The 55,307-nt window shown below is 62.1% G+C and carries 58 protein-coding genes and 1 other RNA gene (2 of these 59 running past the window's edge); 41 read left to right on the top strand and 18 right to left on the bottom strand.

Going from position 1 to position 55,307, the window contains the following annotated elements; translation table 11 throughout:
* The 3 genes in view from GYK42_RS15620 to GYK42_RS15630 are tightly spaced (at most 33 nt apart) and all read left to right on the top strand, a layout consistent with a single transcriptional unit that may run on beyond the window.
* Window positions 1-411, top strand: partial view of a tubulin-like doman-containing protein gene (locus GYK42_RS15620; protein WP_166448229.1) — the end only. Its footprint begins 3,288 nt before the window's first position; only the last 411 of its 3,699 coding nucleotides appear in the window; its start codon lies beyond the left edge, outside the window; it ends in the stop codon at window positions 409-411.
* Between the two features lie 33 nt (window positions 412-444).
* On the top strand, window positions 445-1,683 hold the full coding sequence (locus GYK42_RS15625; RefSeq protein WP_166448230.1) for a hypothetical protein: 1,239 nt from the start codon (window positions 445-447) through the stop codon (window positions 1,681-1,683).
* A gap of 17 nt (window positions 1,684-1,700) precedes the next feature.
* Window positions 1,701-2,447, top strand: coding sequence for a hypothetical protein (locus GYK42_RS15630; protein ID WP_166448231.1), 747 nt, complete (start codon window positions 1,701-1,703; stop codon window positions 2,445-2,447).
* Here GYK42_RS15630 and trmL read toward each other — a convergent pair whose 3' ends face one another.
* On the bottom strand, window positions 2,448-2,918 hold the full coding sequence (gene trmL / locus GYK42_RS15635; RefSeq protein ID WP_058050745.1) for a tRNA (uridine(34)/cytosine(34)/5-carboxymethylaminomethyluridine(34)-2'-O)-methyltransferase TrmL: 471 nt from the start codon (window positions 2,916-2,918) through the stop codon (window positions 2,448-2,450). It abuts the gene before it with no gap.
* Window positions 2,919-2,941: 23 nt separating this feature from the next.
* Complete coding sequence (locus GYK42_RS15640) at window positions 2,942-3,691, bottom strand: ComF family protein (protein WP_166448232.1); 750 nt, start codon at window positions 3,689-3,691, stop codon at window positions 2,942-2,944.
* Window positions 3,692-3,748: 57 nt separating this feature from the next.
* Between GYK42_RS15640 and GYK42_RS15645 the strand changes: the two genes are divergently transcribed.
* The 7 genes from GYK42_RS15645 (at window position 3,749) to GYK42_RS15670 (ending at window position 9,805) form a co-directional block, all read left to right on the top strand.
* Entirely contained in the window at window positions 3,749-4,672 is a 924-nt protein-coding gene (locus GYK42_RS15645) for a methyltransferase domain-containing protein (protein WP_240943610.1), read from the top strand.
* Between the two features lie 465 nt (window positions 4,673-5,137).
* The gene (coxB, locus tag GYK42_RS15650) at window positions 5,138-6,346 is read left to right on the top strand and encodes a cytochrome c oxidase subunit II (protein WP_166448233.1); all 1,209 of its coding nucleotides are present in this window, start codon (window positions 5,138-5,140) and stop codon (window positions 6,344-6,346) included.
* Window positions 6,347-6,359: 13 nt separating this feature from the next.
* Entirely contained in the window at window positions 6,360-7,958 is a 1,599-nt protein-coding gene (gene ctaD / locus GYK42_RS15655) for a cytochrome c oxidase subunit I (protein ID WP_034749009.1), read from the top strand.
* Window positions 7,959-8,009: 51 nt separating this feature from the next.
* Entirely contained in the window at window positions 8,010-8,114 is a 105-nt protein-coding gene (locus GYK42_RS29285; RefSeq protein WP_211551746.1) for a cytochrome oxidase small assembly protein, read from the top strand.
* Window position 8,115: 1 nt separating this feature from the next.
* On the top strand, window positions 8,116-8,688 hold the full coding sequence (locus tag GYK42_RS15660; protein WP_082654690.1) for a cytochrome c oxidase assembly protein: 573 nt from the start codon (window positions 8,116-8,118) through the stop codon (window positions 8,686-8,688).
* Window positions 8,689-8,697: 9 nt separating this feature from the next.
* Window positions 8,698-8,904 (top strand): DUF2970 domain-containing protein, encoded by a 207-nt coding sequence (locus GYK42_RS15665; protein ID WP_034749002.1) that lies wholly within the window; start codon window positions 8,698-8,700, stop codon window positions 8,902-8,904.
* Window positions 8,905-8,944: 40 nt separating this feature from the next.
* The gene (locus GYK42_RS15670; protein ID WP_166448234.1) at window positions 8,945-9,805 is read left to right on the top strand and encodes a cytochrome c oxidase subunit 3; all 861 of its coding nucleotides are present in this window, start codon (window positions 8,945-8,947) and stop codon (window positions 9,803-9,805) included.
* A 123-nt stretch (window positions 9,806-9,928) separates the two neighbouring features.
* On the opposite strand, the gene GYK42_RS15675 is transcribed toward GYK42_RS15670, so the two are convergent.
* Entirely contained in the window at window positions 9,929-10,129 is a 201-nt protein-coding gene (locus GYK42_RS15675; protein ID WP_046683386.1) for a twin transmembrane helix small protein, read from the bottom strand.
* 36 nt (window positions 10,130-10,165) lie between these two features.
* Between GYK42_RS15675 and GYK42_RS15680 the strand changes: the two genes are divergently transcribed.
* From GYK42_RS15680 to GYK42_RS15705, 6 genes are read left to right on the top strand one after another with little or no spacing between them, the layout of a single operon-like run.
* Window positions 10,166-10,912 (top strand): SURF1 family protein, encoded by a 747-nt coding sequence (locus GYK42_RS15680; RefSeq protein WP_166448235.1) that lies wholly within the window; start codon window positions 10,166-10,168, stop codon window positions 10,910-10,912.
* The gene (locus tag GYK42_RS15685; RefSeq protein ID WP_166448236.1) at window positions 10,893-11,522 is read left to right on the top strand and encodes a cytochrome C oxidase subunit I; all 630 of its coding nucleotides are present in this window, start codon (window positions 10,893-10,895) and stop codon (window positions 11,520-11,522) included. The genes GYK42_RS15680 and GYK42_RS15685 overlap by 20 nt, the downstream gene beginning before the upstream one ends.
* An 18-nt stretch (window positions 11,523-11,540) precedes the next feature.
* A complete protein-coding gene (locus GYK42_RS15690) occupies window positions 11,541-12,710 on the top strand; it encodes a COX15/CtaA family protein (RefSeq protein WP_166448302.1) in 1,170 nt (389 codons plus the stop codon).
* The gene (cyoE, locus tag GYK42_RS15695) at window positions 12,711-13,610 is read left to right on the top strand and encodes a heme o synthase (protein ID WP_035824745.1); all 900 of its coding nucleotides are present in this window, start codon (window positions 12,711-12,713) and stop codon (window positions 13,608-13,610) included.
* Window positions 13,607-14,200, top strand: coding sequence for an SCO family protein (locus GYK42_RS15700; protein ID WP_058050739.1), 594 nt, complete (start codon window positions 13,607-13,609; stop codon window positions 14,198-14,200). The genes cyoE and GYK42_RS15700 overlap by 4 nt, the downstream gene beginning before the upstream one ends.
* A 42-nt stretch (window positions 14,201-14,242) precedes the next feature.
* The gene (locus GYK42_RS15705; RefSeq protein ID WP_046683518.1) at window positions 14,243-15,319 is read left to right on the top strand and encodes an AI-2E family transporter; all 1,077 of its coding nucleotides are present in this window, start codon (window positions 14,243-14,245) and stop codon (window positions 15,317-15,319) included.
* On the opposite strand, the gene GYK42_RS15710 is transcribed toward GYK42_RS15705, so the two are convergent.
* From GYK42_RS15710 to nhaR, 3 genes are all read right to left on the bottom strand, one after another.
* Entirely contained in the window at window positions 15,320-16,660 is a 1,341-nt protein-coding gene (locus tag GYK42_RS15710) for a hemolysin family protein (protein ID WP_166448237.1), read from the bottom strand. It lies immediately after the preceding gene.
* Window positions 16,661-16,769: 109 nt separating this feature from the next.
* On the bottom strand, window positions 16,770-18,104 hold the full coding sequence (locus tag GYK42_RS15715) for an MFS transporter (RefSeq protein WP_166448238.1): 1,335 nt from the start codon (window positions 18,102-18,104) through the stop codon (window positions 16,770-16,772).
* 124 nt (window positions 18,105-18,228) lie between these two features.
* Window positions 18,229-19,143: a transcriptional activator NhaR gene (gene nhaR, locus GYK42_RS15720; RefSeq protein ID WP_166448239.1), complete on the bottom strand. Its 915-nt coding sequence runs from the start codon at window positions 19,141-19,143 to the stop codon at window positions 18,229-18,231.
* Between the two features lie 117 nt (window positions 19,144-19,260).
* On the opposite strand from nhaR, the gene GYK42_RS15725 reads away from it, so the two are divergent.
* The 5 genes from GYK42_RS15725 (at window position 19,261) to GYK42_RS15745 (ending at window position 22,728) form a co-directional block, all read left to right on the top strand.
* Window positions 19,261-20,340 (top strand): DUF475 domain-containing protein, encoded by a 1,080-nt coding sequence (locus GYK42_RS15725; protein WP_046683380.1) that lies wholly within the window; start codon window positions 19,261-19,263, stop codon window positions 20,338-20,340.
* 131 nt (window positions 20,341-20,471) lie between these two features.
* A complete protein-coding gene (locus GYK42_RS15730) occupies window positions 20,472-21,047 on the top strand; it encodes a TerD family protein (protein ID WP_034784897.1) in 576 nt (191 codons plus the stop codon).
* A 70-nt stretch (window positions 21,048-21,117) separates the two neighbouring features.
* Window positions 21,118-21,813 (top strand): TIGR00266 family protein, encoded by a 696-nt coding sequence (locus GYK42_RS15735; protein ID WP_058050737.1) that lies wholly within the window; start codon window positions 21,118-21,120, stop codon window positions 21,811-21,813.
* Between the two features lie 34 nt (window positions 21,814-21,847).
* Window positions 21,848-22,429, top strand: a complete 582-nt coding sequence (locus GYK42_RS15740; RefSeq protein ID WP_166448240.1) for a TerD family protein — start codon at window positions 21,848-21,850, stop codon at window positions 22,427-22,429.
* Between the two features lie 80 nt (window positions 22,430-22,509).
* Window positions 22,510-22,728 carry a YqaE/Pmp3 family membrane protein gene (locus GYK42_RS15745; RefSeq protein WP_166448303.1) on the top strand — a complete coding sequence of 73 codons (219 nt, stop codon included), beginning with the start codon at window positions 22,510-22,512 and terminating at the stop codon, window positions 22,726-22,728.
* A gap of 70 nt (window positions 22,729-22,798) precedes the next feature.
* On the opposite strand, the gene GYK42_RS15750 is transcribed toward GYK42_RS15745, so the two are convergent.
* The 5 genes from GYK42_RS15750 to GYK42_RS15770 all read right to left on the bottom strand — a co-directional run bounded on the left by GYK42_RS15750 (window position 22,799) and on the right by GYK42_RS15770 (window position 29,303).
* Entirely contained in the window at window positions 22,799-24,451 is a 1,653-nt protein-coding gene (locus tag GYK42_RS15750) for a patatin-like phospholipase family protein (protein ID WP_166448241.1), read from the bottom strand.
* Between the two features lie 79 nt (window positions 24,452-24,530).
* Complete coding sequence (locus GYK42_RS15755; RefSeq protein WP_166448242.1) at window positions 24,531-26,807, bottom strand: CPBP family glutamic-type intramembrane protease; 2,277 nt, start codon at window positions 26,805-26,807, stop codon at window positions 24,531-24,533.
* Window positions 26,804-27,538: an ABC transporter ATP-binding protein gene (locus GYK42_RS15760; protein WP_240943611.1), complete on the bottom strand. Its 735-nt coding sequence runs from the start codon at window positions 27,536-27,538 to the stop codon at window positions 26,804-26,806. The genes GYK42_RS15755 and GYK42_RS15760 overlap by 4 nt, the downstream gene beginning before the upstream one ends.
* A 60-nt stretch (window positions 27,539-27,598) precedes the next feature.
* A complete protein-coding gene (locus GYK42_RS15765) occupies window positions 27,599-28,453 on the bottom strand; it encodes a DUF3667 domain-containing protein (protein WP_346768097.1) in 855 nt (284 codons plus the stop codon).
* A 139-nt stretch (window positions 28,454-28,592) separates the two neighbouring features.
* Window positions 28,593-29,303, bottom strand: coding sequence for an ArsR/SmtB family transcription factor (locus tag GYK42_RS15770; protein WP_166448244.1), 711 nt, complete (start codon window positions 29,301-29,303; stop codon window positions 28,593-28,595).
* 76 nt (window positions 29,304-29,379) lie between these two features.
* Here GYK42_RS15770 and GYK42_RS15775 point away from each other — a divergent pair, with 76 nt between their 5' ends.
* Together GYK42_RS15775 and GYK42_RS15780 are read left to right on the top strand one after the other, a co-directional pair.
* On the top strand, window positions 29,380-30,495 hold the full coding sequence (locus GYK42_RS15775; protein ID WP_205711415.1) for a cytochrome P450: 1,116 nt from the start codon (window positions 29,380-29,382) through the stop codon (window positions 30,493-30,495).
* Window positions 30,492-30,860 (top strand): antibiotic biosynthesis monooxygenase family protein, encoded by a 369-nt coding sequence (locus tag GYK42_RS15780; protein WP_166448245.1) that lies wholly within the window; start codon window positions 30,492-30,494, stop codon window positions 30,858-30,860. The genes GYK42_RS15775 and GYK42_RS15780 overlap by 4 nt, the downstream gene beginning before the upstream one ends.
* Here the strand turns inward: GYK42_RS15780 and GYK42_RS15785 are convergent.
* Window positions 30,835-31,287, bottom strand: a complete 453-nt coding sequence (locus GYK42_RS15785) for a hypothetical protein (RefSeq protein ID WP_166448246.1) — start codon at window positions 31,285-31,287, stop codon at window positions 30,835-30,837. The genes GYK42_RS15780 and GYK42_RS15785 overlap by 26 nt on opposite strands.
* A gap of 178 nt (window positions 31,288-31,465) precedes the next feature.
* Between GYK42_RS15785 and GYK42_RS15790 the strand changes: the two genes are divergently transcribed.
* On the top strand, window positions 31,466-31,732 hold the full coding sequence (locus tag GYK42_RS15790) for a hypothetical protein (RefSeq protein ID WP_166448247.1): 267 nt from the start codon (window positions 31,466-31,468) through the stop codon (window positions 31,730-31,732).
* Between the two features lie 89 nt (window positions 31,733-31,821).
* On the opposite strand, the gene rpoH is transcribed toward GYK42_RS15790, so the two are convergent.
* The 5 genes from rpoH to GYK42_RS15815 form a co-directional block, all read right to left on the bottom strand.
* Window positions 31,822-32,715: an RNA polymerase sigma factor RpoH gene (gene rpoH, locus GYK42_RS15795; RefSeq protein ID WP_035824784.1), complete on the bottom strand. Its 894-nt coding sequence runs from the start codon at window positions 32,713-32,715 to the stop codon at window positions 31,822-31,824.
* Window positions 32,716-33,104: 389 nt separating this feature from the next.
* Window positions 33,105-34,025 carry a permease-like cell division protein FtsX gene (gene ftsX, locus GYK42_RS15800; RefSeq protein WP_166448248.1) on the bottom strand — a complete coding sequence of 307 codons (921 nt, stop codon included), beginning with the start codon at window positions 34,023-34,025 and terminating at the stop codon, window positions 33,105-33,107.
* Window positions 34,022-34,765, bottom strand: coding sequence for a cell division ATP-binding protein FtsE (locus tag GYK42_RS15805; RefSeq protein ID WP_058050730.1), 744 nt, complete (start codon window positions 34,763-34,765; stop codon window positions 34,022-34,024). The genes ftsX and GYK42_RS15805 overlap by 4 nt, the downstream gene beginning before the upstream one ends.
* A gap of 8 nt (window positions 34,766-34,773) precedes the next feature.
* Entirely contained in the window at window positions 34,774-35,841 is a 1,068-nt protein-coding gene (ftsY, locus tag GYK42_RS15810) for a signal recognition particle-docking protein FtsY (protein ID WP_166448249.1), read from the bottom strand.
* Window positions 35,842-36,005: 164 nt separating this feature from the next.
* A complete protein-coding gene (locus GYK42_RS15815) occupies window positions 36,006-36,947 on the bottom strand; it encodes a MerR family transcriptional regulator (RefSeq protein WP_166448250.1) in 942 nt (313 codons plus the stop codon).
* Window positions 36,948-37,150: 203 nt separating this feature from the next.
* Here GYK42_RS15815 and GYK42_RS15820 point away from each other — a divergent pair, with 203 nt between their 5' ends.
* The 10 genes from GYK42_RS15820 to GYK42_RS15865 all read left to right on the top strand — a co-directional run bounded on the left by GYK42_RS15820 (window position 37,151) and on the right by GYK42_RS15865 (window position 46,831).
* Window positions 37,151-38,464, top strand: a complete 1,314-nt coding sequence (locus tag GYK42_RS15820; RefSeq protein WP_166448251.1) for an NAD(P)/FAD-dependent oxidoreductase — start codon at window positions 37,151-37,153, stop codon at window positions 38,462-38,464.
* Entirely contained in the window at window positions 38,454-39,251 is a 798-nt protein-coding gene (locus tag GYK42_RS15825; RefSeq protein ID WP_166448252.1) for a DUF1365 domain-containing protein, read from the top strand. Before GYK42_RS15820 ends, GYK42_RS15825 begins: the two co-directional genes overlap by 11 nt.
* A 68-nt stretch (window positions 39,252-39,319) precedes the next feature.
* Window positions 39,320-40,483, top strand: a complete 1,164-nt coding sequence (locus GYK42_RS15830; RefSeq protein ID WP_166448306.1) for an SAM-dependent methyltransferase — start codon at window positions 39,320-39,322, stop codon at window positions 40,481-40,483.
* A 2-nt stretch (window positions 40,484-40,485) separates the two neighbouring features.
* Entirely contained in the window at window positions 40,486-41,034 is a 549-nt protein-coding gene (locus GYK42_RS15835) for a chalcone isomerase family protein (protein WP_166448253.1), read from the top strand.
* A complete protein-coding gene (locus tag GYK42_RS15840; protein ID WP_166448254.1) occupies window positions 41,031-42,317 on the top strand; it encodes an MFS transporter in 1,287 nt (428 codons plus the stop codon). Before GYK42_RS15835 ends, GYK42_RS15840 begins: the two co-directional genes overlap by 4 nt.
* On the top strand, window positions 42,308-42,868 hold the full coding sequence (locus GYK42_RS15845; RefSeq protein ID WP_166448255.1) for a DUF3833 domain-containing protein: 561 nt from the start codon (window positions 42,308-42,310) through the stop codon (window positions 42,866-42,868). Before GYK42_RS15840 ends, GYK42_RS15845 begins: the two co-directional genes overlap by 10 nt.
* Window positions 42,865-43,632 carry an SDR family NAD(P)-dependent oxidoreductase gene (locus GYK42_RS15850; RefSeq protein WP_166448256.1) on the top strand — a complete coding sequence of 256 codons (768 nt, stop codon included), beginning with the start codon at window positions 42,865-42,867 and terminating at the stop codon, window positions 43,630-43,632. The genes GYK42_RS15845 and GYK42_RS15850 overlap by 4 nt, the downstream gene beginning before the upstream one ends.
* Complete coding sequence (locus GYK42_RS15855) at window positions 43,629-44,084, top strand: nuclear transport factor 2 family protein (protein ID WP_166448257.1); 456 nt, start codon at window positions 43,629-43,631, stop codon at window positions 44,082-44,084. Before GYK42_RS15850 ends, GYK42_RS15855 begins: the two co-directional genes overlap by 4 nt.
* Before the next feature lie 973 nt (window positions 44,085-45,057).
* The gene (locus GYK42_RS15860; RefSeq protein WP_166448258.1) at window positions 45,058-46,137 is read left to right on the top strand and encodes a porin; all 1,080 of its coding nucleotides are present in this window, start codon (window positions 45,058-45,060) and stop codon (window positions 46,135-46,137) included.
* A 151-nt stretch (window positions 46,138-46,288) separates the two neighbouring features.
* Entirely contained in the window at window positions 46,289-46,831 is a 543-nt protein-coding gene (locus GYK42_RS15865; RefSeq protein ID WP_166448259.1) for a hypothetical protein, read from the top strand.
* 73 nt (window positions 46,832-46,904) lie between these two features.
* On the opposite strand, the gene GYK42_RS15870 is transcribed toward GYK42_RS15865, so the two are convergent.
* The gene (locus GYK42_RS15870) at window positions 46,905-48,608 is read right to left on the bottom strand and encodes a thiamine pyrophosphate-binding protein (RefSeq protein ID WP_166448260.1); all 1,704 of its coding nucleotides are present in this window, start codon (window positions 48,606-48,608) and stop codon (window positions 46,905-46,907) included.
* 198 nt (window positions 48,609-48,806) lie between these two features.
* On the opposite strand from GYK42_RS15870, the gene rnpB reads away from it, so the two are divergent.
* The 7 genes from rnpB to GYK42_RS15905 all read left to right on the top strand — a co-directional run.
* An RNA gene (gene rnpB, locus GYK42_RS15875) (RNase P RNA component class A) lies at window positions 48,807-49,161 on the top strand.
* Window positions 49,162-49,822: 661 nt separating this feature from the next.
* Window positions 49,823-50,251, top strand: coding sequence for a division/cell wall cluster transcriptional repressor MraZ (gene mraZ / locus GYK42_RS15880; RefSeq protein ID WP_034748899.1), 429 nt, complete (start codon window positions 49,823-49,825; stop codon window positions 50,249-50,251).
* A gap of 9 nt (window positions 50,252-50,260) precedes the next feature.
* Window positions 50,261-51,238, top strand: coding sequence for a 16S rRNA (cytosine(1402)-N(4))-methyltransferase RsmH (gene rsmH, locus GYK42_RS15885; protein ID WP_166448261.1), 978 nt, complete (start codon window positions 50,261-50,263; stop codon window positions 51,236-51,238).
* Window positions 51,235-51,504 carry a cell division protein FtsL gene (ftsL, locus tag GYK42_RS15890; protein ID WP_034748894.1) on the top strand — a complete coding sequence of 90 codons (270 nt, stop codon included), beginning with the start codon at window positions 51,235-51,237 and terminating at the stop codon, window positions 51,502-51,504. The genes rsmH and ftsL overlap by 4 nt, the downstream gene beginning before the upstream one ends.
* On the top strand, window positions 51,504-53,282 hold the full coding sequence (locus GYK42_RS15895; protein ID WP_034748891.1) for a peptidoglycan D,D-transpeptidase FtsI family protein: 1,779 nt from the start codon (window positions 51,504-51,506) through the stop codon (window positions 53,280-53,282). Before ftsL ends, GYK42_RS15895 begins: the two co-directional genes overlap by 1 nt.
* A gap of 8 nt (window positions 53,283-53,290) precedes the next feature.
* Window positions 53,291-54,799: a UDP-N-acetylmuramoyl-L-alanyl-D-glutamate--2,6-diaminopimelate ligase gene (locus GYK42_RS15900; RefSeq protein ID WP_166448262.1), complete on the top strand. Its 1,509-nt coding sequence runs from the start codon at window positions 53,291-53,293 to the stop codon at window positions 54,797-54,799.
* Window positions 54,800-54,810: 11 nt separating this feature from the next.
* Window positions 54,811-55,307: the start of a UDP-N-acetylmuramoyl-tripeptide--D-alanyl-D-alanine ligase gene (locus tag GYK42_RS15905; protein ID WP_166448307.1), read on the top strand. Its footprint extends 934 nt past the window's final position; the window shows 497 of its 1,431 coding nt (coding positions 1-497); it begins with the start codon at window positions 54,811-54,813; the stop codon falls past the right edge of the window.

Consider the following 55,307-nt stretch of genomic DNA (forward strand, 5'->3'; position numbering starts at 1 on the left):
AGCGATGCCTACGACTGGGAAGTGCGCGAGCCGGAAGCGGACGGCCAGCCGCGCCTGAAATACGCGATCAAGGCAGAAATGCTGGAAGCGGGGCGCCTCGAGCAATTGCTGCGCCCGGCCGGCGCGGCATCTGCCCCGGCGGCAGCCGTGTTCGGCATGGCGCCGCCACCGCTGGGCGGCATGCCGCCGCCGCTGGTGGAATACCAGTATTTCCTGGGCATCAATGGCCAGCAGCAGGGACCGTTTACGGCCCAGCAGATCGTGCAGTACGTGCAGGCCGGCCAGGTGCTACCCGCCAGCACCAAGGTGTGGCGCGCCGGCTTGCCTGCCTGGGCCGACCTGGCCCAGTTCCCCGAACTGGCGCCCTTGTTTCTCAGCGCGCCGCCACCGTTGATGCCGCCGCCTCTGTGAACGCTGGAATGACGTTGGAATGAAGGATTAGTTTTGGATATTTGCAACAAATGCAAGACGGGTCTGTGGACCGTTGTCAGCCATTGCCCGTACTGCGGTCACGTGGTGGCTGGTGCTGCCCAGCCGGCACCGGCCGTGCCGCCGCCGTTGCCTGCGCCAGCGCCGGTGCCTGTATCACCGCCAGTAGCGCCCAAGCCGCCGCCCGTGCCGGTGGCGCCGGCGCCTGCACCTGCACCGAAAGCGCCGCCGAAGCCGGCACCGGTACCGGTACCGCCGCCAGCGCCGCCTAAGCCGGTCCAGCCGAAAGCCGCGCTCAAGCCCGCGCCGACAACTCCACCGGCATCAAGCGAACCGCCATCACCGCCGCGCAAGTGGCTGCGCTGGCTGGGCGGCATCGCCGTGCTGGCCTTGGTGATCGTCTACATGAATGGCAAGCCGGGCGGCAAGAATGAATCGGCCTGCAATGACGCCATCGATAGCGGCTTGAAGCTGGTAGCGAACGGCAGCCTGGACGGTGCCCGACAGAAGCTGGCGACGGCGAAGAATGTGTGTACGGGCAAGTCCAGCGCCAAGGCCGACGATTTGCAGGCGGCGATCGGCAAGGCCGGTGCCGCATCCAGCGGCTGCCAGCGCAGTGTGCGCGCCATCGAGCGGGCTATCGATGGCCATCAATTGCAAAGCGCCGCCAAGGGCATCGCCGCGCTCGACATCGATTGCGCGGGCGCTGCCAGCGTGGATTCCTTGCGCAAGCAACTGGCGCGCCAGCAGGCGGCAGCCGCGTCCGTGCTGGTGGGCGTGCGCCAGGCGCTCGATGGCAAGGATGCGACGGCGGCACAAAATGGCATCGCCAGGCTGGAAGCGATCGACCGCGAAGCGGTGGAATTGCCGCAGTTGAAGGCCGACGTGCAGGCGCTGTCGGCAGCCACGGCGCCCGCGCCCGTTTTAACACCGGCACCAGCCCAGGCGCCCGTGTCGACGCCGGCACAGCAGGAACCGGCGCCCGCGCGCGCGGTCGAACGTTCAGCGGTGACCGAACGCCGTCCACAGGAAACGTCGCCTGTCGATAGCGGCGCGGCCATGCGCAACGAGATGGCGCAATCGTTCCTGCGCGATGCCGAGCGCTCTTTGCTGGAAGGCAAGTTCGATGCGGCCAAGACGTATCTGGAAAGCGCGCGCCGCGTCGATCCGGGCAATGCGCGCATCGACAATCTGTCGCGCCGCATCCGCGAGCGCGAACGGCAAGTGCTGCAGACGGAAACAACGATCAACTAGCTATCTGGGGAGTCACCATGCTGAACCACACCACCATGCGCGCGGCCGCTGCGCTGACCATCGCGGCCATGCTGGCCGGTTGCGCCACGGCGCCGATGAACCCGAATGGCGTGCGCCAGGACGGTTCCTATCCGCAAGATGGCGCCCAGGCGGCCACGGATGAAGACCCGTGCAGCGTGGGCACGTCGGCCGCTGCCGGTGCGGCCGTGGGAGCATTGCTGGGTGCGTTGGCGGGCGGCAAGAATGGCGCGCTGAAGGGGGCGGCCATCGGCGGCGGCCTGGCGGCGGCCGGTTGCCTGGCCATCAATGTCAATTCGCGCCAGACCAAGACGGCGGCGCAGGCGGACCGCGACTACATCCGCACGCGGGGCGCGCTGCCGCGCGAGCCGCAAGTGGTGTCGTACACGCCGCAGCTGAGCGCGTCGACCGTCAAGCGCGGCCAGCCGTTCAAGGTCACAACCGTGGTGGAGCTGGTCAATGGCAGCGCGCAGAGCGTCAACGACGTGCGCGAAGAGCTGGTGGTGCTCGACCCGCAAGGCCAGCCATTCAAGTCCGGCTCGAAAGCCCTGGCCAGCAACAACAAGTCGGGCGGGCGCTTTGAAAACTCGTTCGAGCTGACCTTGCCTGCCGGCGTGTCGCAAGGCGTGTATGGCGTCAAGACGAATCTGTACGTGAACGGCAAGCTGGCCGCCACGCGCGACCTGCGCACGCAGCTGGTGATGCTGGACGACAATAGCGGCGCGGTGCAGCTGGCGCTGCGTTAGTTAAGCGCCACCCTGATATCCGTGCTGGCGCCAGGCCTCGTAGACGACGACGGCGACCGTATTCGACAGATTCAAACTGCGGTTGTCCGGGCGCATCGGCAGGCGGATGCGTTGCTCTGCTGGAAAACCGTCGCGCAAGGCCGGGTCCAGGCCTTTCGTTTCCGAACCGAATACGAATACGTCGCCCGGCAGGAAGGCCACGTCGCCGAACGGGCGCGAGCCGCGCGTCGTCATGGCGAACATGCGGGCCGGGTCGGGCTGGGTGTCGGCCAGGAATGCGTCCCAGTTCTTGTGCACCTTCATGTTGGCGTAATCGTGGTAATCGAGGCCGGCGCGCTTCATCTTGGCATCGTCGAGCGGAAAGCCCAGCGGTTCGACCAGGTGCAGCTGCGCGCCCGTGTTCGCGCACAGGCGGATGACGTTGCCCGTATTGGGCGGGATTTCAGGTTCTACCAAAACAACGTGAAACAAAATGCTCTCCTTTATAAGTGATGCTAGCGTGGCGGCGTGCGCGCCGCCACTAATATGCTGACCCTGGCCGCGCCCGCGCTCTTGCAGGCGGCGGCCAGGGCGTTGACCGTATGGCCGCTGCTCATCACGTCGTCGACGATGCCGATATGGCGCCCTTGCAATAACGGCGTGTGTTCGGGCGCGATGGCGAACGCGTGCGCCAGGTTGGCTTGCCGTTCCTGTGGCGCCACGCCGCTTTGCGCCCGGGTTTCGCGCACCCGCAGCGCCAGGCGGGGCTGTAAAGCTACGTCCATCAGGCGCGCCAGCGGGCGGGCAATTTCCAGCGCCTGGTTAAAGCCCCGCTCGGCCAGCCGGGCCGGGCCCAAGGGCACGGGGCACAGCAACTGCGGCGCCTGCCAATCCGCTTGTTGCTGAATGGCAACGTGCAACAGTTCTGCCAACAAGGGCGCCAGCGCCAGGCGCGCGCCGAATTTCAGCTGCAGCAGCAACTGGTCGACAGGCGCCGCATAGTCAAACGCCGTGATCGTGGCGTCATACGCGGGCCGCTGGCGCAAACAGCGTCCGCACAGTGTTGCCACATCGTCGAGCGGATTGGCGCACTGGCGGCAGCGGTGGCGCAGTTGTCCCAGATACTGCGCGCGGCAGGGCGAACACAGCACTTGCGGGCAGCCCATGCCGCACAGCGCGCACTGGGCTGGCAGCACCGTGGCGCCCAGCCACAGCCGCAGCGCCTGCCACGCGGCATCAAGACGGTGCCGGGTGGTGGTCCGCATCGCGAAGGCGTCGTTCCATGTACACTGCCGACATTATCTCACCTCACCCGATTCAACATGCCAGTTCCCACCAGTCCGCCCAAAATGAGTGCGCCCATCGATGCGGTGCAAGTACGCGATTTCTTTTCCCGTCCGGCGCGCGTCGCGCCATCGGACTTCCTGCGCCGCGAAGTGTCGGCACGCATGCACGAGCGCCTGGAGCTGGTGAAAATCACGCCGCACCGTGTGCTTGACGCCGGCTGCGGTCCGGGCGCGGACCTGGCGCAGTTGCAAAAGGATTATCCCGCCGCGCAGATTATCGGTCTCGATGCAGCGCAAGCGATGATGCAGGCGGCGCGCGCGCCCGCGTCGAAACTGGCCAGCCTGAATCATTTCCTCAGCAAACTCCTGCCGGCCAAGGCTGGCGTGGATTTATTGTGCGGCGACCTCGGCGACTTGCCGCTGGCGCAGGGTAGCATCGACCTCGTGTGGTCCAACCTGGCGCTGCACTGGCATGCCCAGCCCGACCGCGTGTTTGCCGAATGGCGACGCGCGCTGCGCCTCGATGGCTTGCTGATGTTTTCCTGTTTCGGTCCCGACACCTTCCGCGAAGTGCGCGACGCCTTTTCCGAGGCGGACTTGTATCCGCATGCCTTGCCCTTTGTCGACATGCACGACTTTGGCGACATGCTGGTAGAAACGGGCTTTTCCACGCCTGTGCTGGACATGGAGATCATCACGGTGACCTACGATACGGCGGAAAAACTGCTGGCGGACGTGCGCGCCTTTGGCGGCAACCCGCTGACCACGCGCCGGCGCGGCCTGATGGGCAAGGCGGCTTGGCAGCGCATGCTGGCCGCGCTGGAAAAAACGCGCCGCCCCGACGGCAAGCTGAGCCTGAGTTTCGAGGTGATCTATGGCCACGCCTTCCGTCCCGCGCCGCGCGTGACGCGCAACGGAGAAGCCATCATCCGTTTCGACCTGCCGCGCAAACCCAAATAAAAGGGCAAAGAAACCGACACTTGGTCGCCATCCGCGCATGGATGTTGCAACAAGCGTTGCAAAGCGCGCGGCGGCCGGGAGAAGGGCGCGCACAAAGCCGATTATTGCTTGATGGATTCAAGTTTACTTGATTATAATCGTTGATTGTTTGTCAGCTTGCTAAGCCTAAAAAACAAGGGCTGCATACAAAATAAAAAAAACAAAGCAAGACGAATTCGAAGTTACTGCATTAGTATAGTAACCATCTTCCACACGAGGCCATTTCGATGTGGGGAAGAAAAACAGGGTTCCAGCATGGTTGCACGCCGCCGTTTTTGCTGCGGCAGCCAGCATGGAATTCGCTGGTGCTTGACGCACATGGCCGTATTCTGGCCGTGTTGCTTTCATGGAGGAGCGGCAGCGGTCCAGTACGGAGAAGTCCGCAGCCGTTTAAAATATCATTATTTTTGGGTGGTTGGGGAAAACATGACACATGCAAAGCGACTTCAATCGTTGCTGCTCGGGCTGTCTTTGACAGCGTTTGGCATCGGGCGATGGGCCACGGCGGCACCGGCTGCCAGTACCTATCCCGGCACCGGCGGTCCCGTGCCGTTCGAAATGAATCTGCAACCGCCGGCGACACAGATCGCCCATGAAATCTACGATTTGCACACCCTGATGATGATCATCTGCCTGGTGATCTTCGTGGCTGTGTTCGGCGTCATGTTTTATTCCATCTTCAAGCACCGCAAGTCCCTCGGCCACAAACCGGCCACTTTCCACGAAAGCACCACCGTCGAGATCGCCTGGACCGTCGTGCCTTTCCTGATCGTCATCGGCATGGCCCTGCCTGCCACGCGCACCGTCGTCGGCATGAAGGATACCTCGAACGCCGACATCACCATCAAGGCCACAGGCATGCAGTGGAAATGGGGCTATGACTACCTGAAAGGCGAGGGCGAAGGCATTTCCTTCCTCTCCAACCTGGCCACGCCGCGCTCGCAAGTGGGTGCGCCAGGCGCGCCGCCGACGGAAAAACGGGGCGAAAACTACCTGATCGAAGTCGATAACGAAGTTGTCGTGCCGGTCAACAAGAAGATCCGCGTGGTGCTGACGGCCAACGACGTCATCCACGCCTGGTCCGTGCCCGCCTTTGGCGTCAAGCAGGATGCGATTCCCGGATTCGTGCGCGACACCTGGTTCAAGGCTGACCATATCGGCACCTTCCGCGGCAATTGCGCCGAGCTGTGCGGCAAGGAACACGCGTTCATGCCCATCGTCGTCAAGGTCGTGTCAAGCGATGACTACAAGGCCTGGGTTGATGTAAAACAAAAGGAAATGGCGGCATTGGCTGATGATCCAAGCAAGGTGTGGACCATCGACGAATTGAAGGTCAAGGGCGAGAAAGTGTATGCCGCCAACTGCGTGGTCTGCCACCAGGCGACAGGCAAGGGCGTGCCAGGTGCGTTTGCGCCGCTGGACGGCTCGGCCGTGGTGAATGGTCCGAAAGCGGATCAGATCCACGTCTTGCTGAACGGGCAAAAGAGCGGCAAGTATCCCGCTGAAATGCCAGCCTGGAAACAGCTGTCCGACACGGAAATTGCCGCAGTGATCACTTACACGCGCAATTCCTGGTCGAACAAGGCCGCAGAGAACATCGTTCAACCAGCCGAAATCGTGGCTGCACGCAAGTAATTAGGAGCCGCATATGAGTACTAGCACGAGCACCTTGGACCACGCCGGTCACGATCACGACCATGCCCACGATCATCCCACCGGCTACCGCCGCTGGCTGTTTGCCACCAACCACAAGGATATCGGTACCCTGTACCTGTGGTTCTCGTTCATCATGCTGCTGTCGGGCGGCGTGCTGGCCCTGATGATCCGTACGGAACTGTTTCACCCAGGCCTGCAATTTTTCCACCCTGAATTTTTCAACCAGCTGACCACCATGCACGGCCTGGTGATGGTGTTTGGCGCCATCATGCCGGCCTTCGTCGGCTACGCCAACTGGATGATCCCGCTGCAAGTGGGCGCGTCCGACATGGCGTTTGCCCGCATGAACAACTTCTCGTTCTGGCTGCTGCCGCCGGCCGCGCTGCTGCTGGCCACGTCCTTCCTCGTGCCGGGCGGCGCCACGGCTGCCGGCTGGACCCTGTATGCGCCGCTGTCGACGCAGATGGGCCCTGGCATGGACATGGCCATTTTCGCCATGCACCTGATGGGCGCCTCGTCCATCATGGGCTCGATCAACATCATCGTCACCATCCTGAACATGCGCGCACCGGGCATGACCCTGATGAAAATGCCGATGTTCTGCTGGACCTGGCTCATTACCGCCTACCTGCTGATCGCCGTCATGCCCGTGCTGGCCGGCGCCATCACCATGACCCTGACGGACCGCCATTTCGGCACCTCCTTCTTTAATGCGGCAGGCGGCGGCGACCCCGTCATGTACCAGCACATCTTCTGGTTCTTCGGCCACCCCGAGGTGTACATCATGATTCTGCCGGCCTTCGGCATCGTCTCGCAGATCCTGCCCGCGTTTGCCCGCAAGCCTTTGTTCGGCTACGCCTCGATGGTGTACGCCACGGCCTCGATCGCGATCCTGTCCTTCATCGTCTGGGCGCACCACATGTTTACCACCGGCATGCCGGTGACGAGCCAGCTGTTCTTCATGTACGCGACCATGCTGATCGCCGTGCCGACAGGCGTGAAAGTGTTCAATTGGATCGCCACGATGTGGAAGGGTTCCATGACGTTCGAGACGCCGATGCTGTTCTCGGTCGGCTTCATCTTCGTATTCACCATGGGCGGCTTCACGGGCCTGATCCTGGCCGTCACGCCGATCGACATCCAGCTGCAGGATACCTATTACGTGGTAGCGCACTTCCACTACGTGCTGGTGGCCGGTTCGCTGTTCGCCCTGTTCGCCGGCTTCTACTACTGGTCGCCGAAATGGACGGGCCATATGTACAACGAGACGCGCGGCAAGATCCACTTCTGGCTGTCCCTGATCACGTTCAACGTGACCTTCTTCCCGATGCACTTCCTGGGCCTGGCCGGCATGCCGCGCCGCTACGCCGACTATCCGGCGCAGTTCACGGACTTCAACATGATCGCCTCGATCGGCGGCTTCGGTTTCGGCCTGATGCAGGTGTACTTCCTGTTCTTCGTGGTCTTGCCGACCATCCGCGGCGGCAAGGCTGCGCCGGCGAAACCATGGGAAGGCGCGGAAGGCCTGGAATGGACCGTGCCGAGCCCGGCGCCTTTCCACACGTTTGAAACGCCGCCGACAGTGAAATGAGGTATCCCGGGCCGGCGTGTTGCGCGGCCCGTCTTGAATAAAGTGCCTGTCATGACCGAACGTAAAAAACCGAACAACCTGCGTACCGGGCTGATACTGGGGGCCCTGGCGGCCTTCTTCTTCCTGTCCGTGTTCGTCAAGCGCATGTGGCTCTGACGTGACGACGCCCCACCAACAGGAAACACGCGGCCTGAACCGCAAGATGCTGGGCAAGCTGCTCGTCATTGCAGTGCTGATGTTCGGCTTTGGCTATGCCCTGATTCCCGTCTACAAGCAGATTTGCGAAGTGATGGGCATCAACGTGCTGACGCAAAAAGATGGCACGGTGGCTTACGACAACAATACGCAGGTCGACACGACGCGCAGCATCACCGTCGAGTTCGACGGCAATGCGCAGGGGCCATGGCGCTTCCGCCCGACCGTCTCGAGCATGCAGGTGCATCCGGGCGAACTGGTGACCGTCATGTATGAAGTGGTCAATACGCAAAACCGCGTCGTCAACGCGCAAGCCATTCCCAGCTATGCGCCGCAAAGCGCCACTCCGCATTTCAAGAAGGTCGAGTGCTTCTGCTTCAAGCAGCAGACCTTGAAGGCCAACGAAGCGCGGCAGATGCCGGTGGTGTTCTTCCTCGATCCGGCCCTGCCGAAAGAGGTGAAGACCATCACGCTGTCGTACACGTTTTTCGAGATTGCCGGTTTGAGCCAGGCTCAGACGCCGGCCGTCCAATAGGAGAGTGGCATGGGCGAATCCAAGCAGCCGGAAAAAGCGTCGTTCCTGTATTCGCTGCGGGCCGTCGTGTGGTCGTTCACGGGCTTGCGCCGCAAGAGCGATTTCGATACGGACTCGGCCAAGCTCAACCCCGTGCACATCGTCATCGCCGGCTTCCTGGTGGTGGCTTGCCTGATCGGCATCCTGATTTCAATTGTTAAATTCGTCGTTTTATAAATTATAAAAAACCACCCTATAAGTTTTTGAGGAGATGATGATGAGTTCCAACCACGCCGCCGTACCTTATTATTTCGTACCCGGCCCGTCGCGCTGGCCCATGCTGGGCGGCGCCAGCCTGCTGCTGACCATGATCGGCGCCTCGGCCTGGGTCAACGACGTCTCCTGGGGCCCGTACGTCAATTACCTGGGCATCGCCGGCATCTTGGTGGTGTTGTATTTCTGGTTCGGCGACGCCATCAGCGAGTCGGAGCAGGGCCTGTACAGCGAGCGCATCGACCACTCCTTCCGCTGGAGCATGAGCTGGTTCATCTTTTCGGAAGTCATGTTCTTCGCCGCCTTCTTCGGCGCCCTGTTTTATGCGCGCAGCATCTCGATGCCATGGCTGGCCGACCTCGACCACAAGGTGATCTGGCCCGATTTCGCCGCTCACTGGGGTAATACGGGCCCGGCCGGTACGGTGCAGGAATTCACCACCATGACGCCGTTCTGGATTCCAACGATCAACACGGCCTTGCTGCTGCTGTCGGGTGTCACGTTGACCATCTCGCACCACGCGCTGCGCGCCGGCCACCGCGCCATGACGGCCCTGTTCCTGTTCGCCACCATCGTGCTGGGCGCCATCTTCATGGGCTTTCAGGTCTACGAATACATGCACGCCTACAGCGAACTGAACTTGAAATTGACGTCGGGCATCTACGGCGCCACCTTCTTCATGCTGACGGGTTTCCACGGCTTCCACGTGACCCTGGGCGCCATCATGCTGTCCGTCATCCTGTACCGCGTGCTGAAAGGCCACTTCACGCCCGAGCATCACTTCGGCTTCGAAGGCGCCGCCTGGTACTGGCACTTTGTCGACGTCGTCTGGCTGGGCCTGTACGTGGTCGTGTATTGGTTATAATGGCGGGGCAGGGCGCGCGCAGTTAGCGCTTGCACCTGCACCATAAAAAAAAGCCGTACCGGGACATCCTGGGTACGGCTTTTTTCTTAGTGTGAAGAATTTGCCAATCAGGCAATGTCGGTGTTAATGAATTCCCGTCGGCTGGATATAGCCCAGATGATGCGCCAGCAGGATCAGCAAAAACAGGGTGATCGACAAGCCCACGCGCAGGGCCAGCGCCTGCACGGTGCGGTTGCTCTTGCCCTTGTCGCGCATGAGGAAGAACAGGGCCGAGCCCAGGCTGCCCAGGATCAGGATGAAGGCGATGGCAACGAGGATTTTCATGGATGGTAGCGCCAGGCTTGAGGAGGTTTCATTGTAATGCGTATCCGCTTCCATTTTAGATGGATTCCATTTGTTGTAATGCTGCTACTGGTGGCGCTGGGGATTTCTTTGGCGCAATGGCAGCAGCGCCGTGCCGAAGAAAAAGTCGCCCGCGCCGCCCGGCTCGAGGCGGGCAACCATGCCGCGCCGCTGGCCTTGACGGCCGCGCCCATGCTGCCGGCCGACGCGCAAGCGATCGAATACCGCCGGGTCACCGTCACGGGCCATTTCGTGCCCGCCTGGACGGTGTACCTGGACAACCGCCCCTACAAGGGCCAGGCCGGCTTTCACGTGCTCACGCCATTCCAGATCGAGGCTTCCCGCATGCACGTGCTGGTGGCGCAGGGCTGGTTGCCGCGCAACAATGCCGAGCGCACGCGCATCCCCGATTACACGACACCGGCCGGCACGGTCACCATTACCGGCATCGCGCGCCTGAACGCGGGCCATGTGATGGAGCTGGGCACGGCGCCTGCCCTGGCGCCGCACGCCATCGTGCAAAATGCCGATATCGGCCAGCTGGCACAGGCCAGCGGCCTGGTCTTGCAGCCTTTCATTCTCGAACAAACAGTCGACGGAGCAACGGCGCCTGCGTCCAGCCAGCTTCCCGTGCGCGACTGGCCGGCACCCGACCTGGGCGCCGACAAGCACCGCGGCTATGCCTTCCAGTGGTATGCACTGGCACTGATGGCTTTTTTATTTTTTGTCTTTACAGGATTTCGACGTGCAAACAAACAGCCCTGACACAACGCAAGACAGCACCAATAAACAGGCACAAAATACGGGACGGTGGAAACTGCTGGCCGTCGTGGCCGTGTGCGCGTTTCCCATCATTGCTTCGTATTTCACGTACTACATCATCAAACCCACGGGCCGCAATAATTACGGCGCCCTGATCGACCCGCGTTTGCATCCGATTCCGGAAGAACAATTGCACGTGACGGAACTGGACGGCAAGGCGTCGCCGCTGGCGCAATTCAAGGGCAAGTGGGTGCTGCTGCAGACGGGGCCGTCCGATTGCCAGGAAGCATGCAAGAAGCAATTGTTTGACATGCAACAACTGCGTCTCATGCAGGGCAAGGAACGCGAGCGCCTGGAACGGGTCTGGCTGGTGACGGATGCCCAGCCGCTCGATACGCTCGTGATGCGCGAATTCGATGGCACCAGCATGTTGCGCGTCAATGGCGACGCCTTGAAAGCCTGGCTGCCCGTGGAGCCGGGCGGCAAGACCAGCGACCATTTGTATTTGATCGATCCGCTGGGCAATCTGATGATGCGCTTCCCGAAAGACGCGGACCCGAACAAGGTCAAGAAAGACATCGCCAAGCTGCTCAAAGCTTCGGCGATCGGTTGAGGGGTCTGCATGCCGACGATGCATCTCTCCGCGCTGGCCCAGCTGGGCTTGACGGGTCTGCTGGTGGCGCTGCTGCCGCTGACCATGGTCTGGGTGTCCGCGGACGCCAATAAATACCGCAAGCTCGTGTGGATCGCCGTCTTTTTGACGGTCGACCTGATCATGTTTGGCGGCTTTACGCGCCTGTCCGATTCCGGCCTGGGCTGCCCGGACTGGCCCGGCTGCTATGGCTCGGCCAATCCCTTCCTTGCGCACGAGCATATCGTCGCGGCGGAAACGCTGATGCCGACGGGCCCCGTGACGGTGGTGAAAGCGTGGATCGAAATGACGCACCGCTACCTGGCCATGGCCATAGGCGTGCTGATCGTGGCGATGATGGTGCAGGCGTGGCGCCAGTGGAAGAAAAGCCGCCGCGCGGAATTCGCGCCCGCGCTGCCGACGGCGCTGTTTTTGTTCGTCTGCCTGCAAGGTGCGTTCGGCGCCTGGACCGTCACCCTGAAACTGCAACCCGTGATCGTCACCATCCATTTGCTGCTGGGCATGGGCTTGCTGGCCATGCTCACATGGCTGGGCGGGCGCCAGGATCATGCCGTGAAACTCTTGCTGCGCGCCGATGCGGACGCTGCCGTGCTGCGCCCCGTGCGTGCGCTGGCCATCTTTTCGCTCGTGCTGTTGACGGTGCAGATCGCGCTGGGCGGCTGGGTGAGCACCAACTACGCCACCCTGGCCTGCACGGATTTCCCCCTGTGCGGCGGGAAGGTCATTCCGGAAATGGATTTCGAGCATGGTTTCCATCTGTGGCGCGAGCTGGGCAAGACGGCCGCCGGCCATTACTTGCCGTTTTCCGCGCTGACGGCCATCCACTGGGTACACCGCAATTTCGCCTTCATCGTGCTGGCCGGTATCGGCTACACCGTGTTTCGCGCATGGAAACTGCCGTCCTTGCGCGGCACGGCCCGCTGGGTTGCGCTGGTGCTGGCCCTGCAGGCGGCAACGGGCCTGGCGACCATCTACCTGAGCTGGCCATTGTCGATCGCCGTCATGCATAACGGCGGGGCGGCGCTGCTCGTGTTATTGCTGACCATGTTAAACTACAAGGCTAAATTCCAACTCGATGTAGCGCGGAAATCTGCTTCCGCCTCCGCGCCAGTGCCCTCGGCACCAGCCAGTCCTTCCCGTACCGCATAAATGACTACTCAGACCATCAGCCGTAAACCATCCCCCCGTATCGCCCAGTATTGGGCGCTGACCAAGCCCCGCGTGACGCAACTGGCCGTGTTTTGCGCCGTCATCGGCATGTTCCTGGCCAGCGAGGAGTTGCCTGACTGGCACGCGGTGGTGTTCGGCACCATCGGTATCTGGCTGCTGGCCGGCGCCGCGTTTGCCGTCAATTGCCTGGCCGAGCGCGAGATCGATGCGCGCATGGCCCGCACGGCGCGCCGCCCGATGGCCATGGGCGACATCACGGTGAAGCAGACGGTGGTGTTCGCGCTGGTGATCGGCGGCCTGGGCATGGCGATTCTGTATCACCTCGTCAATCCGCTGACCATGTGGCTGACCTTTGTCACCTTTGTCGGCTATGCCCTGATCTACACGATGGTGCTCAAACCCGCTACGCCACAGAACATCGTCATCGGCGGCCTGTCCGGCGCCATGCCGCCCGCACTGGGCTGGGCCGCCGTCGCCAATGACGTGCCGATGCAGGCGTGGCTGCTGGTGCTGATCATTTTCGTCTGGACGCCGCCGCACTTCTGGGCCCTGGCCATGTACCGCCGCGACGATTACGCGCGCTCGGGCCTGCCCATGCTGCCCGTCACGCACGGCATGCAATTCACGCAATTCCACGTCTGGCTGTACTCGATCGCGCTGGCCGCCACCACCTTGCTGCCGTACGCCGTGCGCATGAGCGGCCTGATCTACCTGGCTTCGGCCGTGGTGCTCAACGCCGGCTTCCTGTACTACGCGTGGAAGATGTACCGCCACTACACGGACTTGATCGCGCGCAAGGCTTTTACGTTTTCCATCATCTACCTGGCCTTGCTGTTCGCGGCCTTGCTGGTCGACCACTACATTCCTCTCGGCACATGAAAAAATACCTGACTCTGTTGTTGGCGGCCGCGCTGGTCGCCGTCCTGGCCGGCTGCGGCAAACCTGCCGCGACCAAGCTGGCATTCAAGAACACGGACGTGACGGGCCTCGGCTACGCGCGCGAGTTCGCGCTGACGGACCACACTGGCCATCCGCGCACCTTGGCCGACTACAAGGGCAAGCTGGTGCTGATGTTCTTCGGCTACACGCAATGCCCGGACGTGTGTCCCACCACCATGGCTGACATGGCCCAGGTGATGCAGGAAATGGGCCCGCAGGCGGACCAGGTGCAAGTGCTGTTCGTCACCGTCGACCCCGAGCGCGACACGCAGGAATTGCTGGCGCAGTATGTGCCGGCCTTCGACAAGCGTTTCGTGGGCCTGTATGGCGACGCTGCCGCGACGGCCAAGGTGGCCAAGGAATTCAAGGTGTATTACGCCAAGGTCGAGGGCGAGACGGACAGCAGCTATACGGTCGACCACACGGCCGGCACCTATGTCTTCGACCGCGAAGGCAAGATCCGCCTGTTCGTGCGCCACGGCGAAAAGCCTGCCGCCATCGCGCACGATCTTAAACTTCTGCTATCCTGATCCGGTCGCGCCCCCAGGCGCCATCTTCAGGATATGCAGTACATGGACAAACGTTTCGAGCCGCACGCCCGCCTGGCAGCCATCATCTTCCTGTTGATCGGCTGCTTTTTCGTCTTGCGGCCCTTCCTCGCCGCCATGCTGTTTGCCGCCTGCGTGGGCATTTCCAGCTGGCCTTTGTACCTGTTGCTGCTGGAACGCCTGAAGGGACGGCGCAATTGGGCGGCCGCCATCATGACCCTGTCGCTGCTGCTCGTCATCGTGCTGCCGCTGGCCCTCGTCACCTATAACCTGGCCGACAATGTGTCGCGCATCTATGAACAGTTGCGCGCCGCGCTGGAATCGGGCGGCTTGCATCCGCCGGCCTGGCTGGCCAGCATTCCCGTGGTGGGCGAAACCATCGCTGGCTACGTGGAGCGTCTGCTCGCTGACCGCGAGGAATTACTCAATTTGGGCAAGACCATGCTGGAACCGGCGCGCCATTTCCTCGCATCCGGCGGCATCCTGCTGGGTACGGGCCTGGCGCAGACCAGCCTGGCCGTGTTCGTCAGCTTCTTTCTCTACCGCGACGGCCAGCAACTGAGCCGCGCCCTGATGACGGGCGCCGGCCGCATCATCGGCGACAGCGCGCCGGGCGTGGGCCTGACCATCAGCCGCACCGTGCGCGGCGTCATGTACGGCTTGCTGGGCACGGCGCTGGCGCAGGCGCTGGTGGCCGTGGTGGGCTTTTTGATCGCCGGCGTGCCGGCCGTGGCACTGCTGGGCGTGGCCACCTTCATCTTTTCGCTGATCCCCGTCGGCCCGCCCCTGATCTGGGGCGGCGCCGCCATCTGGCTGTTCAATGACGGCCAGACGGGCTGGGGTATCTTCATGCTGGTGTGGGGCGGATTGCTGATCAGCGGCGTGGATAACGTGGTGAAACCCATGCTGATCAGCCGCGGCAGCAGCCTGCCGTTCCTGCTGGTGCTGCTCGGCGTGCTGGGCGGTGTGCTGGCCTTCGGCTTCGTCGGCATTTTTATTGGTCCGACCCTGCTGGCGGTGCTGTACAGCTTGCTGCAAACGTGGACGGTGGGCGAAACCACCGTGCCGCAGGGCAAAGATACCCTGACGAGCAAGAAGTAATTAATCTCTTAAATCGGCATCCAGGTCCCGTTCCTGCTTCGGGATCACTTTAATGAGCACGATACGGGGCCCGTTCATTTTCTTGACGACGATGTCGAAGTCGACAAAGGTGATGCGCTGGCCCTGCTTCGGGATGTCACCGAGCTTGACCATGATCAGGCCGCCCACCGATTCCACGTCGTCCAGCCCCAGTTCCTCGTTTTCGATATCGATGCCGAGGATGCGTTCGAGCGAGAAGATGGGCAAGCTGGCCTTGCCGATCAGGGTGCCGTCGCTTTGCTTGAGCCAATCGTTTTCATTGCGGCGGAATTCATCGCGGATTTCACCGACCATGGCGCCGAGCAAGTTGTCCAGGGTGATGAAACCCAGCGGGCGTTTGCCCTTTTCGCCGATCAGGGCGAAGTGGGGCGCGCCGTCACGGAAGCGGCGGAACAGTTCCAACGCCGGCGTGCGTGCGGAAATGATGTCCACGGGACGCAAAAACGGCGTGAGCGAAGTGATCGGCTTGCCCGCCTGCTGGGCAAAGAACAGATCCTTGAGGTGCACGACACCGAGCACGTCGTCTTCATTCGTGTCGAAATAAGGGTAGCGGCTGAAGCGGTTGCGCAGCACCGTGTCGAGGTTTTCTTCCAGGCTGTTCGACGCGTGCAGGGCGATCACTTCATTGATCGGGCGCATCAGGTCCGACACCGTCATCTGTTCGAAATCAAGCGACTGGGCCAGGATATTGCGCTCGTCGCGCGTAAACTTTTCGCCTGGCTGGCTGGTGCGCAGGATCAGTTTCAATTCTTCGGACGAATAATGGGCGTCGTGGCCGCCCTTGCCGGACAGGCCCGCCAGGCGCAGCACCCAGTTGGCGCTGGCGTTGAGCAGATAGATGGCCGGATACATGGCCCAGTAAAAGCCGTACAGGGGAATCGCGCTCCACAGGCCGACGGCTTCCGGGTTGCGGATGGCCATCGATTTGGGCGCCAGTTCGCCCACGACGATATGCAGGAAGGAAATCACGCTGAAGGCGACGACGAAGGAGACGCCATGGATCAGCTCTTGCGACGTGACGCCGATGGCGCCGAACAGCGGCTCGAGCAGGCCGGCGAACGCCGGTTCGCCGACCCAGCCCAGGCCCAGCGACGCGAGGGTGATGCCCAGCTGGCAGGCGGACAGGTAGGCGTCCAGCTGGCCATGCACCTTGGCCAGGATGCGGCCCCGCAATCCCTGCGTCTTGGCGATGGCGCGGATGCGCGTGCGCCGCAATGTGACGATGCCAAACTCGGCGGCAACAAAAAAACCGTTCAGCGCGACCAGGAAGAGGGCGAGCAGGACTAGCAAGACATTGTGCATGGGGGCGCTGAAGATGGGCTGGTAAAACGTCATCTTAAACGACGAAGGGCGCCATAGCCTAATTTTGCCGCGCGCCACCCCGCCAGGGGCGGGCGCGCGGACGCTGGCCTTACGCTTTGGCGGCCGTTTGCGGTCCGCCGCGCATGGCAAAGACCATGACGGCCGAGACGATGGCGGGAATGGCGACGACGAGGAAAATCGTGCTGTTGGGCCAGTTCAGGCGGATCAACTCGCCACCGAGCACGGGGCCGATGATGGAACCGATGCGGCCCACGCCCAGGCTCCAGCCGATGCCCGTCGAGCGCAGCGTGGTCGGATAATAGCTGGCCGCCAGGGCGTTGACGGCCGGCTGGCCGCCCACCACGCAAAAGCCGGCGATGAAGATCGTGATGAACAGGAAGGCCAGCGACACGTCCGGACGGCCGATCAGGGCAATGGCCACGGCGGCGACCAGGAAGCACGGCAGCAGGATGCGGCGGAAGCTGGAGCGGTCTATCAGCTGGCCCATGACGAGGGTGCCGATGGTGCCGCCCACTTGCAGGGCCGTGCCGGCCAGCACGGCGTTCGCCGTCGACAGGCCCGCTTCCTTGGCGATCGTCGGCAGCCAGTTCGACAGGAAATACAAGTTCAGCAAGTTCATGAAGTTGATGACCCACAGCAGTATCGTCATCTTGGCGCGGCCGCCTGTAAACAATTGCAGTACGGGCGCGCCCTTGTGTTCCTTCTCATGCACGACGTATTGCGTGTCGGCCGTGATGGTCACTGTCGGATCGATGCGTTTCAGCCATTGCGCCACTTTATCCAGCTTGCGTTTCTTGAGCACCAGGAATTGCATCGATTCCGGCAGCAGGAAGAACATCAGTACGCCGATGACCAGCGGCACCACGCCGCCCACGTAAAACACGGATTGCCAGCCGAAGGCGGGAATCAGCGCGGCGGACAATAAACCGCCCAGCACCGCACCCAAGGTAAAGCCGCACGAGACCAGCATCATCAGGGTGACTTTCTTGCGCAGGGGGCTGTATTCGCCGGCCAGCGCCATGGCGTTCGGCATCACGGCGCCCAGGCCCAGTCCCGTGATGAAGCGGATCAGTTGCAATTGCTCGATGTTTGTTGCCAGCGGCGTGACCAGCATGCACAGGGAAAAGAAGATGGTCGAGCCGATCAGCACGGGACGGCGGCCGAACTTGTCGGCCGTGATGCTGAACACGAGCGAGCCGACCAGCATGCCCAGCAGGCCCGCGCCAAACACGGGCCCCAGGTTGGCCTTGCTCACATGCCAGTCCGCGATGATGGCGGGCGCCACATAGCCCATCGCCTGCACGTCGAAGCCATCCATGATGACGCACATCCCGCACAGGATCAGCATGCCGATCTGGAAGGAGCCGATCTTGTTGTTATTGATGAGATCGGGAATATCGATCGTCTTGCCTGCCGTGGACATGGTGCCGCTCCTGTTTTTTTATGGTAATCGCGCCCTTCCGGCGAGGGCTGGGCGCGTGTTTGTCTCAGGCTTTATTACAATCGCTTTTGATTGATTATTCAAACGTTATTTTCGAATGGATTTATCAGGTTTCCTTGTAAATCTTTGTCGTCCCCTGGATGGCCGCCAGGATCACGTCGAGCGCCGGGTGCATGATCTTGCGCTCGTTCGAGATGACGTAAAACTGTTCGCGCAGGGACGAGGCGTCGCCGACCAGCACGGCGCCGAATTGCTCCTCGATATCGGCCGCCAGGCTGGCGGAGGCGAAGAACAGGCCCAGGCCCTTGCGGCCGAACGCGTTGAGCATGGCGTTGTCCTCGAATTCGCCGACCACGTCCGGGCGCACGCCTTGCTGCACCATCCATTCGTCGATGCGCCCGCGCAAGGCGTTATTGCGCGTGGGCAGCAGAAACGGCGCGCCGTGCAGGCTGTGCGGGAAATTGTCGCGGTACTGTTCGGCCAGCGCGGGGATGCCGAACAGCTTCATGGCGCTCTCTCCCCACAGGTGGCTGGACACGCGCAGGCTGGCGCCGGCCGGCACGGCGCGGTCCGTCAACACCAGGTCCAGCTTGTGCAGGGCCAGGTCGGCCAGCAGGGATTCGAATTCGTCTTCCAGGCACACGAGCTTGATGGGCTGGTCCAGGCTGCGCGTGGCGTCGAGCATGCGATACGCCATCAGTTTCGGCAGGGAATCGGAAATGCCCACCGTCAGGCGCATCTTTTCCGCGTCCGCATCGGCCAGCGCGTCCTGCATCTGCTCGCCCAAGAGAAAAATCTGGTCCGCATAGCCGAGCGCCAAGCGGCCCGCTTCCGTCGGCACCAAACGCCGTCCCTGCGGCTGCAGCAGCGACTTGCCCAGCTCCTTTTCCAGCAGGGCCAGCTGGGTGCTGATGGTTTGCACGGCCAGTCCCAGCCGTTCAGCCGCGCGCGTCACGCCGCCTTCCTTGGCGACCACCCAAAAGAAGTACAAATGGCGGTAATTGAAGCCCGTGGTTTTCATCGATCCATCCTCTATCTTCTATTTTTACGAAGTAATACTTCCATTATCTTCTATTTTTAAATGTGTCGGACATCCCTATACTACGTTCCATTGAATTTGGATAACGGGGAACTATCGATGAAACATTTCAGAGTGTCATTTCTAGTGACATTTATCTGCCTGGGCATTTCCGCCTGGTGGGGTTACACGCACGGTGGCGTGCAGACGATGCTGGCGGCGCTCGGTATCGCGGTGATCCTGGGCGTGATGGAAGTCTCGCTGTCGTTTGACAACGCGGTGGTCAATGCCTCGGTGCTGAAGAATTGGGACAAGTTCTGGCAGGGCCTGTTCCTGGGCGTCGGCATCATCATCGCCGTGTTCGGTATGCGTCTGGTGTTCCCGCTGGTTATCGTGGCGCAAGCGGCTGACCTGGGCTTGATGGAAGTATGGAATCTGGCACTGAGCAATCCTGAACAGTACTCGATGCACCTGACGAACCACCATGCGGAAGTGGCGGCCTTCGGCGGCATCTTCCTGCTGCTGGTGTTCCTGAACTTCCTGCTGGACGACGAAAAAGAAACGCACTGGCTGGGCCGTATTGAAGAAAAACTGGGCGCGCTGGGCAAGATCTCGTCGATTTCCGTGATGATCGCGCTGGGCACCCTGATGGCCAGCCTGTCGATGATCGAAGAAGGCCAGAAACTGGTGGTCCTGACGGCCGGCCTGTGGGGCATCTTGACCTACGTGGGCGTCGATGTGGTCAGCGGCTTGCTGGAAGGCGATAACGGCGACGGCAACGTGGGCGACATCGTCAAGCGCGGCGGTATCGGCGGCTTCCTGTACCTGGAAGTGCTCGACGCTTCGTTCAGCTTTGACGGCGTGATCGGCGCGTTTGCCATCACCAAGGATGTCGTGATCATCATGCTGGGCCTGGCTATCGGCGCTATGTTCGTGCGGTCGATGACGGTGTTCCTGGTGCGCAAGGGTACCCTCGACGAGTTCGTTTATCTGGAGCACGGCGCGCACTATGCGATCGGTATCCTGGCCGTGATCATGTTGGTCAGCATGAAGTTCCACATTCCCGAGATCTTCACGGGTCTGATCGGCGTGGCCTTCATTCTCGCCTCGCTGTGGTCGTCGATCCGCTACAAGCGCAGGATGGCGCTTGAAGAAGGCCCGACGGAAGCGCTGGAAGCGGTCAAGGCAACAGCAGTGTAAAGAATGCGCGGCAAACGACTACACCCGTTTGTCGGCAAGTTGTAGCAAGCGTCGCCGCCGGCCTGGGGAGTCAGGCCGGTGGAGGACGCCAGGTGTTTGGTGATACACAACCCACATAGGAGAAACACATCATGGCAATCAGTCTGCAAAAAGGCGGCAACGTCAACCTGAGCAAAGAAGCTCCTGGCATCTCGAAGATGATCATCGGCCTGGGCTGGGATGCCCGCGCCACCGATGGCGCCGCGTTCGACATCGACGGCTCCGTGTTCCTGTTGAAGGCCGACGGCAAGGTTCGCGCCGACGTCGACATGATTTTCTACAACAACCTGAAATCGAGCGACGGTTCCGTCACCCACTCGGGCGACAACACCACCGGCGCTGGCGATGGCGATGATGAAACCGTCATCGTCGACCTGGCCACGGTGCCAGCCGAGATCGACAAGATCGCCGTCTGCGTGACGATTCACGATGCCGAAGCGCGCAAGCAAAACTTTGGTATGGTATCGAAGGCGTACGTACGCTGCGTGAATGCCAACGGCAACACGGAAATCGCCCGCTTCGACCTGTCGGAAGACGGTTCGGCCGAAACGGCGATGGTCTTTGGTGAAATCTACCGCAATGGCGCCGATTGGAAATTCAAGGCCATCGGCCAGGGTTATAAAGGCGGCCTGGGCCCACTCGCCGCGTCGTTCGGCGTCGGCGTGTAAGTTGTAAATAATCAAGGCGGTCCGCAGTGTGGACCTCCCCCATCATTACTGAGTTGAGGAAGGAACAGGTATGCCAGTTTTCAATATTACCGGGGACGTCGACCCGTTCCTGCATGTGTCGCTTGCCAAGGGCGAGAAGATTTATTGCGAATCCAATGCGATGGTGATGATGGAAACCAATCTTGAGCTGAAAGGCAAGATGACTGGCGGCATAGGCGCCGCGCTGATGCGCACCTTTGCCAACGGGGAATCGTTCTTTCAGCAGCATATCGAAGCCATGCGGGGCGACGGCGACTGTCTGCTGTCGCCCACCTTGCCTGGCGCGATGCGGGTGCTCGAGGTGGGCGCCCAGCAATACATGATCAGCGACGGCGCCTTCGTGGCGGCCAGTGCTGGCGTGGAATTGAAGGTGCGCACGCAAAGCCTTGGCAATGCGCTGTTTGCCCAGAGCGGTGGCTTTTTCATTACCGAGACGGCAGGCAGCGGCCAGTTGGCGGTGTCCGGTTTTGGCGCGATGTCGATACTGGAAGTGACGCCGGGCAAGGACGTGGTGATCGATAACTCGCACGTCGTGTGCTGGGACAACCGCCTGCAATACGAAATTTCCATGACGACCGGCAGCAGCGGCGGCTTTCTGGGTAACCTGATCAATAGCCAGACCAGCGGCGAGGGCGTAGTGCTGAAGTTTTCAGGCACGGGAAAAATCCTCGTGTGCTCGCGCAACCGCGCGGCCTTCCTCGCCTGGACCCAAAGCAAGCCGGCGTAATCAAGCAGTAACCAACCTAACAGGAGCTATGCGTATGTCTGTCAATTTGAGCAAGGGCCAGAAGATTTCTCTGGACAAAGAAGCTGGTACCACCCTGACCCGTATCACCATGGGCCTGGGCTGGGATGCGGCCAAGACCAAGGGTTTCCTCGGTTTCGGTTCGAAGACGGAAGCCGTCGACCTGGACGCATCGTGCGTCATGTTCGATGAAAACAAGAGCACGTCCGATATCGTCTGGTTCCGCCAGCTGAAAAGCCGTGACGGCAGCATTGTCCACACGGGCGACAACCGCACGGGCGCGGGCGATGGCGACGACGAACAGATCAATGTCGATCTGTCGAAAGTGCCGGCACACGTGAAAAGCCTCGTCTTCACTGTCAACAGCTTTACTGGCCAGAACTTCTCGCAGGTGGAAAACGCCTATTGCCGCATCTTGAATGCCAGCAATAACCAGGAAGTCGCGCGTTTCAACCTGTCTGTGCAAGGTACCCACACGGCACAGATCATGGCCAAGCTATACCGCCATAACGGCGAATGGAAGATGCACGCCATCGGAGAAAACGGCAACGGTCGCACCTTTGACGACTTGATGCCGCAGATTGCCGTGCATCTATAAGGAGCAGTACGCAGCGGGCGGGGGACGGACCGGATACCGGCCCTTGTCCGCTGCTCTATTTTGAAGGAGAGTATGTCGTGATGCGATTGCTGATAGCCTTGCTACTTCCGTGTCTCACGTTTTTCATGCTGGGGCGCCCGCTGGCCGGTGCCGCCGCCTTGATCTTGCAGTGCACTGTGATCGGCTGGGCGCCGGCGGCCCTGTGGGCCCTGTACACGGTGAACCAGCATAAAACGGAGCTGGAACTGGAAGGTGCGTTAAGCCGCAGCTACATGCGCAGGCGTAGTCGGCTGATCTAGATCAGCCGGGCGCTTGGAATCCTTGCGCTAAAACCCGCACGAGTGATCGTGCGGGTTTTTTTGTGCGCGCTTACTTCTTGCAGCGTATCGGCACGTTGACGGAATTGCCGTCCGAACTCAGATTGCGGTACTGCAAATCTTCACTCTCGATGGCGAAGCGGGGCACGGCGTGGACATAGCGCTGCTTGCAGACGGTGTCGTCATTGATCAGCTTGCCCGTCAGCATGTAATCGCACAGGGCGAAGCGCGATTCCTCGTCGTCGAGGATCAGCACGCGCGCCGCGCTGTACAGGGCCGATTGCAAGACTTCCGGGCTGCAATTTTCCGGGCCCGTCAGCTTCAGATGGGTCTTCGTTTGCGTGGCCAGGCGCTGCAGCTTGACGAGGGCGGCGCGCTCTTCCTTGCGGGCACCGTCGACTTGCGCATCGCCGCTGGACAGGCGCAGCGCCAGCGAGGCGATCTGGTCGATGGAAATATGCCAGGCAAAGCCTTCCAGCCGCGTGCGGATCTGGCCCGGCAAGGGATCGGCCGCATCGACTTCGCAGCGGTACTGGCCCAAGTGGGGGCGGCACAGCACGGGGATGGCAAAAGCCGAGGTACGCTTGCCCTTGACGAATTTCTGGCTCAGGTCGCCAAAATTTTCATGCGTGATGGTATCGAAGCGGGCTTGTCCAAAGCCCATCTTGACGAGGTTTTCCTTGCGCTGGCGCGAAAACAGGGCGTCGACGGCGTCGTAGATATTCTTGTTGAAGATGCGGTCCAGTGGCTGGCGCTCGTCCGACATCTTTTCGAATACGGCGCTGGAATTGGGCGCGTTGGCATCGATGGAAATGAGGATGAAGGGCTTGCTGTTCAGGCGCGGCGGCACGATGGCCATGTCGTTGCCGTACAGCTGCGTCAAGGCCACGTCCCACAGGGTTTCCACGCCCAGGTTGTCGGCTGCGCCGCCATCGAACAGGTGCACGTACGACGGCGATTCGCGCGACTCGGAACCAAGCTCCGGCACGAAGGTGTTTTTCGGGCGGAAACGCTCGAAGGTGACGGAATCGAACACGCCGGGAAAGGCGGCCGAGGTGGCCACGGCCGTGGCCAGGCGAATATCCTGGATCGGCGAATGCAGGGTGCCGTAAAAATACTCATAGGAAAACACCACGCGCTTGCCGCCATCGGTGGCGTCTGTTGCGTTGGCCAGGAAGATGGGGCCGTCGTGCGGCAAGTCCTCGTAGGTTTTCTTGTCGTACAGCACATCGTCAAATACGTCGGACAGGAACGAGGTGCGTGTCTTGTTCGTTAACAACATCGTCGTCAGGTTGGCCGGTTTTAGAATGGTCTGACCGAAGAAATCCGTTTTCAGCTTGCTGCGCAGCAAAGGCCAATCCGTCTGCTTGCCATGCAGCGCATAGTAGCCGCCCGCGATGGCGCCGCCCGACACGCCGGAGATGGCCGAGGCGCCGCTGACGAGGCCGAACTGCTCCAGCTGCTCCAGCGAGGCGGCCGAGAAATTGGCCGCGCGGCTGCCCCCGCCGGACAGGGCGATGCCGATGAAGTGGTCGTTGGGCATGGGATTCTGGATGCGCGCCTTGGGCGCGTCGATGCGCAGGCGCGGGGCTTCCTGCACGGTGAACATGCGGTTTTCGACGCCGCTGTTGGGGCGCAGGGCGAGTACCGTGCAGCCGCTCAGCAGCGCAACGAGGATACATGGTGCAAACAAGCGTGGATTCATGCGTGATCTGTGCGTAGTCATTGGTTGGGATACGGACGGAAATCGTGTGCGATTCTAGCAAACTTGTCTGTGCCTGTATCTATCCTTGCAACTGGTACGCGAGGAGGGCGGCGTTGTAGGCGGCATGCACCAGCATGGGTGCCAGCAGAGCGCCGCTGCGCTCGTATGCGATGCCCGTGCACAGGCCCAGCGCGAAGGCGGGCAGCATGGCGGCCGGTGGATGCACGATGGCAAACAGGGCGGCGGCGACAGTGATCGCCTGCCAGGCTGGCAGGGAACGGCGCAAGCCGCCCTGCAGCAAGCCGCGGAAGATGAATTCCTCGCACAGGGGCGCGGCCAGCACGCCCAGGGCCAGCAGCCACGGCCAGTGCCCGCCGGCCGGTGGAAGCGTGCCAGGCGGCAACAGGGCCGCATAGCCGACGCCGAACAGCACCGCGGCACAGGCGCCTGCGCCTCCCCAGCGCCACGGCTGGCGGCCCTGTGCTATGCGCGGCACGCCGGCCGTCCCCGCGCGCCAATACACGAGGCGCAGCAGCACATACGTGAGCGGCGCAGCCACCGGGTCATTGAACAGGATCAACAGCAGGGTTTGCAGAATAAAAAATAGCATGGCGGCGATCAAGCCGTCGGCCGTCGTGATTCTGGCTGGCGGCGAGGCTACCGGGTCGAGCAGGTAGGGCAAAGCGTCGCGCGCCTTTTGCCACAGGGCCGCGGCCAGCGCGCCCGTGAGCACGACAAACACCAGTTGCTGCACGGGGTTGCCGGCGGCTAGCGCGGCGATGTACAGGCCGGTCAGCAGCAGGTACAGATACGTGTAGGCAGGCCGTATTTTTGACGTCGCCTCGGCTGCCAGCGGATCGCTGGCAAACACGCCCAGCGCCACGGCGATCAGCGAGTACAGGGGGATGCCGGCCAGGGCCAGCAGCATCAACCCCGCCATGTCCCAGCGCCAGGCGTCTTGCCAGGCCAGCGCCGCGCCGAACAGGATCAATGGATACAGCAGGGCCAGCGCGGCCCACAGCTGGGCCTTTTGCCGCAGCGCCTGTTCGACGGAGACGGGAAACGTGTACAGCAGCCACAGCGCGCCGCCTTCCTTGTTGAGGGTCTGGAATGCCGACATCATCAGCACATACGTGCCGAGGAAAAAGCCGGTGGAGGCCAGCAAGGCGGGGCTGGACAGCAGTTCGTGCAGGTCGCGCGCCTGACCCGAGAACAGGGCCTGGCCGCCGAGGATCAGCAAGGGCAGCAGCAGGGTTTGCACGAGAAAATTGCGGTCGCGCAGCAGCAAGGTCAGTTCGCGGCGCTGGATCACCGTGCCGATGCTGGCGCGCCACTTGCCTGTGGGCGGTGCCGTCGGGGCCGGCTTGCGGCTGGCCTCGCGCTGGCCCGCGCCCACCACGCCATGGCGCAACTGGTGGCGTAGCAGCGCCATGCCCAACAGCATCAGGCACAGGCATTGCGCCAGCAGCAGGGCGGCCGGCGGCGCTGCCGCCGCACCCTTGGCATTGAGCAATGTAACCAGCAGGCCGGGCGGCGTCCAGGCGCTCCAGGCGGGCATGGCCGCCGCCCACGCGTGGGCAAAGCCGCCCGCGCCCATGCCGAACGACATGCCCATATACATGGGAAACAGGCCGGCCACCGATAACAGCGCCTGCAGGTTGCCCAGCTGCGCGGGACTGAACGACAGGCGCAAGCCCGTGTCGACCAGGGTACGCAGCATGGCCGCCAGGGCCAGCAGGAGCAGGCAGGCAAAGAGGCCCGGCAGCGGCGAAAACCAGCCCTGGCCCGAATACCAGGCGATCATGGTGGTGCAGGGCCACAGCACCAGCAGGCCGAGCGGGTTGACCAGCGTGCGTTCAAGCACGCGCGCCCACAGCAAATTGCTTTTTTCGACGGGCAGGGTGACCAGCCATTCCAGGTCCCAGTCCGGCTTCGACAGTTCTCCCATGCCCAGCGGCAGCAGAACACTGACCAGCCACAGCAGGGCCAATTGCAGGGTCAGGGCGCCCGCCAGCGCCGTACTGAAGGGTTGCTCGATCAAGTGGGCGATGACGGGCGCCAGCACGCGCTCGCCCGCGTTCATGCTGCCCTTGGCCTGGCAAACGGCCACCTGGTCGAGCAGGCAATGCATGTTCAGCAGGTTGTGGCGGGCGATATTGCCGGAGGAAAACAGCATGGGCAAGAGCAGCAGCGCACCCAGCAGCCAGCGTCCCCGTTTCTTGTCTGGCGTGGCGGGCCGGCTCTTGCCGCCCCGATTGAACGACCAGCCCCGGCCGCTGACGTTGAGCAGGCGCTGCAGGCGCAAGCGGGTCAGCAGCCAGACGGCGCGCCAGGCGGTGGGCGGCAGCGGCGTCACGCAGGGGCCGCTTCATCGGTCAGTTGCAAAAAGAGGTCTTCCAGGCTGCCGTCGCTGGACAGCTGCTGGCGGATATCGTCCAGGCTGCCCGTGGCGACCAGGGCGCCACGGTGGATGATGGCAACGCGGCTGCACAGTTTTTGCGCCATATCGAGCAAATGCGTGGAAACGAAGATGGTGGTGCCGGCGGCGGCGATGCGCAGCAAGCGTTCCTGCACGTCGCGCGAAGCACGCGGGTCGAGGCCGTTGATCGGTTCATCGAGGATCAGCACGGCCGGATCGTGTATCAGCGCACAGGCCAGGCCCAGTTTCTTTTTCATGCCCAGCGAGTAATTGACGGCGAAATCCTCGCTCGCTTCATCGAGGCCGAATTGCGTCAGCAGGCGCGCGGCGCGGGCGGCCGCTTCCGTGCGTGAAAAACCATGCATTTCGGCCACGAATTGCAGGATTTCGCGGCCCCGCAAATAATCGTAAAAGATGGGATTGTCGGGCAGGTAGCCCACCTTGCGCTTGACGGCGGCGCCGTCGCGGTGGCAATCGAGACCATCGATCAGTACCTTGCCGGCGCTGGGCACGAGAATGCCCATCAGCATGCGGATGGTGGTGGTCTTGCCGGCCCCGTTCGGGCCCAGGAAGCCGAACACTTCTCCTTTGCCTACCTGCAAGGTCAGCGGCTTGACGGCCTCGAACGTGCCGTACTGTTTGGACAAGCCTTCGAAGGCGATCATCATGCGTCCCGAAAAAGATAGCGTGCAGGATGATAGCCCGATACGGCGCCGCCAGCGCGCTTCTTAGTGGCGCAACATCACGCCCATGGCGATGCAGGCCACTATCGCCAGGCTCATGGCCAGGGCGAAGGTTGCCATCAATAACAGCCAGCGGCAGATGGTGGCAAGTTTGCCGCTTGGATACACGCGCCACATGGCCCAGGGCAGATAGGCCAGAAGCCAGGCGCCGAGCGCGAGGCGGACAATCTCGACGGGGATCAAGGTCATCAGGGCCATCATAATGAAGGCAAAGGCGTTCGTATGCAGGGCGAAGAGGAAATGCTCGCCATAGCGGCGTCCGCTGCCCAGGTAGAGGATTTTCAGGAACAGGGCGAACAGCGGCATCAGGCAAAACATGGCGTACGGCGCGTAATGGAAAAAGCTTTCCACCACGAGTTTTTGTTTCTCGGCCGTCGGAAGTTGGTCAAAGTCCTGCCATTGGTGCGGCAGCGTGGGTGTCTGGCCCAGAATGCTGATCTGCGTTCGCGCTGTCTGGTTTTCCTCAGTGTGATGGCGGACCTGGGCGCCCACCTCGGCTCGCGGGCTGTGGACGGTGAGGAACAAGTCGCCGCTGCCGAACTTGAGGATGGCAAAGAACAGGATGCTGAAAGTCAGGTACACGCGCAGCGGTTCGACATAGCGCACGCGGCGTCCCGCGATGTATTCCTTGCTCAGCGCACCCGGACGAAACAGCAGCAGGGCCAGGGTACGCCAGAGCTTGCCTTCAAGCGCCACATAATGCGCAACAAATTCATGCAGGAATTCACGCGCGCTGGGCACGTGCAGGGTCGTCGCCTGGCCGCAGGCACTGCAGAAATTTCCTGGCGCATCGGTATTGCAGTTATGGCAGGTAGTGGCAGGACTTGCGCTGGGTGACACTGTTTTCAAGATGGACTCTTTCCATGGCCGGCAGGTAAAAATAAGCGCTCAAGGGCGCAGCATATGATGAATGAAAAGAATAATAAAAGGGCATTTTTCTCTGTATAGTTGCTTCTGAGATACAAAGTGCCTGCGCCGTTCAGGCGCCACCGAAGGCGCACAGCAGGCGCCGTTCGCCAGCGGGCGTGAGGCGCAGGGCGCGGCTGTCAAGTTCGCGTTCGGCCCAGCGCTGGCGCAGGGCCAGTTGCAGGATGGCAGCACCCAGCGCGCCGCCCAAGTGGGCGCGCCGTTCGCTCCAGTCCAGGCAGGCACAGGCAAAGCGGCGGCGCTGGCGCTGCAGTTGCGGCACATCGATGCCCAGCGCCGCCATGCCGGCCGTGCCCGCTTCCGACAGGCGATACTCGCCTTCGCCTTCGCCGCCATCGTCGAGCAGCCAGCCTTGCGTGTGCAGCTGGTCGTGCAGGGCAACGGCCAGCGTGCCGGCCATGTGGTCATAGCAGGTGCGTGCATGGCGCAGGCGGTCCGGCGTGGTGGGCGTGAATGGCGTTGCCGCCACGCCTGCCACCACCAACAGCGCTTCGAGTGCCTGGCCCACTTCCATGCCGGCCAGGCGGTAATAGCGGTGCTTGCCCTGCGCCACCATCGATAGCAAGCCATCCTCGCGCAAGCGGCTCAAATGCGCGCTGGCCGTCGAAGCGCCCACCTCGGCCAGCGCCGCCAGTTCCGTGGCCGTGCGGGCATGGCCGTCGAGCAGGCTGCACAGCATGCGTGCGCGGGCCGGTTCGGCGATGGCGCCGGCCAGTTGCGCCAGGCGCACATCGGCCGTGCGGGGAAGGGGAGTGGTATCCATGGTTCGTTGGCGGGCGAAGTGTTGTGGTGGAAGGGCCAGCATACTCTTGTCCCTACCTCACTGCAATGGAATGCGCATGCCGCTCGCCGACTTTGTTATCGACCCTGCCGACCCTTTTTCCGCCGTCACCCACGTGGCGCCGTATGACTACTATCGCCGCCTGGCCGATGGCCCGCCGCTGCGTTTCGATGCGCGGCTCGATTGCTGGCTGGCGACGGGCGCGGCCGGCGTGCGGGCCGTGCTCGAACATCCCGCTTGCCGCGTGCGTCCGCCGGGCTTGGGCGTGCCGCAGAATCTGGCAGGCACCCCATGCGGCGCGATCTTTGCCGAACTGGTGCGCATGAACGATGGCGAACGGCATGTCGTGCCGAAACAGGTGCTGGCGCGCGCGCTGGGCCAGGTGGACGTGGTTCGCCTGCAGGCGCAGACATTGCGCATGGCCAGCGACCGTGTGCCCGGCAGCGCCGCCCAGCTGAACGATGCGATTTTTCAACTGCCGCTGTCTGCCATGGCGGACTTGCTGGGCTTTGCGCCAGCGCAATGGCCGGCGCTGGCCGCCTGGACGCGCGCTTTTGTTGCTTGCCTGTCGCCGCTCAGCAATGGAGGACAACTGGCTGGCGCGCAGGAAGCGGCCGATGCCCTTCTGCAAGGTTTTGGTCACTTGCTGCGCGAGGGCAACGCGAGGCCCGGCAGCCTGCTGGCTAGTATCGTGACAGAGACCGATGCCATGGGGAGCGGCTTGCTGGCCAACCTCGTGGGTTTGCTGTCGCAGACCTGCGACGCGACGGCCGGCTTGCTGGGCAATGCCGTAGTTGCCTTGCGCACGCAGCCGGATTCGTTGGCGCAACTGCGTGCGTCGCCGCAGCGGTGGCCGGCCATGCTGCGCGAAGTCGGCCGTTTTGATCCGTCGATCCACAACACGCGCCGCTACACGGCGCAAGACGTGGAGTTCGATGACGTGCGCGTGCCGGCCGGACAGATGATCGTCGTCGTGCTGGCCAGCGCCAGCCATGCGGAGTTGGGCTTTGGCCATGGCCGCCATGTCTGTCCGGGCCAGTCCATCGCGCAGGCCATCGCTGCGGCTTGTTTGCAGGCGTGGGCCGACGGCCTGGAAGGCATGGCGCTGGCGTGGCGTTACCTGCCGTCGCTGAATGCCCGCATCCCCGTGTTTACGCAAGGAGAAAATGCATGATTGCCGTGATTTTTGAAGTCTGGCCCAGGGCCGAAGGTCGCCAGCAGTATCTGGACCTGGCCGCTGCGCTGCGGCCCCTGCTCGACGAAGTCGACGGCTTCATTTCCATCGAGCGCTTCAGCAGCCTGAGCGAGCCAGGCAAACTGCTGTCGCTGTCGTTCTTTCGCGACGAGGCGGCGCTGGCGCAGTGGCGGCAGCTGGAAGCGCACCGGGCGGCGCAATCGGCTGGCCGGCAGGGCGTATTTGACGATTACCGGCTGCGCGTCGCCGCCGTCGTGCGCGATTACGGCATGCTGGACCGGCAACAGGTGCCGACCGACAGCCGCCAGCGCCACGATGTTAGCGGGGCAGGGCGCCCTGCGTGATCTTGACTTTCACGCGGTAGGTGGGCTCTGCCGCATTCAGGGCGGGCGGCGTGGCCGGGTCGACGTCGAGCAAGGTAAACGTCAGGTGGTTGACGGTGACGGAACTGGAAGCGCCGGGCATGGAGTCGGACAGGACGATGTCGGTGGCGCCAGCACTGTTGAGCAAACTGAAACTGTAGCTGACGTAGCCTTTCCACACGCACACGGCGCCCTTGCGGCAGCGGCTGTCGTTGACGCGCTCGAGTTTCAGGGTATCGGTGGCCGTGATGGCGACCTGTTCGCCCGGCGACAGCACGTGGGTGACGCTGCGCGGCGTGTTTTCCGCGTCGCCGGCGCTGCCGGCCGCGCCGCAGCCGGCCAGCACGGCCAGGCAGGTGAAGAACAGGGGAAGCAGCATGGTGCGGTAAGAGCGGGTCAGGTAATGCATGTTTTTCCTTTCAGGCAGAGCGTCCCAGGCATGCTTGTTCACGCGTGGGATAAAATGATAGTAACAAAATGATATTTTTCAGGCGCACTATTGGCGTGCTGCCGATGAATTGACGCGCCGGCCACGCGGCGCGCCGATTACTGCGTAAAATGGCTGTTTTGAAAATCAGGAAACAATCATGAAAAAAACCGACCTGGCCAAAAGCGATGCCAAGAAACTGATGGGAAAGATGAGTGTTCCCGGCGCCGGTGCATTCGGTAAGGAAGCGGTGGTCGTCGACCGCCGCGAGCAGCGCAAGCGCGATCAGGCCTTGGGCCTGGTGCCATTCGCCGTCAAGCTGAACAGCGATCTGGTCTTGCAATTGCAGACCCTGGCCAAGGAACGCGGCGCGGATCTGAATGAAGTGGTTGCCGAAGTCCTCGTCAAGGGCCTGGCTGCAGCGTAAGGGCTGACAATGTTTATCTGTTGATAAATATCAGTTATAAAACTAAAAGGCGCCTTGCGGCGCCTTTTGCATTGCGGCATTGCTTGTGATTACACCCAGGCGGCCAGGGCGCCCTTCATTTTTTTCAGCGCCGCCACTTCGATCTGGCGGATGCGCTCGGCCGATACGCCGAACTCTTCCGCCAGCGCGTGCAGGGTGGCGCCGGAACCGTCGTCGTTGGCCAGCCAGCGCGCTTCGATGATGCGGCGTGAACGGGCGTCGAGCTTGCTCAAGGCCGTTTCCAGGCCTTCCGATTGCAGACGCGTCACTTGCTCCGCTTCCAGCACCTTGGTCGGCTCGCTTTGCTCCGACGACAGGTAGGCGATCGGCGAAAACTTGTCGTCTTCATCGTCGGTCGGCGATTCCAGTGCGATGTCGCGGCCGCTCAAGCGCGTTTCCATCTCGATCACTTCTTCGCGCTTTACGTCGAGCAGCTTGGCCAGCGCATCGATCTGCTTCGGCGTCATCGCGTCCAGGCCCGTCTTGTGGCTGCGCAGGTTGAAGAACAGCTTGCGCTGCGCCTTCGTCGTCGCAACCTTGACCAGGCGCCAGTTTTTCAGGATGTACTCGTGCATCTCGGCTTTCACCCAGTGCATGGCGTACGACACCAGGCGCACGCCCTGGTCCGGATCGAAACGTTTCACGGCTTTCATCAAGCCGATATTGCCTTCCTGAATCAGGTCGGCATGCGGCAAGCCATAGCCCAGGTAGCCACGGGCAATCGAGACCACCAGGCGCAGGTGCGACAGCACGAGTTCTTGCGCGGCGGCCAGGTCATTTTTTTCACGCAGGCGTGTCGCCAGCGAAATTTCTTCGTCATGGGTCAACATGGGCAGGCGGTTCACGGCCGAGATATAGGCGTCAATATTACCCAGATTGCCAGTGAACCCGAGGCCCAGCGCATTACTTTTGGTCGGAACCAATGCGGACGTTGCGGACATCATAGTCATGTTTTCTCCCTCGTAGTCTTGCTTTGTTCCAGTTGGCCACGTCACGCGACGTGGTCCGTTTGTCTGTTCGGTCTTGCGTATTCGGTCTTGTACTTTGCAGAGCGCGGCACCATCTTCATCTGGCGTCCGTGGCGGTTCTGCTCTTGGTATGTCCCTATATTAGCACTCTCTGCTTGAGAGTGCCAATCAGCACATTTAATCGTCCTGATAGCCTAAATGCTATGGCAATGTAACGCTTGATATATATCCAGATAACGCTTCACGACAACGTAGTTAGTCTACGGCCTCTGGCTGAAGCGAGCCTTAAGAATACTTGCTTATTATCAAGATAACAGCAATATGGGACGCATGGCGGCGCCAGGAGCGCCGCCATGGAAAGAGGGTCAGTTCAGGCGCGCCAGGTGGCGCTGCACGCAGAGGAAGGCGCCGATCAGGCCCAGGCCGGCGCTGACGGCCAGCAAGCCGGCCATCGGCAGCGGCGCCAGCGGCACCAGCTGGAATTCCGACGCATACAGGCGGGCAAACTCGGCAATCGCGGTATTCAGCGGCTGCAAGGCCAGCGCCACGGCGCCCAGGGCAAGCGCGCCGGCGCACAGGCCCAGCAGGGCGCCCGTGTAATAGAAGGGGCGGTGGATGAAAGTGTCCGTCGCGCCGATCAGTTTCGAGATGCTGATTTCATCGCGCTGCTGCATCACTTGCAGGCGGATGGTGTTGAAGACCACGGCGATCACGGCCACGCCCAGGGTGATGGCCAGCAGCAGCAGCACCAGGCGCAGCACGCCCAGCAGGGCAGCCAGGCGCTTGACCCAGGCCGAATCGACTTGCGCCGATTCCACGCCGGGCAAGTGGCGCAGCTGTTCCGCCACCGCATCGACGTCCTGCGCTTCGCTGGCGCTGCTGAAGGCGTCGAGTTTCAGCACATAGCTGTCGGGCAGGGGATTGTCGCCCAGGGTGCTCAGTACATCGGCCAGGCCGTTCTTGTCTTTCAGGGTGTCGAGCGCCTGTTCGCGGGGGATGAAGACGATTTTCGCCTTTTGCTCGCCGACGATCTTGCGCATGGCGCTGGCCAGGGCCACGGCTTGCTCGCGCGGCGTGTCGATCTTCAGGAAGACGCTGATTTCCGGGTCGACCGACATCTGTTCCGACATCGGGCGCACATTGTCGAGCATGGTCAAGCCGGCGAACGGCAGCGACAGGGCGATGGCGACCACCACGACGTTCAATAGAAAGCCGCCTGGCGACTTGCGCAGATGAATCAGCGCCGAACCGAGGGCGAAGCGGTGTTGACGGAACCAGCCTCTCATGCCTGTTCTCCCTGCGCGTCATCCTGGTCGGGGGAGGGCGCAAAATCGGGATCGGGCGGCGCGAAGACGGGCGCCTGCGTGGCCTTGTCGATGGCGACCAGCTGGCCGTTTTTCAGGTGGATCACGCGGGCGGCGGCGTCGAGCATCTGTTCGTCATGGCTGGAAATGAGGCAGGTCACGCCCACCGAGTGGAATGCTTTCAGGGCGTCGAGCACCTTGTTGGCGCTGGCGCGGTCCAGGTTGGCCGTCGGTTCGTCGGCCAGGATGATCTGCGGCCGGTTGACGATGGCGCGCGCGATCGACACGCGCTGCTGCTCGCCGCCCGACAGCGACAGCGGACGCGCCATGGCGCGGTCCAGCAGTCCCACCTTGTCGAGCGCGGCGCGCGCGCGCTGTTCCGCGGCAACTTTATGCGCGCCGACGACGAGCAGCGGCAGCATGACGTTGGCCAGGATGGAGCGGTCGTTGAGTAACTTTTGCTGCTGGAAGATCAGGCCCATGTTACGGCGCAAAAACGGCACGCCGGCCGGCTTGATCTTGGCCATGTCCTGGCCATTGACGATCAGCTTGCCCGACGTGGGGCGTTCCATGGCGGCGATCATTTTCAGCAAGGTGGATTTGCCGGCGCCGGATGGGCCGGCCAGGAACACCAGCTCGCCCTTGGCAATACTGAGCGAAATGTCGCTGAGCGCCACGGCATCGGAGGAGTATTGCTTGGAGACGTGCTGAAATTCAATCATGTATAGGCTTATCCGAGCAGCGCTTCGACAAATTCGGCAGCCACAAAAGGCTGCAAGTCTTCAATTTTCTCACCGATGCCGATGAAATACACAGGCACGGGGCGCACGCGGGCAATCGCCGCCAGCACCCCGCCCTTGGCGGTACCGTCCAGCTTGGTGATCACCAGGCCGCTCAATTGCAGGGCATCGTCAAACGCTTTCACTTGCGTGAGGGCGTTCTGGCCCGTATTGCCGTCGATGACGAGCAGGGTTTCATGCGGCGCGCCATCCATGCCCTTGCCGATCACGCGCTTGATTTTCTTCAATTCTTCCATCAGGTGCAACTGCGTCGGCAAGCGTCCCGCCGTATCGACCATGACCACGTCGATGCCGCGCGCCTTCGCCGATTGCACGGAGTCGTAGGCCACGGCGGCAGGGTCGCCCGATTCCTGCGAGATCACGGTAACGTTGTTGCGCTCGCCCCAGACCATCAGTTGTTCGCGCGCGGCGGCGCGGAAGGTGTCGCCCGCGGCCAGCAGCACGGACTGGTTGTTCGACTGCATGTGCTTGGCCAGCTTGCCGATGGTGGTGGTCTTGCCGGCGCCATTCACGCCGGAAATCATCATCACCAGCGGCTTGTGGCGGCCCAGCTCGAAGCGCTTTTCCAGCGGCGAGAGCAGGTCGATCAGCAGCACTTTCAAGGCGGCCTTGACGGCGGCGGCGTCGAGCAGCTTGTCTTCCTTGACCTTTTTCTTCAATTCCGTCAGCAGGAATTCCGTGGCGTCGATGCCCGCGTCGGACATCAGCAAGGCCGCTTCGAGCTCTTCGTACAGGGCGTCGTCGATCTTTGCGCCGACGAACAGCACGGACAAGGTATTCGAGGTTTTCGACAGGCCGGCCTTCAGGCGCGTCATCCACGATTTTTTCTCGGGTTCGGCGGCCACGATCACGGGCACGAGCTCGGCCGGCGCGCCGCTCAGGGGCGCAGCGGACGGGGCTGCTGCTGGCGCGGCAGGCGGCGTGGCGGCGGGAAGGACGAGGGGCTTGGCTGGCGCAGCCTCGGGAGCGATGGGTTTTTTCTTGAAGAAACTAAACATGGATGTGTGGTGGCGGGTGCTGACCTTAGGCCCGGCGGCGCCGGACACTGTTGATCCGGCTATTCTACCAGAGCGCGCCCGGCCCTTCATGCTTTACTGTTCGATTGGCAACATTGCGCGGCTATCCACGGAGATCGCCGCAGTTGCCGCGCTTTCCAGCCGGTTCAGTGGGTTTGCAGGGCCAGCGCCTGATGGCGGCGGCGCCAGTCGGCGATGCTTTCGTCGACTTGCCGCAAGTCCAGCACGTGCAAAAAGGCTGGCGGCTGGCGGTACAACACGGGACTGCGTCCGCCGGCCCACAATTCCATGCTTGACGGCAAGCTCGCATGCAGCTGCTGCAGGCTGTCGCGCGTCTGCCGTTGCTTGCTCGCGCTGGAAAACGATAGCGCGACGATATCGGCCCGCTGCGAGCGGGCGGCCGCGACGATATCCGTCAGCGGCGTTTCCACTCCCAGCGACATGCAATGGGCGCCGGCCGCCGCGCACAGCGCTTCGGCCATCAGCAGCCCCAGGCCATGACGCTCCTGCGGCAAGGTGCTGAGGACGATGCGCGGCGTGCGCGTGGACGGGCTGCTTGCTTGCGGCAGGGAAAAGATGGCGTGGCGCATCACCGTCTGCAAGGTTTCGCTATACAGATGCTCTTCATACACGGCCAGGTCGCCGCAAGCCCACGCTTCGCCCACCATGCCCGTGAGGGGGGCGATCACGTCGATGGTGAACGCTTTCAAGCCCAGCACGGCCAGCGCCTGGCGCAGGGCGTCGCCCAGTTCCGTCATCTGGTGGCCACGGCAAAGGGACAGGTAGTGTTCGAGCTGGGGTGCCGGCGTGGATGGCGCTGCGCTGCCGGCGCTGGCCAGCTGCTGCAGTTGCAAGGTGCTGTGCTGCATGATTTTGCCAGGACGAAATCCGAGGTCCAGCAGGCGTTTGACCATGCGCAATTTTTGCACTTGCTCGGCCGGGTAGCTGCGTTCGCCAAAGGCGTCGCGCTGGGGCTGGGGAAAGGCATAGCGGCGCTCCCACACACGCAAGGTTTCCTTGGCCAGTCCGGTATCGCGCTCGACATCGCTGATGCTGAAGGCGGAAGTAGGTTGCAGGTCAGTATCCATACCAGGGGGCTTGCTCGCATGCCAAAAGAACGTGGAGTGCATTTTACGCCTTCCGCTGCCCCGTACCAAATAGCTGAATCCGATTAGAAATTGCCGACGTATAAGTTTCTGAATGGCTCAGGACGCTCATTGACATAAATCAATATTTCATCGATTATCCATGAGGCTTATTTGTCCAGGACAAACTTAACACGGGTGCACTCATGAAAATTGCCGTCGTCGGAGCAGGAATTGCAGGATTGTCGTGTGCCTATCGCCTGGCGCAAGCGGGCCAGGACGTCACCTTGTACGAGGCGGGCGACTATTTTGGCGGCCACAGTCATACGGTCGATGTCACGCTCGACGGCGTCACGCATGGCGTGGACACGGGTTTTCTCGTGTTCAACCACGCCACCTATCCGAACCTGGTGCAACTGTTCGACGAACTCGGTGTCGAGGCGGCCGACAGCGACATGTCGTTTTCCGTCAAAATGCCGCTGGGCACGGCATCCGATGCGCGCGTGCTGGAATGGGCGGGCGCCAATGTCGATACCGTGTTTACCCAGCGCAGCAATCTGCTGCGCCCCGCCTTCTTGCGCATGCTGCGCGACATCCTGCGCTTCAACCGCCAGGCCAGCGCCCTGGCGACGGGAAGCGTGCCGGCGCCGGCCATGTCCCTGGGCGAATTTCTCGACCTGCACAATTATGGCGACGAGTTCCGCCACTGGTATCTGCTGCCGATGGCCGCCTGCATCTGGTCGTGTCCGGCGCGCCAGATGCTGGCCTTTCCATTGGCCACTTTCATCCGTTTCTGCCACAACCATGGCTTGCTGCAAGTGAGCGACCGTCCGCAATGGCGCACGGTGCGGGGCGGATCGCGCGCGTACGTGGAAAAACTGCTGGCCGGCATCCCGCAGCAGCGCCTCGCTTGCCCCGTGCTGGCCGTGCGCCGCCAGCCGCACGGTGGCGCGCGCATGGTCGAGCTGCATACGGCCGCCGGCGTCGAGCATGTCGATCACGTCGTGCTCGCTTGCCACAGCGACCAGTCGCTGGCCTTGCTGGCCGATATCCGCGACGACGAGCGCTCCGTGCTGGAAGCCGTGCGCTACCAGCCGAACCGGGCCGTGCTGCATACGGATGCGTCCTGCCTGCCGCAGCGCCGCAAGGCCTGGTCCGCCTGGAATTACCAGGGGCGGCCGGCAGTGGCGGAAGGCGAGGCGCCGCAAGTGTGCGTGCATTACTTGCTGAACCAGCTGCAGCCGCTGCCTTTCAGCACGCCCGTCATCGTCTCGCTCAATCCGCTCGACGAGCCCGCTCCGGCCAGCATCATCGACGAATTTTCGTACGCCCACCCCGTGTTCGATGGCGCGGCCATTGCCGCCCAGGCGCGCCTGGCCGGTTTCCAGGGTGCGCAGCACACGTGGTTCGCGGGCGCCTGGACGGGCTATGGTTTCCATGAAGACGGTTTGAAGTCGGGCCTGGCCGTGGCGCAAATACTCAATGGCATGGCGACGGCGGAGCTCGGCCATGCCGCGTGATCCATCGCCGCCCGTGGCGCCGCAGCCCCAGCTGTGCCTGGGACAGGTGCGCCATGCGCGGCTGCGCCCGCGCGCGCATGCTTTTACTTACGGCATGTTTTATCTGCGCCTGCCCTTGCGCAGCATGGGCGCGCACGATTTTCCTGCGCGGCTGATTTCACGCAACGGCGCCAATGTGCTGTGCTTCCGCGACAGCGACCATGGCGATGGCACGATGCCGCTGCTGGACTGGATCGACGGCTTGCTGCGCCAGCAGGGCGTGCTGGATGCGGGCGGCGAAATCTGGCTGCAAACCATGCCGCGCATGTTCGGCTATGTCTTCAATCCCGTCAGTTTCTGGTTTTGCCACCGCCCGGATGGCGCGTTGCGGGCCGTTGTCTGCGATGTGCGCAATACCTTTGGCGAGCGTCACCTGTACCTGCTCGAGCAGGGCGGCGCCATCGCGTATGGCAGCGAGTTGCGCGCCAATAAAATTTTCCACGTTTCTCCGTTTTGCAAGGTGGAAGGAAATTATCGTTTCCGTTTCTTGCGCAATAGCGAACTGGGCGGCGAACGCCACTTGGCCAAGGTCGATTACGACGACCTCGACGGTCCACTGCTGCAGACGAGCTTGTCCGGCACGGCGCAGCCGCTGCGCGATGGCGCCATCGCCTGGGCCTTGCTGCGCTATCCCCTGATGACGTTTGGCGTGATGGCGCGCATCCATTGGCAAGCCTTGCGCCTGTGGCTGCGTCGCGTGCCGTTTTTCAGCAAACCCCACCCTCCACAAGAAAAGGTGTCCCGATGAGCTCCGATTCCCTGCCGACCGGCCTGCAGGCGCGCAGCAGCGTTTGTCACGATCACTCGCATCTCGACATGCCCGCCTCCGGGCGCATGATCTTGCGCCTGCTGCAAAAATTGCAGCATGGCGCCCTGCGCCTGCGCACGCCCGACGGCAGCATCTTGCTGTATGGCGATGGCAGTCATCCCGTGACCCTGGACTTGCACAACTGGCGTTTGTGCTCGGCCGTGCTGCGCTCGGGCGACATCGGCTTTGCGGAAACCTTTATCGCCGGCGACTGGCGCACGGATAATCTGCCCGGCTTGATCGAACTGATGATACGCAACCGCGCGCAGATTGAATCGCTGATCTACGGCAACTGGTGGGGCAACCTGGTCTACAAGCTGCGGCATTTACTCAACCGCAATTCGCGCGCCGGCAGCAAGAAGAATATCCACGCCCATTACGACATCGGCAACGCCTTTTACCAGTTGTGGCTGGACCCGTCGATGACGTATTCAAGCGCGCTGTTCAGCGAAGGCGCCAGCCTGGAGCAGGCGCAAGTGGCCAAATACCGGCGCATCGCCGATCAGTTGCAACTGCAGCCAGGCGCCAGGGTGCTGGAAATCGGCTGCGGCTGGGGCGGTTTCGCGGAAACGGCGGCGCGCGACCATGGCGCCCACGTGACGGGTTTGACTTTATCCACGGAGCAACTTGCCTATGCGCGCCAGCGCCTGCAGGACGCGGGGCTGGCTGAGCAGGCCGACCTGCAGCTGTGCGACTACCGCGACAGCGCCGGCCAGTACGACGCCATCGCCTCGATCGAGATGTTCGAAGCCGTGGGGCAAAGCTACTGGCCCGGCTATTTTGCCTGCGTGGCGCGCAACCTGAAGCTGGGAGGACGGGCCTGCATCCAGACCATCGTCATCGCCGATGAACTGTTCGAGCGCTACAGCAAGAGCACGGATTTTATTCAACAGTACATTTTCCCGGGCGGCATGCTGCCGTCGCCGGCCGAGTTTCGCCGCGCCGCCGAGGCGCAGGGCCTGCGCGTGGAAGACGCTTTCAGCTTTGGCCTCGATTATGCGGAAACCTTGCGCCAGTGGCGCGCCAGCTTCCTGGCCCAGCGCACGGCGCTGGAAAAGCAGGGTTTCGATGGCCGTTTCCTGCTGACCTGGGAATTTTACCTTGCGTATTGCGAGGCCGCCTTCCAGGCGTACAACACGGATGTGATGCAATTTACCCTGATCAAGGACTGACCATGCGCCGTTTGCTTGCCGTTGTTGTGTTGTTGTTGACCATGTCCGCTGCCGTGGCAGCGCCGCCTGCCTTTATCGCTGCCGACGTGCCCGAAGCCCGCCTGGCGGGCGAGGGCGAATACACGTGGTTCGGCATGCGTATTTATCGGGCGCAACTGTGGGTGGGCCCGCAAGGCTACCAGGGCGCGGCGTCCGAAACGGCGCCGTTTGCGCTGGAATTGCGCTATGCGCGTGCGCTCGACGGCAAGAAGATCGCCGAAGCCAGTTATGAACAGATGCAGAAAATCGGCGCGGGCACGCCGGAGCAGCGCCTGGCGTGGCTGGCCGCCATGCAGCGCATCTTTCCTGACGTCAAGGAAGACCAGCGCATCGCGGGCGTCTACCGGGCCGGCATCGCGCCCGGTGTGCGCTTTTACCTCGACGGCAAGGTGCTGGCGGACGTGAGCGATGGCGACTTCGCGCGCGCCTTCTTTGCCATCTGGCTGTCGCCGTCGACGACGGCACCGAAGCTGCGCGCGGCCTTGCTGCAGAGTGCGGCCCCGCTGCCATGAATGCCGTGGGCAGCGCCTTGAGCTTGCCAGCCTTGTTCAGTTATGGCCTGTTCGGCTTGCCGCTGGCCATGCTGGCGCTGCCCATCTATATATATGTAGCGCCGTTTTATGCGCAACGCAGCAGCCTGGACCTGGCGCAGATCGGCGCCGTGCTGCTGGCGGCCCGCATCGCCGCCGCCTTCATCGATCCTGCCTTGGGTGCCTGGATGGCGCGTGGCGGGCGCAGCTATGCCGTATATGTCGGCGCCTCGCTACCCTTGCTGCTGCTGGGCTTTGGCGCCCTGTTCCATCCACCCGCCATGCGGGAAACGGCCACCCTGGCCTGGTTCCTGGCTGCCTTGCTGCTCGTCTACACCGCCTATGGCCTGGCCGGCATCGCGCACCAGAGCTGGGGTGCGGCCCTGAGCCAGCTGCGCGCGCAGCGGGCGCGGGTGACGGCCGTGCGCGAAGGCTGCGGCTTGTTCGGCGTGATCCTGGCGGCGGGGCTCACTTCGGTGTTCGGCTATGACGGCTTGTCGCTGGCCTTTGCCGTCTGCCTGCTGGCGGCGGGCGCGCTGCTGCTGGCGCGCGCGCCGCGTCCGGCTTTGCGCAGTGACGGGGAGGCGGTCTCCCGAACTGGCACTGGCTGGAAGCTGCCATTTCGCCAGCGCGCGTTCCGCTGGCTGTTTGCCGTCTTGCTTGTCAATGGCGTGGCGGCCGCCATTCCCGCCACGCTGTTCCTGTTCTTTGCCGGTGATTACTTGCGCCTCGGGCATTACGCCGGACCGTTTTTGATCGTTTACTTTTGCGCGGCGGCAGCCTCGATGCCCGTGTGGGTGGCGCTGGCGCGCCGCTTTGGCGAGGCGCGCGCCTGGGGCGGCGCCATGCTGCTGGCCGCGACCGTGTTTGTCTGGGCGTATGGCCTGAGCGCAGGCGCCGCCTGGGGCTTTGCCGCCATCTGCCTGCTGTCTGGCCTGGCCCTGGGCGCCGACCTGGCCTTGCCGCCGGCCCTGCTGGCGGGGCTGATTGGCGCGGCCGGCCATGCCGGACGGCACGAAGCGGCATATTTCGGCTGGTGGAACTGGGGCGTGCAGATGAGCCTGGCGCTGGCGGCCGGCATCGCCTTGCCCCTGCTGGCCTGGCTCGGCTACGTGCCGGGCAGCGGCGGCGGCGGCTTGCCGGCCCTGGCGGCGGCCTACGCCTTGCTGCCCTGCGCCTTGAAACTGCTGGCGGCGCTGCTGCTGTGGCGCGCGCCTTTACAACATATATATAGTGAACCCCGGGAGTATCGACCATGTACCTGATGAGCTATTGCCGGCGCGGCATGACGGCGGCCGCTTTGCTGCTGGCGTTGTCTGCCTGCTCCACGGCTCCCACGCCGGCCATGTACGCGCAGGAAACACCCAAGCTGGACTTGCAGCAGTACTTCAACGGCACGCTCGACGCCCATGGCATCTTCCAGGACCGCTCCGGCAAGGTGGTCAAGCGTTTCACCGTCGTGATGCGGGCCAGCTGGGTGGGCGAGACGGGTACGCTGGACGAGGATTTCACGTATTCGGACGGCAGCAGACAACGCCGCATGTGGACCTTGCGCAAGACGGCGCCCGGACGCTTCATCGGTACCGCACCCGACGTAATAGGCGAGGCCGTCGGCGAAGTGGCCGGCAATGCGCTGCGCTGGCAATACGTGCTGGCGCTGCCCGTCGATGGCACGGTCTATCACGTCGACTTCGAGGACTGGATGTTCCTGATGGATGACAAGGTCATGCTCAACCGCGCCGCCATGAGCAAGTTCGGCTTCAGCCTGGGCGCCGTCACCTTATCGTTCAGCAAGCGTCCACAGGCGGCCCCATGAATCGCAAGATCACCAACTGGGCCGGCAAGCACGTGTGGATCATCGGTGCTTCCAGCGGCATCGGCGCCGCGTGCGCCACCTTGCTGCTGGAGCAGGGCGCCAGCGTGGCCTTGTCGGCCCGCCATCGCGCCAGCCTGGAGCAGCTGTGCGAAGGGCAGCCGCTGGCGCAGGCATTGCCGCTCGATATCACCCAGCACGCGCAGCTGCGGGCCGTCTGCGCGCAATTGCAGCAGCAATGGACGCATATCGACTTGATACTGGTGGTCGCTGGCGGCTATCAGGCCATGCGCGCCGATAGCTTTGACCTCGAGGCGGCCCAGGGTTTGCTGGCCCTGAATGTGGGCGGCGTCTTCAATTGCCTGGAGCAAGCCTTGCCGTGGCTGTTGCGCCAGGGCGGCGGCGGCATCGGCATCGTCGCTTCGGTGGCCGGTTATGGCGGCTTGCCCAAGGCGCTCGCGTACGGCGCCAGCAAGGCAGCGCTGATCAACCTGACGGAGTCGCTGTATCTGGATTTGCATCCACGCGGGATTGATGTGTATCAAATCAACCCTGGTTTTGTCGCCACCCCCTTGACTGCAGACAACGATTTCACCATGCCGGCCCTGATGACGGCGCGGGACGCGGCGGCCGCCATGCTCGACGGCATCGAGCGGGGCCAGTTCCACATCCACTTTCCCAAGCGCTTTACGAATACCCTGCGCTTGGCGCGGCTGTTGCCGTACCGCGCCTATTTTTGGCTGATCCGCAAGGTGACGGGCGTATGAGCGCAAGCATGCCGGACACGGAACGCGTGGAGGAGGCGCTGGCGCGCCTGGTGGGGTTTTACGAGCACCTGAGCCTGGAAAGCCTGGCCCAGCTGGGCGCCGTGTATGCGCCAGATGCCCAGTTCAAGGACCCATTCAACGAGGTGGTGGGCCACGCCGCCATCCTGGCCATATTCGAGCACATGTTCGTGCAAGTCGATGCGCCCCGGTTTGTCGTGCTGGAAAGCCTTGGGCAGGGGCAGCAAGCATTCCTGACGTGGGAATTTCGCTTCCGCATGAAACGACTGGTATCTGGCGAACAGTGCATTCGTGGCGCAACCCATGTGCGCTTCGATACGCAGGGACGGGTGGCCGTGCACCGCGATTATTGGGATGTGGCGGAAGAATTGTATGAAAAACTGCCGTTGTTGGGCGGTTTCATGCGCCTGCTGCGGCGTGCAAGCCAGCGTTAAGGTGGTTTCGCGATGCTTTTAAGCAAAAAATGCAAAAAGAAAAAGTAAATTCTATGAAATGGGGCAGGCGAAAACTTGATTTCGGTCAAAGTGTCGTTTTTTAGACACAAATATGTCAAAATATTGAGAAGGCAACATTGTAAGAAATTGTTTCAACTGATGCGCAATTTGCAAGCAAGAGTCGTCCTCATCCGTTCCAATCGGATAGTTGAAGAGTTGGCTGTAAAACATGGAAAACATTTCTATGTGAGCAATTTAAATTACCGGAAAGTCAGTAATTGTCTTGTTACTCTGCCTATTTTTCTGACGCGCGCGCCGACGTCGAAAATGGCGCCTACGCCCCTGAATAATGCGGCAACGCACCAAAATTGGGCGCAGTATTTCCCGTTTTTGGGCCTTCGGCAGCAAACATTGGCGATGCCGTGTATGCTTCGTTCCGTTTATCCATTATCGCCTGACAAACTGCGCGCTTTGTCGCGTAAATCTTGGCGGGCAAATGACGGGTAAAGCATGTTGACGTTTTAATCACTCGCCTGATACTGTTGCACTAATACAACGGGTGTCGACAAGGCATGCGCTATGATGGAATGGTCAATCAGGCCAATGCATTGGTTGGCAAGGGGCACTGGCTCTGTCGCGTAGTACGGTTGGCGATGGTCGGGATGCCTGAAAAAGCCCTCGGCCTGGTACCGGAAGTAACATGTTGGAACTTGATGGAATGTGAAACGGTCGTTATAGTGCCGCTTCCGGTGCCGTTTGAGCACCGAACCGGCGCACGAATGACGGTCGTTATGCAGCCTTCAAGCTTATCGGTGCAATAGCGTGCCGATACCGATATGAATGTTCCCCTGACCGGAACAGCAATGTGGCAGGTGGAGACCTTGCCCTCACTCATAAAAAGCGCTCTGCTAGAGCGCAGCTCGAGATGCATAGGCTGTATTACTTTTTGCTTCAAAAATTAAAGGAAATCGCAATGAAAAAAACTCTGATCACCCTGGCAGTTCTGGCAGCAGCCACTGGCGTAGCCCAAGCTCAATCGAGCGTTGTTATCTACGGTACCGTTGACGCTGGTTTCGTCAGCGAGCGCGGCGGTGTTAACGGCAACGTTAACAAAATCGACAGCGGCATTGCTTCGGCTTCCCGTATCGGCTTCAAAGGCACCGAAGATCTGGGCAGCGGCCTGTCGGCACTGTTCGTTCTGGAATCGGGCTTCGGCGTTGACAACGGTCAACAAGATGTTGCAGGTACCTTGTTCAATCGTCAAGCTTACGTTGGTCTGAGCAGCAAAACGGCTGGTACCGTAACCCTGGGTCGTCAATACACCCCTTGGTACAACACCCTGTCGAAAGTTGCTGATCCATTCGCAGCTGGCTACGCTGGTTCCGCTAAAAACTTGTTCCCAGCGAACACGACCCGCACCAGCAACACCGTGCTGTACACCTCGCCTAACTTCAACGGCTTCGATGCTGACGTTGCTTACAGCACCGCCAACAACGGCCAAGAGAGCCTGGTATCCAGCAAAATCGGTCGCCAAATGGGCGCGTCGGTTGGCTACGCTAACGGTCCTCTGAATGCACGTCTGGCTTACAACACCACCAGCAACGAAACCGCCATCAGCGATGCTGGCAGCGCACGTAACTGGTTGGCTGCAGCTAACTACGACTTCGCAGTTGCGAAAGCGTATGTTGCATACGGCGTCAACAAAGGTGCTAACAGCTCGCTGCGTAACAACGGTAACGTCAATGCGTTCAACTACGTTTCGGCCGCTACCAGCGACGACAGCACCACCGCCCTGATCGGCGCAACGGTACCAGTTGGTCCAGCCGGCACCGTGATGGCTTCGATCATCCACGTGAACGACAAATCGGGCCTGAACGCCGATGCTAACCAGTTCGCACTGGGCTACTCGTACGCTCTGTCGAAGCGCACCAGCACCTACGCTTCGTACGCCAAGATCTCGAACAAAAACAACGCTGGTTACACTGTTGGCAACAACAGCAACGCCGGTACGGGCGACAAAGCCTTCAACGTTGGCGTTCGTCACTCGTTCTAATATTCGCGCAAGCGAAGCTTAGTACCGCTGCCAGCATCCCTTCGGGGATGCTGGCAAGCAAGGAAACGCGTCTCCAGGCTAGTCCTGGCGGCGCGTTTTTGCATTGGCGGCGCCAGTTATAATGGCGCCGTTACTCAAGTAAAGGAATGCCATGTATTCATTCACATCGCCGCGCCTGGCCGCCATGCTGGCTGCGCTGCTGCTCGCTGGCGCCACGGGCGCCGCTGCCGCTGCCGTGAAGGGCAAGAAACCGGCTGGACTGGAGCGCTATGGCGTGGCCGTCTATTCCGACCTGTGCCTGCAAAAGGATAGCGGCGAAATCGGCGGCCAGCGCGTCACCTTGCACCGCTTTGCCGAGGCCGATTCCGTCATCTATGAATTCACGGCAGGCGCCCTGAGCTGGCCTATCGTGGCCAACGACGTCAACCTGGACGCCGCCACGGGCGTTTTCGACTTCACCATTGCCGGCGCCGACAGCGAAGAGCGCACCATCGTCGGCAAGTTTTCCAAGGATGGGCAAACCCTGACCCTGGAAGGCGATTACTGCGGCGGCAACGTGCGCATGCCCATGAAATTGAGCCGTGTGCGCGATTTCGGCCGCCCCCTGAAAAACTGCACGCCATGCCCGCCGATGCCCCAAGCGCCGGCCGAGGCAGTGCCTGCCGAGGAAAGCGCGCCGGTGCCCGCGGCCTGAGCGATTACCGCCGTCAAAAAGAAAAAGGCCCGGTATCGACCGGGCCTTTGTTATTTGCAGCGTTGCAAGGGGCTTATTTGACCGCTTGCGCCTTTTCCGCCGTGGCGCGGATGGTGGCGAGTGTTGCGTTCGGCGTGATCAGGTTGCCGTCATAGCGCAGCTCGATCAGGGCCGGCAAGTTGTGCGCCTTGGCGTGCGTCAGCGCCCGTTGCAGTGCAGGGGCGAACTCTTCCGTCGTATTCACCACTTCGCCTTGTGCGCCGTACGCCTGCGCCAGCGCCGCGAAATCCGGGTTGTGCAGGGTCGTGCCCGACACGCGGCCCGGATAATCGCGCTCCTGGTGCATGCGGATGGTGCCGAACATCTGGTTATTGAAGACGATGATGACCACGCCCGCCTGGTATTGCACGGCCGTGGCCAGTTCTTGGCCATTCATCATGTATTCGCCGTCGCCGGCAAAAGTGATCACGGTGCGTTCCGGATGCACGATCTTGGCCGCCACGCCGGACGGCACGCCGTAGCCCATGGCGCCGTTCGTTGGCGCCAGCTGGGTGCGCATGCCGCCGTAGCGGTAGAAGCGGTGCGCCCACGAGGCGTAGTTGCCGGCGCCGTTCGTCAGGATCGTGTCGGCCGGCACTTGCGCCATGATCTCCTGCGTTACCTGCCACAGGTCCAGCGGCGCCTGGCCATCCTGGAAGATGGGCGGGCGCTCCTGGTAGGCGGCCAGTTCGGCCTTGGCTTCGGCCGGTGTATGTTTCCATGTGGAAGCGTCGACGGGGGTCATGGCGGCCAGCATGGCGCACACTTGCGGCATGCCGCTGTTGATCATCAGTTCAGCCTGGTAGACGCTGCCCAGTTCCTCGGCATCCGTATGGATGTGCACGAGGCGCTGGCGCGGCACGGGCGAGTCGAACAGCGTGTAGCCGCCTGTCGTCATTTCGCCCAGGCGCGGGCCGATGGCGATGACCAGGTCGGCATTTTTCACGCGCGCGGCCAGTTTCGGGTTGATGCCGATGCCGACGTCGCCGATGTAGTTCGGGTGTGCATTGTCGAGCAAGTCCTGGAAGCGGAAGGCGCAGGCGACGGGCAGGTGGTTGCTTTCCGCGAACTGCTGCAGGTCGGCGCACGCTTGCGGCGTCCAGGTGGTGCCGCCGAGCAAGACCAGCGGCTGCTTCGCGGCCGCCAGCATGGCGCGCAGCTGCTGCAGCTGGGCGTCGGACGGCGCCGCCTGCACCGGCTGGTAGGCGCGCGTGTCGGCGACAGTCGCCATGGAGATCAGCATGTCTTCGGGCAAGGCCAGCACGACGGGGCCGGGACGCCCGCTGGTGGCCACCTGGAAGGCGCGCGCCAGGTATTCGGGAATGCGCTCGGCGCGGTCGATCTGCGCCACCCACTTGGCCATCTGGCCATACATGCGGCGGTAGTCGATTTCCTGGAACGCTTCGCGGTCGACGAAATCATTGCCCACCTGGCCGATGAACAGGATCATCGGGGTCGAGTCCTGGTAGGCCGTGTGCACGCCGATCGAGGCGTTGGTGGCGCCCGGCCCGCGCGTGACGAAACAGATGCCCGGCTTGCCCGTCAGCTTGCCGTAGGCTTCGGCCATGAAGGCGGCGCCGCCTTCCTGGCGGTTGATGATGAAGCGGATGCCCGAGTCGTGCAGGGCGTCGAGCACGTCCAGGTAGCTTTCGCCAGGCACGCCAAAGGCGGTGTCGACACCGTGGATCTGCAGGGCATCGACCAGGATCTGGCCGCCGGTACGGGATTGTTGCGTCATGTTCGGCTCTTTATATTCTAGTGGGTGGCAAAGAAATGGGGCAAGCGGTGCGCATGCGCCTGCATGCAAGCAGCTTGCCTCATTCTATGTGAGCCGATTTGGCCCGGCTTTTGAAATGGCGACACCGAATTACACAATCCCCCGGCTGATGTGGCGCGCTTTTGCAGAAACATGCTGCGGCGCGGTACAATGGCGGGTGAAGCAGGCCAGACAGTCGCTGGCCGGTGCAGCAATGCGCTGGCGGGAGGAAGGTCCGGACTCCATAGAGCGGGGTGACGGTTAACGGCCGTCCGCTGAAAGCCGCAAGCGCAGTTAGCCCATGGTATAAGGCGAGGAATAGGGCCACAGAGACGAGCGTATTAAGTTACGGTGAAACGCGGTAACCTCCACCTGGTGCAATTTCAAATAGGCACGCGATGATGCTGCTCGCGGAGCGTGCGGGTAGAAAGCTTGAGCGCCCGAGTAATCTGGCGCCTAGAGGAATGACTGTCATAGCGCCAACCTGCAAGGGAAGGCGCCGTAACAAAATCCGGCCTACCGGCCTGCTTCACTTGAATTCCTGTTCCCTGGCTTGCCAGGGAGTATCTTGACCGCAGCGGTTTACCTGCTGCGCGCCAAGCAAAAGCCCCCGCGAAGGGGCTTTTTTTGTATCTAAAAATAGTGCAGCGAGGATAAAGTTGTATAGACAATTAAAAGTGAACAATTGGTTAAAGTTTCTTGCTTCCAATTAATTGCTGCATTGCAAAAATAGTTTTCCTGCGTCAGGCCAGCCCCGGAAAACAGGGCCGATACGCGCCATCGACGATTATTTTTTGCTTTAAACCAAGTCTTTCAGTGCCGCTGATTGCTGTTGTGCCTGGATGACGAAATTATTGTCATGTGTCAACTAACTGTAAAAAATTCAATTATTTGATTTCGTTTTTTTCGATGTTTACGGTAGGAAAACACATGTGTGCAGATGAGGTAGCACATTCACTATCTTTCATAAGTATCTAATTTATCGATATATTTTTATTTGAGACTCCTTCAACGATATGCGCTAAGTCCTTAATTTCATTAATAAAATTCCTGTTTTGCCAATCGGAAACCGCTTGACCACTATCTTTGCTTCCTCTAAAGTGGGCAACTGTGTGAAAAAGTGTGTTTTTGTGGGAAATTTTCCCTTTTTATCGTGATGCGCAAGCGTCGCAAGCCAAGCTCAAAAAAGGTCTTCCGTGTTTCAAGGCGCGTCCGCAATCAATCTCGATGCCAAAGGCAGGATGTCTATCCCTGCCAAGCACCGTGACGCGCTGGCGATTCAATGCGAAGGCCGTTTGACCCTGACCAAACACCCCGATGGCTGCCTGCTGTTTTTCCCCCGTCCCGTGTGGGAAAGCCACCGCCAGCAAATCGCCGCCTGGCCCATGTCGGCGCGCGCCTGGCAGCGCATCTTCCTCGGCAACGCCGTCGACGTCGAGCTGGACTCGGCCGGCCGCGTGCTGATCTCGCCCGAATTGCGCAACGCCGTCGGGCTGGCGCGCGAAGTGATGATGATCGGCATGGGCAGCCACTTTGAAATATGGGATGCCGCCAAATTGGCCGACAAAGAACAGCAGGCGATCGATGCCGGCACCCCCGATGTACTTTCCAATTTTTCTTTCTAAGGCTCCGTAATGACACAACTCACGGTGCCGGAATTTCAGCATCGCACGGTGCTGCTCGATGAAGCGGTCGATGCGCTCGACCTGACGGGCGACCGCGCGCACGGCGTTTACGTCGATGGCACGTTTGGCCGCGGCGGCCATAGCCGCTTGATCCTGTCGCGCCTGGCCGATGACGCGCGCCTGATCGGCTTTGACAAGGATTTGCAAGCCATCGCCACGGCCGAACAGATCGCCGATCCCCGTTTCCAGATCGTCCATGACAGCTTTGCCACCATGACGGCCAGCTTGGCCGAACGCGGCGTGCAGCAGGTGGACGGCATTTTGCTCGACCTGGGCATCTCGTCGCCGCAGGTCGACGACGCGGCGCGCGGTTTCAGCTTCCGCAACGACGGACCGCTGGACATGCGCATGGATACCACGCGCGGCATCTCCGCGGCCGAATGGCTGGCGGTGGAAACCGAGCAGAATTTAGAGAAAGTGATACGCGATTATGGGGAAGAACGGTTTGCTTTTCAGATTGCAAAGGCGATTGTTGCTGGCCGGGCAGTCCAGCCAATTTCAAGCACACGACAGCTTGCCGGCATCGTGGCAGGCGCCGTCAAGACCCGCGAGAAGGGTAAGGACCCCGCTACCCGCACCTTTCAGGCAATCCGCATTTTCATTAACAAAGAGCTCGAGGATCTCGAGATCGGTCTGAACCAGGCGTATGCCTGCCTGGCGCCTGGCGCGCGCATGGCCGTGATCAGTTTTCATTCTCTGGAAGACCGCATGGTCAAGCGCTTCTTCGCCTCGAAGGCGAACGTGGAGCAGCCTGACCGCCGCCTGCCAATCCGCGCGGTCGACTTGCCGCAGCCGGAAATGAAGCTGATTTCGAAAATGAAACCGTCCGACGCCGAGATCGAGGGCAACCCCCGTTCGCGTTCGGCCGTGATGCGCGTGGCGCAGCGTTTGCCGCTGGCCGCCCCTGCAAACGGCGGCGTCCGATGACTGGCAAGCTGTGTGTCGTGCTGTCGGCCCTGCTGGTGTGCTGCGGCCTGTCGCTGGTGAACGCGCAGTACCAGTCGCGCCACCTGCTGATCGACCTGGAACGCGCGCAAGCGCTGTCGCGCCAGCTCGACATCGACTGGGCGCAACTGCAGCTGGACCAGTCCACTTTGGGCAAGCATGAACGCATCGAATCGATCGCACGGCGCGACCTGAGCATGACGCCGCTGACGGCGGCGCGTACGCAATACCTGACGGAGGGTGAATAATGAAGTTGGGCGGTAATAGCAACGGCCGGGTGGCGGCATCGAAAGGCGTGCCATTCTCGAAGAACCCCGTACTGGCGGTGCGTCTGCCCGTCTGGCGTTCGCGCGTCGTGCTGTTCCTGCTGTTCTTTGCCTTCGCCGGCCTGGGCGCGCGCGCCCTGTGGCTGCAAGGCGTGTCGACGCAGTTCCTGCAAAAGCAGGGCAAGGCGCGCTATGAGCGCACCCTGGAATTGCCGGCCACGCGCGGCAAGATCACCGACCGCAATGGCCAGGTGCTCGCCTCGTCCGTGCCCGTGAAAGCCATTTGGGCCATTCCCGACGACGTGCTGCAGGCGTCGCCCGAAAAAATTAATGCGCTGGCCGGTCTGCTGGAAATGAACGTCAACGAATTGCGCAAGAAGCTCGATTCGGACCGCAGCTTTGTTTACCTGAAACGTCAGGTCGAGATGGACGTGGCCGACAAGATCTCCAAGCTGGGCATAGACGGCATCGACGAACGCAAGGAATACAAGCGCTTTTATCCACAGGGCGAAGTGATGACCCACGTGGTGGGCTTTACCAACGTGGAAGACGTGGGCCAGGAAAGCATGGAACTGGCGCAGCAGAAGACCCTCGTCGGCACTACCGGCAGCCGCCGCGTGATCAAGGACCGTCTGGGCCACATCGTCGAAGACATCGGCTTCATCCACGAACCGCATGACGGCAAGGACCTGACCCTGTCCGTCGACAGCAAGATCCAGTACATCGCCTTCACGCAGCTGAAGGAAGCGGTTGAGAAATTCAACGCCAAGGCCGGCGGCGCCGTGGTGCTCGACGTGCACACGGGCGAAGTGCTGGCCCTGGCCAATTATCCGAGCTACGATCCGAATGACCGTCGCAAGCTCACGGGCCAGCAGCTGCGCAATCGCGTCATGACCGATACTTTTGAGCCAGGTTCGACCCTGAAGCCGATCACGGTCTCGCTGGCGCTCGACACGGGCCGGGTCAAGCCGGGCACCCTGATCGACACTGGCCCGGGCCGCTACACCATCGCCGACCGCACGATCACGGACACCAAGCCGCACGGCGTGATCAACGTTTCCGAAATCATCGAGATGTCGTCGAACATCGGCACCTCGAAAATCGCGCTGGGCATGCCGTCGCAGGAAATGTGGGAAATGTTTACCAAGGTGGGCTTCGGCCAGCAGCCGAAATGGGGCTTCCCCGGCGCCGTGGCCGGCCGTGTGCGTCCGTATAAATCGTGGCGCCCGGTGGAGCAGGCGACCATGAGCTACGGTAACGGCATTTCCGTGTCGCTGATCCAGCTGGCGCGCTCCTACATGATGTTCGCGCGCGATGGCGACACGATTCCCCTGTCGTTCCAGAAGGTCAATGAACTGCCCGTGGGCCAGCAAGTGATCAAGCCGAAGACGGCCGCCGAAATGCGCGCCATGCTCGAACTCGTGGTCTCCGGCGCGCACGGCTCGGCCAAGCGCGCCCAGGTCGCCGGCTACAGAGTCGGCGGCAAGACGGGTACCGCCTATAAAGTGGAAAACGGCCGCTATGCGATGCCGCGCAAATATATCGGCTCTTTCGTGGGCATGGTGCCGATGTCGGCCCCGCGCTTCATCATTGCCGTGATGATCGATGAACCGACCGGCCCCGCCCACTATGGCGGCCAGGTTGCCGCTCCCGCTTTCGCGGCGATTGCGACCAACGCGCTGCGCGCGATGAACGTACCGCCCGATTCCTCCGTTACCGAAATCGTGGTCCCGGCCAATGCCGGCCCGGAGGCCATGTGAAGTCACTCATGACCATACAAGACATCAGTTTGTGGATCAAAACGGCTGCCCCGTCCGGGCAGCTGACGTCCGATTCGCGCCGCGTGCAGCGCGGCGACGTGTTTTTCGCCTATGCGGGCGCCACCGATTTCATCGCCGCCGCCATCGAGCAGGGCGCCGCCGCCATCGTGCATGACGCCGTGGAATGGGACGCCGCATGGAGCGTGCCGCACCTGCTGGTCAGCGACCTGAAACGCCTGGCCGGCCCCGCGGCGCATGCTTTTTACGGCATGCCCGACAGCGCCATGTTCAGCGCCGGCGTGACGGGCACGAATGGCAAGACCTCGTGCGCGCTGTGGCTGGCGCAAGCGCTGGCGCGCCTCGGTGTCACATCGTCCGTCATCGGGACGTTGGGCGTGGGTCTGTGCAAGCCGCGCGGCGCCATTGAATTCGACGTCACCGGCTACACGACGCCGGACGCCGTGCTGCTGGCCCGTAAACTGGCCGCCATGCGCGACGCTGGCGCCAAGGCCGTTGCCATCGAAGTGTCGTCGATCGGCCTGGACCAGGACCGCGCGGCCGGCATGCATTTCGACGTGGCCATGTTTACCAATCTGACGCGCGACCACCTCGACTACCATGGCGACATGGCGGCCTACGAGGCGGCCAAAGTAAAATTGTTCGACTGGCCCGGCCTGAAAACGGCCGTCATCAACCTGGACGACGCCATGGGGTTGCGCCTGGCGCGCCACGTGGATGGCAAGCTGTCCGGCGAATATCCCGTCATCGGCTATACCTTGCAGGATGCGGCAGCCTTGCCCGACTTGCCGGGCGTGCTGATGCTGCGCGCCAGCCAGTTCCGCAGCCGCAATGCCGGCACCGACTTCCACCTGGAATGCCCGCTGGGCGTGGCGCTGGTCAAGACGCAGCTGGTGGGCCACTTCAATATCAGCAACGCGCTGGCCGTGCTGGGCGCCTTGCTGGCGCACGGCACCGGCCTGCGCGCGGCCATCGACGGCATCGAGTCCTTGCAGCCGGCCCCGGGCCGCATGCAGCAGGTAGGCGGCCAGGAAGCGCCGATGGTCGTCATCGATTACGCGCATACGCCGGATGCACTGGAAAAAACCCTGGCCGCCTTGCGCCAGGTGGCGCAGGAGCGGGGCGGCCAGCTGTGGTGCGTGTTCGGCTGCGGCGGCGACCGCGATCCGGGCAAGCGCCCGCAAATGGGCGCCATCGCGCAACTGGCTGATCACGTACTCGTCACCAGCGACAATCCGCGCAGTGAAGATCCGCACGCCATCATCGCGCAGATCGTCGCCGGCATGCGCGCAGACGGCCCGCAGCCGCAAGCGATCGAAGACCGCGCCGCCGCCATCCTGTCGGCCATCAAGCACGCGGCCAAGCCGGACGTGATCCTGTTGGCGGGCAAGGGCCATGAGCCGTACCAGGAAATCAAGGGCAAGAAACTGCCGTTCTCCGACGCCGACCATGCGCAGCTGGCCCTGTCCGCGCGCCTGACGATGATGAGGACGAACTGATGGATCGCCTCATGCACGCAAGCCTGATGGAACTGATGCCATCGCTGCAAGGCGCGCAGCTGACGGGCGACGCCGTTTTTGACGGCGTATCGACCGACAGCCGCAGCGCCTCGGCCGGTTCGCTGTTCGTCGCCCTGCGCGGCGAGAGTTTCGACGCCCACGATTTCCTCGACCAGGTGGCCGCGCGCGGCGTCGCTGCCGTGGTGGTCGAGCGCTTGCCCGAAGGCTGGGACAGCGGCAAGGTGCCGGCCATCGTGGTGGCCGATACCCTGGTCGCGCTGGGCCGCATCGCCAACCACTGGCGCCGCCGTTTCAATGTACCCGTCATCGGCGTCACCGGCAGCAATGGCAAGACCACCGTCAAGGAGATGATTTCCTCCATTCTGGCGGCGGCCTTCGGCGAAGAAGCACGCCTGGCCACGCGCGGCAACCTGAATAACGAGATCGGCGTGCCATTGACCCTGTTCCGCCTGAATGAAGAACACAAGGCCGCCGTCATCGAGATGGG

Source organism: Janthinobacterium lividum (assembly GCF_011601275.1).
In the GTDB taxonomy this organism is placed as follows: domain Bacteria; phylum Pseudomonadota; class Gammaproteobacteria; order Burkholderiales; family Burkholderiaceae_D; genus Janthinobacterium; species Janthinobacterium lividum_E.

Coding starts and splice junctions, on each gene's coding strand:
- GYK42_RS15630 (WP_166448231.1), top strand. CDS start 1,701: ATGCTGAACCACACCACCATGCGCGCGGCCGCTGCGCTGACCATCGCG.
- GYK42_RS15640 (WP_166448232.1), bottom strand. CDS start 3,691: ATGCGGACCACCACCCGGCACCGTCTTGATGCCGCGTGGCAGGCGCTG.
- GYK42_RS15645 (WP_240943610.1), top strand. CDS start 3,749: ATGCCAGTTCCCACCAGTCCGCCCAAAATGAGTGCGCCCATCGATGCG.
- coxB (WP_166448233.1), top strand. CDS start 5,138: ATGACACATGCAAAGCGACTTCAATCGTTGCTGCTCGGGCTGTCTTTG.
- ctaD (WP_034749009.1), top strand. CDS start 6,360: ATGAGTACTAGCACGAGCACCTTGGACCACGCCGGTCACGATCACGAC.
- GYK42_RS29285 (WP_211551746.1), top strand. CDS start 8,010: ATGACCGAACGTAAAAAACCGAACAACCTGCGTACCGGGCTGATACTG.
- GYK42_RS15665 (WP_034749002.1), top strand. CDS start 8,698: ATGGGCGAATCCAAGCAGCCGGAAAAAGCGTCGTTCCTGTATTCGCTG.
- GYK42_RS15670 (WP_166448234.1), top strand. CDS start 8,945: ATGAGTTCCAACCACGCCGCCGTACCTTATTATTTCGTACCCGGCCCG.
- GYK42_RS15675 (WP_046683386.1), bottom strand. CDS start 10,129: ATGAAAATCCTCGTTGCCATCGCCTTCATCCTGATCCTGGGCAGCCTG.
- GYK42_RS15680 (WP_166448235.1), top strand. CDS start 10,166: ATGCGTATCCGCTTCCATTTTAGATGGATTCCATTTGTTGTAATGCTG.
- GYK42_RS15690 (WP_166448302.1), top strand. CDS start 11,541: ATGCATCTCTCCGCGCTGGCCCAGCTGGGCTTGACGGGTCTGCTGGTG.
- cyoE (WP_035824745.1), top strand. CDS start 12,711: ATGACTACTCAGACCATCAGCCGTAAACCATCCCCCCGTATCGCCCAG.
- GYK42_RS15700 (WP_058050739.1), top strand. CDS start 13,607: ATGAAAAAATACCTGACTCTGTTGTTGGCGGCCGCGCTGGTCGCCGTC.
- GYK42_RS15705 (WP_046683518.1), top strand. CDS start 14,243: ATGGACAAACGTTTCGAGCCGCACGCCCGCCTGGCAGCCATCATCTTC.
- GYK42_RS15710 (WP_166448237.1), bottom strand. CDS start 16,660: ATGCACAATGTCTTGCTAGTCCTGCTCGCCCTCTTCCTGGTCGCGCTG.
- GYK42_RS15715 (WP_166448238.1), bottom strand. CDS start 18,104: ATGTCCACGGCAGGCAAGACGATCGATATTCCCGATCTCATCAATAAC.
- nhaR (WP_166448239.1), bottom strand. CDS start 19,143: ATGAAAACCACGGGCTTCAATTACCGCCATTTGTACTTCTTTTGGGTG.
- GYK42_RS15725 (WP_046683380.1), top strand. CDS start 19,261: ATGAAACATTTCAGAGTGTCATTTCTAGTGACATTTATCTGCCTGGGC.
- GYK42_RS15730 (WP_034784897.1), top strand. CDS start 20,472: ATGGCAATCAGTCTGCAAAAAGGCGGCAACGTCAACCTGAGCAAAGAA.
- GYK42_RS15735 (WP_058050737.1), top strand. CDS start 21,118: ATGCCAGTTTTCAATATTACCGGGGACGTCGACCCGTTCCTGCATGTG.
- GYK42_RS15740 (WP_166448240.1), top strand. CDS start 21,848: ATGTCTGTCAATTTGAGCAAGGGCCAGAAGATTTCTCTGGACAAAGAA.
- GYK42_RS15745 (WP_166448303.1), top strand. CDS start 22,510: ATGCGATTGCTGATAGCCTTGCTACTTCCGTGTCTCACGTTTTTCATG.
- GYK42_RS15750 (WP_166448241.1), bottom strand. CDS start 24,451: ATGAATCCACGCTTGTTTGCACCATGTATCCTCGTTGCGCTGCTGAGC.
- GYK42_RS15760 (WP_240943611.1), bottom strand. CDS start 27,538: ATGATGATCGCCTTCGAAGGCTTGTCCAAACAGTACGGCACGTTCGAG.
- GYK42_RS15770 (WP_166448244.1), bottom strand. CDS start 29,303: ATGGATACCACTCCCCTTCCCCGCACGGCCGATGTGCGCCTGGCGCAA.
- GYK42_RS15775 (WP_205711415.1), top strand. CDS start 29,380: ATGCCGCTCGCCGACTTTGTTATCGACCCTGCCGACCCTTTTTCCGCC.
- GYK42_RS15780 (WP_166448245.1), top strand. CDS start 30,492: ATGATTGCCGTGATTTTTGAAGTCTGGCCCAGGGCCGAAGGTCGCCAG.
- GYK42_RS15785 (WP_166448246.1), bottom strand. CDS start 31,287: ATGCATTACCTGACCCGCTCTTACCGCACCATGCTGCTTCCCCTGTTC.
- GYK42_RS15790 (WP_166448247.1), top strand. CDS start 31,466: ATGAAAAAAACCGACCTGGCCAAAAGCGATGCCAAGAAACTGATGGGA.
- rpoH (WP_035824784.1), bottom strand. CDS start 32,715: ATGATGTCCGCAACGTCCGCATTGGTTCCGACCAAAAGTAATGCGCTG.
- ftsX (WP_166448248.1), bottom strand. CDS start 34,025: ATGAGAGGCTGGTTCCGTCAACACCGCTTCGCCCTCGGTTCGGCGCTG.
- GYK42_RS15805 (WP_058050730.1), bottom strand. CDS start 34,765: ATGATTGAATTTCAGCACGTCTCCAAGCAATACTCCTCCGATGCCGTG.
- ftsY (WP_166448249.1), bottom strand. CDS start 35,841: ATGTTTAGTTTCTTCAAGAAAAAACCCATCGCTCCCGAGGCTGCGCCA.
- GYK42_RS15815 (WP_166448250.1), bottom strand. CDS start 36,947: ATGGATACTGACCTGCAACCTACTTCCGCCTTCAGCATCAGCGATGTC.
- GYK42_RS15820 (WP_166448251.1), top strand. CDS start 37,151: ATGAAAATTGCCGTCGTCGGAGCAGGAATTGCAGGATTGTCGTGTGCC.
- GYK42_RS15825 (WP_166448252.1), top strand. CDS start 38,454: ATGCCGCGTGATCCATCGCCGCCCGTGGCGCCGCAGCCCCAGCTGTGC.
- GYK42_RS15830 (WP_166448306.1), top strand. CDS start 39,320: ATGCCCGCCTCCGGGCGCATGATCTTGCGCCTGCTGCAAAAATTGCAG.
- GYK42_RS15835 (WP_166448253.1), top strand. CDS start 40,486: ATGCGCCGTTTGCTTGCCGTTGTTGTGTTGTTGTTGACCATGTCCGCT.
- GYK42_RS15840 (WP_166448254.1), top strand. CDS start 41,031: ATGAATGCCGTGGGCAGCGCCTTGAGCTTGCCAGCCTTGTTCAGTTAT.
- GYK42_RS15845 (WP_166448255.1), top strand. CDS start 42,308: ATGTACCTGATGAGCTATTGCCGGCGCGGCATGACGGCGGCCGCTTTG.
- GYK42_RS15850 (WP_166448256.1), top strand. CDS start 42,865: ATGAATCGCAAGATCACCAACTGGGCCGGCAAGCACGTGTGGATCATC.
- GYK42_RS15855 (WP_166448257.1), top strand. CDS start 43,629: ATGAGCGCAAGCATGCCGGACACGGAACGCGTGGAGGAGGCGCTGGCG.
- GYK42_RS15860 (WP_166448258.1), top strand. CDS start 45,058: ATGAAAAAAACTCTGATCACCCTGGCAGTTCTGGCAGCAGCCACTGGC.
- GYK42_RS15865 (WP_166448259.1), top strand. CDS start 46,289: ATGTATTCATTCACATCGCCGCGCCTGGCCGCCATGCTGGCTGCGCTG.
- GYK42_RS15870 (WP_166448260.1), bottom strand. CDS start 48,608: ATGACGCAACAATCCCGTACCGGCGGCCAGATCCTGGTCGATGCCCTG.
- rsmH (WP_166448261.1), top strand. CDS start 50,261: ATGACACAACTCACGGTGCCGGAATTTCAGCATCGCACGGTGCTGCTC.
- ftsL (WP_034748894.1), top strand. CDS start 51,235: ATGACTGGCAAGCTGTGTGTCGTGCTGTCGGCCCTGCTGGTGTGCTGC.
- GYK42_RS15895 (WP_034748891.1), top strand. CDS start 51,504: ATGAAGTTGGGCGGTAATAGCAACGGCCGGGTGGCGGCATCGAAAGGC.
- GYK42_RS15900 (WP_166448262.1), top strand. CDS start 53,291: ATGACCATACAAGACATCAGTTTGTGGATCAAAACGGCTGCCCCGTCC.